Below are 54,969 nucleotides of genomic sequence, written 5' to 3'. Positions count from 1 at the left end.
CGATCGTTTCATCCGCCTTGTCGGTTATGGCGATCTGCACCGCACCACCCAGGCGCTGCAGGATGCCGGCAAACGCGTCGGCCAGTATCTGCTGATGCAGCTGGTCGTCAACATCGTCTATGCCATACCGATCACCATCGGGCTCTGGATTGTGGGCATCCCCAATGCGTTGCTGTGGGGCCTACTAGCGCTGGCGCTGCGCTTCGTCCCCTATATCGGGCCGGTCATCGGCGCGCTCCTGCCACTGTTGCTGGCGCTGGCGGTAGCGCCCGGCTGGTCGCTGGTGCTGTGGACCGCCGGCCTGTTCGTGGTGATGGAGTTGCTCACCGGCAATGTCGTCGAACCCTGGCTCTATGGCTCGCGCACCGGGCTCTCGCCATTGGCCATCATTGTCGCGGCGATCTTCTGGACCTGGCTGTGGGGGCCGCTCGGCCTGATCTTGTCGACGCCGCTCACCGTCTGTCTGGTCGTGCTGGGCAGGCACGTGCCGCAGTTCGAATTCCTCGACGTACTGTTCGGCAACGAGCCGGTGCTCGAACCGCATGCCCGACTTTACCAGCGACTGCTGGCCGGCGACCCGGAAGAGGCCACCGACCACGCCGAGGAGTTGCTGGAGGAGAAATATCTGGTCGAGTTCTATGACCAGGTCGCCATTCCCGCTTTGTTGCTCGGCGAGCAGGATCGTGTCCGCGGCGTGATGGACGACCAGCAGAGACGGCAGGTGGCGGCCAGTGCGCTGACGCTGGTGGCAAACCTCGACGACAGCGCACACGAAGAAGCGGCCGAAGAGGATGAACCGGCCTCCGCCGGGGACGGCAAGACGGCTGCGGGAGAAGAAACAGCCGGGGAGGGCAAGGAAGCCGAGGACGACATCGGACTTCCTGATGGCGTCGGCATATCAGTGCTATGTGGCGGCGGGCGCGGCGAACTCGATGATGCCGCCGCTGCCATGCTGGCGCAGGTGCTCGAAGTCAACGGTGCGACGGTGTCGAAGGCGGGATTCGCCGACATGGAACCGGCGAGCATTCGCCGGCTCGATCTTGCCGCTGTCGATACCGTCGTTGTCGGCTTCCTCAATCGCGATTCCGTCAAGCACGCCCGCTTCCTGGTGCGCCGGCTGAAGCGCGCCAGGCCGGCGCTCAGGGTTGGCATCGCGTTCTGGTCGGAGGCCGGCAACGACGATAGCCAAGCGGCGGCGGCACTGGCCGGCGACATCAATGCCGATTTCGTTGCTCATAGCATCGCCGATGCAGTGCGTGGCGCTCTGTCCAGCGCGCCGCCGGTCGCGCTCAAGCTTACAGCCAAGCGTCGCTTGCGCCGGCAGCCGTCGTTGGCGAAGAAGGCGCCGCTGGCGGTTGCAAGCTGAGGCCGCGGTGACGGCGACGGCAGGGCACGTATCGTGGCGCAGGTCACCGATCCCGGCGAGGGCCAGCGGTCTCGCAAACAGCTGCCCGGCATCAGAACGTCGAACGAAGAACCGACCTCACAGCCAATGGCCCAGGCATCTTGTCATCCAGCTCGAACTCGTCAAGGACAGTATGGTAGCAGGCCCAGGCGCAGTTCGACTATATCGTCGATCAACTCCACGCTTTGGGCATCCTCTATATCCATGTCGTAGAGGGCGTCACGGGCGGATCGCGCGATGTCGCGCCGTTCGACTTCGTATCGCTCCGCCAGCGCTTCAACTCGCCAATAACGGGCTATGACCTCGAACTCGCGGCGTCGCGGCTCGAGGGCAAGGCGGCCTCTTCGCCTTCGGGCGCTCGTTCATCGCCAATCCCGACCTTGTGGAACGGCTGAAGACGCGCACGCCGCTGACGGAGTTCAACTCGGCGACGCTCTATGGCGGCTATACCGACTATCCCGCGATCGCCGCCTCAAGCCGCCATGAAAGCAGACGATCGGCTTGGGGAGCATGATGTCTGGGTTTGCCCCAAAGGGACAAAGGGGCATCAAATCAGGCGATTGCTTTCCGCAATTTGGCGCGCCCGCCGCACCGTGCCGTCGGTGTCGGCGGACCTTCGTCTTGATGCTTCGTCGGTTCTGATCGTCAGCCGCTTCGACAGGATTTTTCCGGCTTCTACGATCGGCTTGACAGGTATGGCAGGCGCGTCCGGCGTTTTCATATTCCTCATGCGTGTTGTCCTTTTAGGAAAGAATGAAAGGGAGAGCGGCTCCCGTACCTCGCTCGGCGGCAAAGTTAAGGTCGCACGATCCAGGCCAGCAACGCCGGATCAAAATCGGAGTTGCCGGTATAGTCGAGGATCAAATGCGCGGCGTATGCCTGCCACTGATCCTCGGAGAGCTGCATTTCAATGACCGATGTTCTGAAGGCGTCGCGCAGGATATTGCAGTCAAAAGTCGAAATCGCATCGGCCGAATGGTCATTGTCCACGATGCAGCGCCCGTTGAGGGCGGGAGTACGATGGACACTCTCGAGCGCCGGTGCCCAAGTTCTGTGGCCGGCGACAACGGACTGTACCCCCGACAGGTGCTTAGCGAATCATTCGGGCGAATTTGCTCGGCGGCGCGTCAGCTGAGCGGCCGGCCTGATCCCGCCGCCTACCTGTGCCGAGGTCCAGTACGGACTGCCGATCAGCGAGTTGGAATGTTCATTAGCATGATAGCGGGGAGGCCGTGAAATGCCCGATCATTCTGTAATTCTGCTGTTGGCAGAGCCGCAGCTCGACGGAGACGCACTCGTGAAACCCTACTCATCACCCCGGCCCTGCAGCGTTGCCGATCGTTCCGCTCTGCGCGAGGCGAATATCCGCTTCGATGGCGAGTGTGTCGACTTCAGGTCGAGGCGATCATGAGCCGAGCCCGCAAGATCGCACTCGTCATCGTTGCCCTTATGGTGGTTCCACCGGCAGCGATATGGGGCTGGCAATGGTTCACGATGGGCCGATTCGAGGAAGCGACCGACAACGCCTATCTCCGCGGAGACACTACCAATATCGCTCCCAAGCTGGCGGGCTATGTCGTCGAAGTCGATGTGGACGACAATGCCAGCGTTGCAAAGGGGGCTGTTCTCTTTCGCATCGACGACAGCGACTACAAGGCCAAAGTGATCCAGGCGAAGGCCAACGTCGCCGCCCGGCACGCGGATATCGCCAACATCGGCGCGACCCGGAAACTTCAGGACGCGTTGATCGCGCAGGCTGAGGCGCAGAAGCAATCCGCCACCGCTGACCTGCAGTTCGCGCGCGCCAACCTGAACCGCTACGTGACGCTGCAGAAGAACGGGACAGCAAGCGATCAGAAGCTGCAGGATGCACAGGCTGGCCATGACAAGGCACAGGCATCCCTGGACGGCGCAGAAGCCAATCTATTGGCTCAAAAGCTGAAACTCGACGTTCTCGACGCACAATTGTCCGGCGCGCAAGCAGCCCTGGCGCAGGCGCAGGCAGCGCTCGATCTGGCTATGCTCGACCTGGACAACACAGTCGTGAGAGCTCCGGTCGAAGGGATCGTTGGCAATCGCCAGATCCGTGTCGGCCGCTATGTCACTCCGGGAGCGGCAGCCTTGGACATCGTTCCTGTCAACGACGTCTGGGTCGTCGCCAACTTCAAGGAAACCCAGCTGAAGCAGGTGCAGATCGGTCAACCTGTCCGCGTCAGGGTCGACGGATATCCAGATCTGGAAATCGCTGGTGTTGTCGACAGCTTCGCACCCGGCAGCGGTGCGGCGTTCAGCCTGCTGCCGCCGGACAATGCGACTGGAAACTTCATTCGCGTTGTCCAACGCGTGCCTGTCAAGATCAGGATGAAGCGCAACCCGTTGCCCGGCCGCCTGGTTCCGGGGCTCTCGGCGCGCGTTGCCATCGCCGTTAATGGCCAGGGTGCCGCTATTGCGCTGGAAACGCAGCCCGGCGGAACCGCGAACGGACGCTCGGTACAGTGACGCGTCTCGCTGAAGAAGCAGCCATGCAGCATCATCTCGGCGCACCATTGCGCGCCTCGCTCATGGCGACGGGCATCGTGCTGGCCGCCGTCATGGACGCGGTCGCGTCCACTGCACTGTCCATCGGCCGGATCGACATGCTTGGCGACACCTACGCAACACCGGACGAACTGGCGATGGCCGACGTTGTTTTCATCGCGGCCAAACTGACGGTTTTCCTTGTCGCGCCGCTTTTTGTCAGGGCAGTCGGGCCGACCGCTTGTTTGCGCGCAGGGATCGTCGCCCTTTTGCTGGCATCCGCGGCAATGACGTTCTCGGTTGACCTCACCTGGATTGACATCTGCCGCATTGTCCAGGGGCTGGCCGGCGGCACAATTCTGGTCGCAGGTCAGGCTCTGCTGTTCTTCCGGTTCCCGCACAGAAATCAGCCGGTCGTCCAGGCAATTTTCGCTGTAGGCGCCGTGATGGCTCCGGCGGCCGTTACGCCTGCCCTGGAGGGCTGGCTCGTCGACCATCTCACCTGGGACTGGATATTCCTGAGCAACATTCCCCTCGGCATCGCCTCCCTTGTCCTTCTGGGGACGGACGGCGACCGGACCTACTGGCGGGAAATCAGGCTTCCTGTCCTTCAGATCTTGTTGCTCGGCCTGGGTGCCGCGCTTTTGACCTACGTCCTGCTGCAAGGCAACAGGTTCAACTGGTTCGACGACACGGATATCACCCTGCTTACCACCATCGGTGTCGTGGCCGTCGGCTTTCTGGCTATTTGGGAAACGGGTTTCCGTTCAGAACGCTCACTGCTGGCTGTTTCGCCACTCGGTAGTCCGGACTTCCGTTTTGGCCTGCTCGTCAGCATCATCGCGGGCTTTGCTCTTTCGGGCAGCGCCTATCTCATCCCGGCTTTTGCCCTCAATGTCCTCGGTTTTACGGCCACGGGCGCAGGAGTGCTTCTGCTACCCAGTGGGGCCGCACTCGCGCTGGGGCTTCTGTTCGCTGGCTTCGTCATCGAAAAGACCGGAATTCACCCGATTGCGCTTGTCCCGTTTGGTGTTTTGCTCTTCGCCGGAGCCATGTGGCTCCTGTCCGGTTCGACCAGCGCGAGCGGCTCACCGGACCTGAGCCTTCCTTTGTTTCTGCGGGGATTCGGCTTGGGTCTTCTGTTCGTGGCGTTGACGCTGGTTACGCTGCGGGGACTTGCCGCCGATGCGCTGCCGTTCGGCATCGGCCTGTTCTGCTTCGGCAAACAGGTGGGCGGTATGACCGGAACAGCCCTTTTGCAAACGTACATTGATCATCAAAATATCCACAACCGAACCATACTGGCTGCCCACCTCGTGAATGGCGACGCGGCCGTGGACCAGCGCCTGCGGGCCACCGCGAACGTTCTGGTGACAAACGGTATGGACAGTGCCACGGCGACGAAGGCCGCGCTCCCCCTTTTGCAGCGCGCGCTCGAGAGGCAGGTCGCCACGATCTCGTTCGATGAAGCTTTCTTCGCGCTTGTCGTGCTGTTCGCGGTCGCTGCGCCCTGTCTCATCCTGGCCAAACAATTCCTCGGCAGCCGAGCCGCTCGGTCGAACCGAACAGGCTTTAGACCCCAGCGCCTCTAGGCCATATACAGTGGAACTTATGTTTGCCGGCAGGGCTCGGGATTTATAGTGCGAGCGGTGTCGACCGGACGAGATAGGCTGGAGGATGCTGGGGCATTGCGGGTTCGCCGTGCGGCAGACAAAGCGGCAGCCGACATGACCTGGCCGTATCGTACAGTCTCTGCGCGATGCATGGATTTCCATGAGATGCGGCTGGGGCGCGGCGGGTTTATTATGGGCTGCGAGTTCGTCAGCCCAGATTCCAGCTGCTGAGAGCAAGTGCTATACGGAGAGCCGACAAGGCTTTTGTTTGTCCGTCAGGAGCAGCCGATGACGACAGCATCCACCTCGCCTAGCAAAACCGACTCCGAAGCAACACGCGCGCTGAAGCATGGGTTGGACCAACCCGGATTTGGATCGCAAGGACGAGGTCGACCTCGCGCGGCAAATGAACCAGGCCTGCCTCCCGGCGATCTTGTCAGTGATCTTGAAACAAGCAGTTCGTCTCGGGTCTGGGCGCATCGCCCTCGATCCTTGCATCTGGGACTTTTTATCGCGGCCTACGTCTTGGGCTGCGGATTCGCTCAGTCGCTCGCGATCGTACCTGGAACGGGCATCTCCATTTGGCCTCCGAGCGGGCTTTTCATCGCCACGCTCCTCATTGCCTCCAGGTATAGCTGGCCGTGGTGGATAGTGGCAGCCTGTGTGGCTGAACTGACCAGCAACCTATTGTGGTTCCACACTCCGCTGCCTGCCGCCTTCCTGATCTATGCCGGCAATGCTCTCGAAGCTGTGGCCGGGGCATGGCTCGTGAATCGGGCTTGCAAGCGCCCGCTTCGGCTGGAAACCTTGCAGGAAGTTCTCGCATTCGTCGTATTGGCCGCTGGAATCGCGCCAGTCGCAAGCGCGACGGTGGGAAGTGCAACGCTTGCGTGGTTCGGCATTCAGTCACAGAGCTTCGCCGCGGCCTGGCCTCTATGGTGGATCGGCGACGCAACCGGGGTCCTGATCGTGGCGCCGCTGGCGCTGGTCGTGTTCCAGAACTGGCGCGGCAAGGCCCGGCTTTCGGCCGCCCGATGGATCGAAGCTGGCGTCCTGGCGCTGATCTTTCTCGGCGTTGCCGCCCTCTCCTTGAGCGGTTACCTGCCCTTCGCCTACATCATCATGCCGCCTCTTCTTTGGGCCGCGGTGCGCTTTGAGTTCAGGGGCGCCGCAGTCGCCTTGATCCTGCTTGCGCTGATCACGGCGGTATTCACGGTATCCGGCGCCAGCCAATTTGCCGGCGACCCCGTTTCCCAAAAGCACAACCAGATCATGCTGCAGCTTTTTCTGGTCATTTCGGCGTTCTCGGCTCTGATCGTGGCCGCCATTTCGCGGCAGCACCAGCAGGCGGTGCTCACATTGCACGAAAGCGTCGAGGCATTGAGGCGGAGCGAACAGCAACTCCAGCAGATGATTGACGCCGTGCCGGTCCGCATCTGGAGCGCCATGCCGACGGGCGGGCCGGCCTACTTCAATAAGCGGTATCAGGACCATTTCCGTTCCGTCATCGCGAACTTCGAAGATCTGGGCGAGCCGCGCATCGATGAATTGCTGCAGAAGCTGATCCATCCCGAAGATGCTCCCGGGGTGCAGTGCACGCTATTGAATAGCTTCGAGACCGGCGATGGCTCCACCATGCGGTTTCGCTGGCTTGAAAAGGACGGCTCTTATCGCTGGGCGGAGTGCAGGGTGGAGCCCCGACGTGATGAAAACGGCGCCGTTGTGCAATGGTACGGCGTTTCTCTCGATGTCGACGATGAGGTGCGCGCGCAGGAGGCATTGCGCGAAAGTGAGCGACGCCTTCAGCAACTCATCGACACGGTGCCCGCCTTGATCTGGAGTACGACACGGGAAGGAACGCCATCCTATGTCAACAAGCGGTTCACGGACGTTACCGGGGCCACTCTTAGCGACATCATCGCCCCGGACGGCTCGCCGTCCCTCAGTGTGATCCATCCAGACGACATCGATACGGCACGGCAAGCGATCCGCCATTCATTCGCAACGGGCGTGCCTTACGTTCAGAGATATCGCCAGCGGCGCGCCAACGGCGGCTATCGCTGGACCGAGACTCGCGCGGAGGCGCTCCGCGACGAAGATGGCCATATTCTGCAATGGTACGGTGTGAGCGTCGACATCCACGACCTGGTGACCACCCAGGCTGCGTTGCACAACCGAGAGCAGGCACTCTCGCAACTCGTCAACATGGTTCCGAGCTACCTCTGGCGGCTGTCTTCGAACGGCGAGCCGACCTTCTTCAACAAGCGACTGATCGATTTTCTCGGCCTCGACATAACGGACGCGGAGATGCCGGACACGAACCGGCTGGCAGCCTTCATAGCCACCGTCGTTCATCCCGACGATGCACCCAGCCTGCGGGAAGCACTCAACAGTTGCTTCGCCACTGGCGAGCGCTTTTTCATGAAGTATCGCCTGCGTCGTGCCGATGGCGTTTACCGCTGGATGGAGGGCCAGGCCGAGCCGCTGAGGGATGAGAGCGGACGCATTGTCCAGTGGTACGGCCTTACGCACGACATCGACGATCAGCTACGGGTCGAGGAAGCGCTGCGCGAGAGAGAACGCGCGCTTTGGCAACTCGTTGAAACCCTGCCGGCAATGATCGATTGTGCCGCGCCGGATGGCGAGCCGATGTACCGCAGCCAGCAGCTCCGCGAATTTCTCGGCTACAACCTCGAAGAACTGGACGAAGCGGGAAAATCGCGGCTGGCCGGCACACTCGAAGCGGGTGTTCATCCCGACGACTTGGCAGGTGTCAAGGAGAGATATGCCCATTCCTTGACCACAGGCGAGCCTTATGCGCGAAGACACCGTCTGCGGCGCTTCGATGGCGAATATCGCTGGGTCGAAACGCGAGCTGCCCCGATGCGCAACACTGAAGGGGCCATCGTGCAGTGGAACGTTATCTGCCTGGACATTGAAAACGAGGTGCGTGCACAAGAGCAGCTGCGACTGGCGCAAGAGAGACTTGCACGTGCCAGCCAGGCGGCGAGCCTTGCCGAACTCTCCGCATCCATCGCTCATGAGGTGAACCAGCCGCTGGCCGCGATCGTTGCCAACTCCAATGCATGCCACCGTTGGTTATCCGCCGAGCCCCCCAATCTCGACCGCGCGAAGATCACAGCCGAGCGCATTATCCGGGACGCCAACTCGGCAGCAGATGTCGTCAGCCGCATCCGCGCCTTGTTCAGGCCGTCCCTTGAACTGAGAACCAGCACGCCGATCCCCAGTGTCATTGACGAAGCGCGTGACCTCATGGCCGAGGAAGCCATACGGTGTCGCGTTCGCATGGATATCGACGTCGAACGCAACCTTCCGCTAGTCGCGTTCGATCGCGTCCAGATCCAACAGGTGCTGGTCAATCTTATTCGCAACGGCGTCGAGGCTATGCACGCCATTGCCGGTGACAAGGTTCTTGGGATGCGAGTGCGCCGGACAGGGGACATAATCCAGATTGAAGTCAGCGACTCCGGCCCGGGAGTCGAACATCCCGACAAGATATTCGACCCGTTCTTCACGACAAAAGGGCAAGGAATGGGCATGGGACTCGCGATCTCCCGTTCGATCATCGAGTCTCACGGCGGACGCTTATGGGCGGAGAACCGCGTTCCGCATGGGGCGAGGTTCGTCTTCACGCTTCCGGTTGAGGCGGAGGCTGCACCATGATCGGGCGACCGCAATAGTTTTTGGTCATGCGCGGAACGCATCCGAGACGAGGGCACTGATTGCAGACGGCGCTTCGCTCGCTCGGTATCTCGGTATCTCGGTATGAAGCGTCGCGCGGGAGCGCTTGGTTTTCATTCCGGTTCTCCAAAACGGGTGTGTCGGCCAGTCCGATGGAAATCCATGCATGGATTTCCATGAGATGCGAATGGCGTGTAGCGGGACTAGTATAGCGCCATGAGCATCCGCCCAAATCCAGCCACTGATAGAAGGTGCTATGCAGAGCACCGACAATCTCGAGCCTTTGTTGGTCCATCGGGAGCAACCGATGGCGGTGCTTCTCAAACAGCGGTTCGCCCTTTCGATCTCGGCATTCTCGCGTCCGTCGGTGCGAAAGTCGCGTCATGACTACGGACGAGCAAATTGTCTTCATCGTGGATGACGATCAACGCATCCGCGAGGCGCTCAGCGAACTGCTGGTTTCGCACGGCATGCGCGCCATAGCCTTCGGGTCGGCCGGTGAGTATATCAATGCAGACAAGCCGGATTTGCCTGCCTGTCTCATCCTCGATGTCGAGTTGCCAGATATCAACGGCCTCGATCTGCAGAGGGAGATCGCGGTGGGCGGTCATCCGCCGATCGTTTTCATAACAGGACATGGCGATATCCCATCCTCGGTGCGTGCGATCAAGCACGGCGCCGTGGATTTCCTGACCAAGCCGTTCAGCGATGCGGACCTCATGACCGCAATCCATGCGGCGATTGCCCAGGATCGGGAACAGAGATCGCAGCGCGCCGGACTTAGCCTGTTAAGGCAACGTTACCTCGAGTTGACGCCGCGCGAGCGCGAGGTGCTGCCGCTGGTGGTGAGTGGCCTGCTCAACAAGCAGGCCGCCGCTGAACTGGGAATCAGCGAAGTTACGCTGGAAATTCACAGAAGGAATGTGATGCAGAAAATGGGCGCCGCGTCGCTTGCCGACCTCGTCCGCATGGCGGAGCGATTGGAAATACCGATCACGCACTCGCGCCGATCGGGAGGGGGCTGAACGTGAGCAAGCGAAGGCCCGTCGTGGCGGTGGTTGACGACGATCCGAGGCTGCTTGAGTCGCTGGAGGATCTTCTGGAGTCCGCCGGCTATATAGCCCGCAGCTTCTCGTCGGCGGGATCGCTGGTCGTCAGTGGGTTGTCGGACGTGGACGTGCTCATCACCGACATCGGGATGCCCGGCATGGACGGCTTTGAGCTTCGTGACCTGGTCAAGAGGGCGCGTCCGAACCTTCCGGTATTCCTGATTACCGGCCGGCACGAGCTAGCGGATCAGTACCGCGCCAAAGGTGTTAGCGGGTTTTTCCGCAAGCCCTTCGATGGCCAGGCCCTGCTTGTGGCGGTGGGTGACGCTTTACGCAACCAAGAAACCGAGGGATGATCATGACAGTTGACCAGCCGCTCCAGCGGAGATCGCTATCGTCGGCGCCGCAGCGCAGGAGTGAAGCGGAGCAGCCGCTCGTCATTATTGTCGACGACGATGCGTCTGTCCGCGAGGCGCTATCGGAATTGATCCTGTCGGCGGGTTTCGAGCCAGTTTGCTTTGCCTCGACCCGCGAGTTAATCGACGCCGACATTTTGGACAGCCCCGGCTGCTTGATCCTCGACGTGCGCATGCCAGGATCGAGCGGCCTCGATCTGCAGCAGCATCTTGCGAAAAACGGCAACCCCAAACCCATCATCTTCCTGACCGGACATGGCGACATCCCGATGACCGTCCAGGCGATGAAGGCCGGCGCCGTGGACTTTCTCACCAAACCGGTGCGGGACCAGACGCTGCTTGACGCCGTCATCGCGGGTATTGCGATGGATGCCAAGCGGCGGGCGGATGCCGTGATCGTCAAGCGCAACATCGAGCGCGTTGAAACGCTGACGCCACGCGAGCGTGAGGTTCTGCATGAAGTGGCGCGCGGACGCCTCAACAAACAGATCGCCTTTGACCTCGGTATTAGCGAAGTGACGGTCAAGCTGCATCGCGGCAATGTCATGCGCAAGATGGAAGCCGCTTCCATCGGCGAGCTGATCCGGGCATGGGAGACACTGCCCGCGCCGATGCGACAGGCTGACGCGACATAGATCTCTGCCGCAACCTTCCTGCAAGTATGATGCAGGGACAGCCGATTGATCGCGGATTTGCGCGAGTCCACTCCACCTACATTTATCCAGCGATGACGCTTGGCGACTGCTGCGTCAAATCGGTGCCGCGCAGGCTTGGGGGCAGCGTCGCACTTTTGGAAACTAGACCAGGTCACTCCGCCGAGCCTCGTCTCAGCGTATCTCTCCTACACCTTGGCATCGCATGACAGACCCTTCCGTAGAATAGGTTTGCGGGCCGGATAAGCGCAATCTTCCTCGCAAGCCATCACGATCGTCGAGTGTCGCCCGCCCCTTCGCTCGCCCTCCCCGAAAGCGACCATGCAGGTCGGATCGATGATCGTGATGGTGAGCCAGTTGTTGAAGGCCAAGCATCAGGGATGGACACGGTGAGCAGGGATGGACTTTTCACGATTGGCGCATCCCGCCGTGACGTCTTGGTGGGCGGATTGATCCTCGCCGCTACCGCCGGACTGCCGGTCGCTTCGCAATCTGCCGCGGGCCGAAAGCCAAACGCCGCCATCCACCCAAAAGACAAAGGAACCAGGACTATGAGCACAATCACGACCAAGGACGGCACCGAAATCTACTACAAGGACTGGGGCAGGGGGCCGGTTGTAACCTTCTCGCATGGCTGGCCGCTGAATTCGGACGCCTGGGACGGGCAGATGCTCTTTCTTGCCCATAACGGCTTTCGTGTGGTTGCGCATGACCGGCGCGGCCACGGCCGCTCCAGCCAGGCTTCGTCCGGCAACGACATGAACGGCTATGCCGACGATCTCGCAGCGGTGATCGATGCGCTTGATCTGCGGGACGTCACCCTGGTCGGACATTCCACCGGAGGAGGCGAGGTCGCTCGCTATATCGGACGGCACGGGACGAAGCGGGTGTCCAAGGCTGTGCTCATCGCTGCCGTCCCGCCGATCATGATGAAGACGCCGGCCAATCCGGAGGGCCTGCCGATTGGTGTGTTCGATGGAATACGGGCTGGCCTCCTCAAGGATCGCTCACAGCACTACCTGGACCTCGCACCGTCGTTTTATGGTGCGAACAGGCCAGGCGCCAAGGTCTCCCAGGGGATTCTGGATCAGTTCTGGCTCTGGAGCATGCAGGTCGGTCTCGTGAATGCATATGAATGCGTCAAAGCGTTCTCCGAAACCGATTTCACCGAGGACCTCAAGAAGTTCGATATACCGACGCTGATCCTGCATGGCGAGGACGACCAGATCGTCCCGGTCAAGGATTCGTCAGTCAAGTCGGCGCGGCTGATCAGGGGTGCAAAGGAAATATATTACCCCGGTGCGCCCCACGGGATTACGGCCACGCACCAGGATCAGGTCAATGCCGACCTGCTCGCCTTTATCAAAGGATAGCTTCGCGCGATCACGACCAGGCGTTGTTGCGGGCAGCTGCGGCCGTTCGAGTTCTGGAGAGCTCCGGCCGCAGCCTGCACGCCGCTGCTGCACTCGCCTGCGTCCAGCGGGCCAGTGCCAATATTCCGGAGGCAAGGAACGACATGGGCACACTGTCAGGTAAAATCGCTGTGGTCACCGGCGGAAACAGTGGAATCGGACTATCGGCTGCAAAAATCTTTGCTGACGAGGGAGCGCAAGTGGTCATCACCGGCCGCCGGCAGCAGGCGGTCGAGGAGGCGATCGCACAGATCGGGGCAGGCGCGCTGGGGATTCAAGGAGATGTGGCCGATGTGGCGCACCATGACCACGTAGCGCAGCAGATCCGCCAAAGGTTCGGGGCGCTCGACATCTATATGGCGAACGCCGGCTTAAACACCATCACACACTCGGCCGAAGTCTCCGAGGCAGAATATGACGCGCAGTTTGCCGTCAATACGCGCGGCGTCTTCTTCGGCGTGCAGAAGCTGATCCCGATCATGCGGAACGGCGGCGCAATCATCCTCACGGGGTCGCTGGCCAGCGAGAAAGTCCTGGACGGCCATGCTGTCTATGCTGGCTCGAAGGCGGCGATTAATGCGTTCGCGCGCAGCTGGGCGATCGAACTGAAGTTTCGTTGCATCCGAGTCAACGTGCTCAGCCCAGGTCCGGTGGATACGGCTATTCTCGAAAAGCTAGGCTTACCGTTTGAACAGCGGGGGCCGTTCGAAAAGGCGATGGCGGAAGCAATACCCCTGGGTCGTATGGGACAGCCGGAAGAGCTGGCAAAGGCCGCCCTGTTCCTTGCCTCGGACGCGAGCAGCTTTGTCACGGGTATCAACCTGCGGGTTGACGGCGGAATGGCGTTGCTCTGAGTCGCGCTTGCTCCGCTGTCTGCCGTCGCCACGCCCTTATTCCACGATCTCACCCACCGGGTGCGCATCCGAACGCTAAGACCGGCAGTGACGTCGACCGCGTCGCGCGGTGGGCACCCGATCGAAGGCGAGAACATTCGTCGTGGTAGTACAAATCGAGCCGATAGAAGCCGTCACGGACGGTGACAGAGGGATCGGCTGGCAAGAGAGGTCGGTTCACCTCTCAAGGAAGTAACTCAGATGCCGGCGAAGGACCGAGGTTGCGCCCCGGCCCTTTAATTTTGTGTCCGTCAGGATCAGTGACCCCAGATGCCTTGGCCATGTTCGTCGTTGGAAACGGGCTTGCGAACGGTTTTCGGCATGCCGGTATCTTTGTTCATTTTTCTGGTCGAGGAGGTATACGTGTTGTCAGACGCAGTTGCAGGTTGCTGGGCTCCGTTTGATCCATAGTGGTCGCTTCCGGCAATTGCGTTTCCTGCTGCAACAACAAGAGCGGCGGCAGCAAGAGCTGTCATTTTCATCTTGGTAACTCCATCTTTATCTTGGTAGTCTTCACCCATCCAGATATAAAGCCTCGCTTCCGCAAGACGATCAGACGATCCGGCTGTGTGACCCATACGTTGGCATTGGGCGATGCAAGCCGAAGGGCAGGGACAATGTCGTTGACGGGAGCGCAGTGCGCTGAACATTCGTCGGAGCGAAGTGGTGTTTGGAAGCAGCCACTTGCATGGATCTTTATTGGCCGCCGCCCCGGCAACATTCCAGCGCTGCCGGCCATCCGCTGAAGCATGCCACCGGTCACCTGATCTCAGCGATGACCTACCCTGGACCTTGGCATCACATGACTGACCATTCCGCATAATAGGTCGGCGCGCCGGGTCGGCGCATTCTTCTGCGCATAGGTCATGAAAGGCCGGCAAAGGAGAAAGCAATGTCGAACATTACCAGGATCCTGGCGCTCGCAGCGGCGATTGCCTTATCGAGCACCGCGATGGCGCAGCCGGTCGGCCCAAAGGCCAAGCCGACGGTCGTGCTGGTGCACGGCGCCTTCGCCGAGTCGTCGAGCTGGGATGCGGTCATCACCAAACTCAACAGGGACGGCTATATAGCCAAGGCCGCAGCCAATCCGCTCCGCGGCGTCGCCAGAGATGCCTCGGCAGTCTCGGCCATCCTCCGGTCGATCCCCGGGCCGGTCGTTCTGGTGGGGCATTCCTATGGCGGGCCAGTCATCACCGAGGCCGCCAACGGCAATGCCAACGTAAAGGCGCTGGTCTATGTGGCTGGGTTCGCGCCGGAGACCGGTGAATCGAGCCTGACGCTTTCTGGCATGTTTCCCGGCAGCACTTTGGCGAGCGCGCTTGCTCCAGTCGCGTTGCCGGGCGGCGGCCAGGATCTCTTCATCCAGGCCGACAAGTTCCGCGCCCAGTTCGCCGCCGATGTCCCGGAAGAACAGGCGTCGCTAATGGCCGCCACTCAACGCCCCGTCGCACAGGCAGCTCTGGCTGAGGCCTCGGGCGTTGCCTCATGGAAGACGCTGCCGTCCTACATGATCTACGGCACGGATGATCGAAATATCCCCGCAGCCGTCATGGGCTTCATGGCCAAGCGCGCGCATGCCGTAAAAACCGTCGTCGTCGAGGGTGCTTCCCACGCCCTCATGGTCTCGCATCCCGACGAGGTCACGTCTCTTATCGAGGATGCTGCTGCATCGGCCAGTCAGTAACTGGCTGAAAACGCCTGCGTCAACAGCGCAAAACAACACGCCCAACCAGGAGATTGGAAATGAAAATCGTCGTCATCGGCGGAACCGGGCTGATCGGTTCGAAGACTGTGGAACGACTGCGGAAAAAGGGGCACGACGTGCTTGCGGCGTCGCCGAATTCCGGAGTGAACACCGTCACGGGAGAAGGAGTGGCGGCCGCCCTTGCCGGGGCGCAGGTCGTCGTCGATCTTGCGAACTCGCCGTCGTTCGAGGAAAAGGCCGCGCTGGAATTCTTCGCGGCGTCCGGGCGTAATCTTCTTGCAGCCGAAGCCGCCGCCGGCGTCCGTCATCACGTGGCATTGTCAGTCGTCGGCACCGACCGGCTGCAGGGCATGGGCTATTTCCGCGGAAAATTGCTCCAGGAAAAACTGATCAAGGAATCCGGAATCCCATACACGATCGTCCACGCCACCCAATTCTTCGAATTCACGGCCGCCATCGCAAACACCGGCGCCGTCGGCGATACCATCCATATGTCACCGGCGTACTTCCAACCCATGGCGGCCGATGATGTCGCCGATGCAATGGCGGATGTCGCGCTTGCCACGCCGTTGAACGGCACGACCGAAATCGCCGGCCCGGAGCGCGTTCGCATGAGCGAACTCGTGGGTCGCTTTTTGAAGGCCACCAACGACCCCCGCAAAGTCGTCGCGGATCCTGGTGCTCTCTACTACGGTCAAGTGGCAATCGACGATCGAACGCTTGTCCCCGGCGAGAACGCGCGCATCGGCGCCGTGCATTTCGATGAATGGCTCAGCCGGTACACGCCGCCGAAATAGACAAACAAAAGCTAACGCCGGTCTTGTGACCAATCGGATCGGCGTTCCCCAGCCATGCATATTCCAACAAGGAGACCAGACATGATCAAGACACTTCTATGCGCAGCGCTCATTGCGACTTCCGTCACCGCGGCGAGAGCCGATGACGCGGACGTAAAGCTTGTCTACGACCAGGCTCTTCCAAACGTGCCCGGCAAGAGCATGAAAGCGGTGCTCGTCGAGTACGCACCGGGCGGTACATCGCCGGCGCATACCCATCCCAAATCCGCGTTCATCTACGCGACGGTGCTGGAGGGGGCAATCCGGAGCCAGGTCAATGATGGACCGGTGAAGACCTATCGTGCCGGCGAAAGTTTCTCGGAATTTCCCGGCGACCGTCACGCGGTCAGCGAAAACGCCAGCAAGACGGAACGCGCCCGCCTGCTTGCGATCTTCGTTGTCGATACCAACGAGAAGAACCTGACGACATACTCGAAATGAAGTCGGGCTAGTCGTCGGGCGTAAAGGGAAGGTCACCGACATGGATGCGATCGCCAGGCGCACGCTTGCAGGGGTTTCGGTCCCCGACACGCCGATTGTTGGCCGAGCGATCGAATATGCTCGTCAGCGATGTGAACCCTACTTGTTCAATCACGTGGTCCGATCCTGGCTTTTCGCGGCGCGGATCGGACAGATTCAGAATGTCGAGCACGACGCGGAAGTTGTCGCTGTCGGAACCTTGTTGCATGACATCACGCTCAATGAGCACTTTGCCGGGCCGCGCCGTTTCGAAGTGGAAGGCGCCGACCTGGCTCGAACCTTCGTCCGGGACGGCGGCTTCGACGAACGTCGCGCTCAACTGATCTGGGACAGCGTCGCCCTCAACTCGACCCCGTCGATCGGCCTCTACAAGGAGGCCGAGGTGGCGCTGTGCACAGCCGGCATCTGCCTCGATGTCGTCGGCTTGCAATATAAGCTCATCGCTTCCGCCGAGATGGCAAGGATCGTCGGCGAATTCCCGCGACTCGGAATGAAGCGGCGGATGACGCGATGCTTTTGCCAGATCGCGAATGTCAGTCCCGAAACCACCTACGACAACTTTGCCCGGGATTTCGGCGAACGCTTTGTCCCCGGCTACAGGGCTCCTTCGGCAGTCGATTCCGTGATGAACGCTCCCTTCCAGGAGTGAGGAAAACATCGAACCCCAACCTCCCGGCTGTGGCCGCGAGGCGCTTTCAGGAGGGCGTCATGCGCATTGACAGTCTGCATCCAATAACGTCGGCCCGCCTCTCAGTGATCGATGTCGACGCTCCGCTTCGCGGTGCCGCACTCTCGCTTTCCAAACCAGCAACAGGCCTGGTCGTCGTTTGCTACGGCAACGGGCAGGCGGCAGGTGTGCTGAGCAAGTCCGATATCATCCGCCATCTGGCCAATTCAGGGCCAACAGAAGCGCCCGTTGCTACGTTGATGAGCCGATCCATCGTCTCCTGCGGTCCCGACGACGACGTCCATTCAGTCTGGCAGACGATGGCCGCGCGAGGCCTTCAGAATGTGCCGGTACTTGGGGCGGACCAGAAGCCGATAGGCGTGCTTGATATCCGTGATGCAATGAAGGCGCTCTTCGATCAAGAGGAGCTCCAGGAGCACCTCTTGGCCAACTACATCGGCGGGATCGGCTACCAGTGATGCAGGAGCAAGGCACCGGGCCGGGCCACAGCAAGCCCACTCCGGGCGATGCCTTTGTTCCTCGTGCTCGTCAACATGATTGCTGGGCCCTGCGACGCGATAGCACGACATATACCGCGGTATTGCTCGCCCTCTTCCTCGACCCAATCGACCACAGATGCCCTTCATTTAAGCTTCTTCCAGCAACCAAGAGTCGACCGAGCAACCGGGGAATGGAATGTCACGCTCAGAACTAAAGGAAGATGTCTTCGACCGGCCTGCCGATGTTCCGCGAACCGGCCTACCCGTGCAGATATCGACCGCCGGCATTGTTCATGACCTTGGCAATCTCATCCAGGTCGCCTCATCGGCGTTGAACCATTTGGCTCGCGACCCGAACCTCTCGGCGGCTCCAGATCTTGGGCTTGTAATTGCCGGCGCCAAAACGGCCTTGGAACGAGCTGGCGGCCTTGTCAGGCAGACCATCGGCGTAGCCCGAGATATCCACGCCGAAATCGAGCATGCGGACGTGGGCGCCTGCCTGGCTGAGATCGAATCCGTCGTTCGAAGCGCTTGGGGTGCCAATTTGCGCCTCGAGGTTCGGGTCGGCTCCGATCTGCCTCGGGTAAAGGGCGATCCGATTGGGCTTCAAAATGCGGTTCTGAATCTTCTGTTCAATGCACGCGATGCAATGCCTGACGGCGGCCTGATCTCGATCGATGCCTCCTTGGCGCCCGAAAGTTCCACAGGTGGTCGGATAGATGTTCGTGTCGCCGACAATGGAATTGGAATGACCAGCGAAACTATGGTGCGCGCATTCGATCCTTTCTTCACCACGAAAGGTGGAGGCCTCGGCGGCGTTGGGCTGCCAATGGTGAAGCGCTTCGCCGAGGAGGCGGGGGGAAGTGTCGACATCGAAAGCGAGCTCGGGTCGGGCACCGCCGTGACGTTGCGGTTGCCCGCAATACGATAGAGGGCCAACGATCGACCAACCTGCCTCCGGCAACACCAATACGGACCAACCAGCGTACAATCGAGAGTTAAAGATGGATACGGAAGTCACCGAGAACACTCAACAGCATCGTTTCGAGTTGCCGATCGCCGATGAAGTGTTCGCTGCGGCCTATTACAGGATCGAGAGCGGGAGGATTGTTCTCATACACACCGAAGTCCCGTCGGAGTTTTCCGGACAGGGGATCGCAACGCGATTGGCTCAGGGTACGTTTGAGCTGCTGCGCAAAACCGGCCGCAAAGCGATCTTGAAATGTCCTTTCATGAGCCGGTTCTTCGCCAAACAGCCGGAATATGCCGATGTCGTCGACGGATAGGTACAGGCCGTTTGCGAAAAAAGGCATCATCTGAAATGAGCGACGAGTATGATTTGCAGAGGTTCGTCAGAGCGCAGGACGCTGTCTATGAAGACGCGGTAGGTATTCTGCGCCAAGGAATGATGTGCACTTCCTATATGGAGTTCATCTTCCCAAGGTTGGCTGTCAACCGAAGCGACGCTGCGCCTGCGCCATATGCGATCACATCGCTCGACGAAGCGAGCGCCTATCTCTCATCTCCGATACTGGGAGGTCGTTATCGGGTATGTATCGGGGCACTGCAACGGCTCTCCGGTTCAAGCGCTCACGCTGTCTTCGGTGATGTCGACGCGAAGAAATTACACGCCTCTCTGACGCTGTTTTCCGAAGCGAGCAACGACGAGTTCCTGCTCGAGACTATCTTTGACATGTGGTTCGACGGTTTGCTCGACGAGGACACGATGAACGAACTCAACCCGATGTCGTAGCGTCGCCAACGAGAGGCATTCTTGCGGGCGCTGGGGTGGGGAATGGCGGCAGCCAATCTGCGCACCGGTGAACTATCACTACCTCATTCCCACGCTCAGGTGTCGTCTGGCAGGGGTACGAATTCGTGCTCGCCTGGCACGCCGGGGAAGCGGCCTTCGCGCCAATCCATCTTCGCCTGCGCGATCCGTTCGGCAGAAGAGGAAACGAAGTTCCAGTAGATGTGACGTGGTTCTGAAAGCGGCTCGCCCCCAATCAGCATCAGTCTTGCCGCATGAAAGGCAGGCGCCTGGAGCACGATCTCGGTGCCGGGCGCCAGAGCTATCAAATCGGCCTCATGGAACGTTCCGTCCTGGCCGACAATCCCAACCTCGCCGGCGGCAACGTAGATCGCGCGCTCGACATGTTCGGGTTTCACCTGGTATCGCGCGCCGCTCGTCAGCACAATTTCGGCATAGACCGTGTCGGAGAAGGTCCTTACCGGCGAGACCAGGCCGTCGGATGCGCCAGCGATCAAAGTGAACTCGACCCCGTCGGCACAGATCCTCGGGATTTCGGCAGCGCCGTAATGCGCAAGGCTGGGCGCAATTTCTTCGTATCGGGAGGGAAGGGCCATCCACGCCTGAGCGCCGAAGAGATTGCCCCCCGACGCTCGGACTTCTGGCGGCGTGCGCTCGGAATGGACGATGCCCGACCCGGCCGTCATCCAGTTGACCTCCCCGGGACGGATGGTCCGCACCTCGCCGAGATTGTCCCGGTGAACGATCTCTCCATCGATCAGGTAGGTCAAAGTCGCAACGCCGATATGCGGATGCGGTCGCATGTCGAAACCGCGACCCGCGTCGAATACAGCCGGACCAAAATGCTCGAACAGGATGAAGGGCCCGATCATCAGGCGGTTCGAGGAGGGCAACAAACGCCGTACCTTCAAGCCGTCCGCGAACTCACGGACGCTCGGCTGGATGAGTGCCTCGATGCCAGCGATATCGCCTTGGCGGATGGTCATGGATCTTGATCCTTCTGTTTGACCTCTCGGCCAGGCGCTCCAGCATGCTTGAACGGAGCGGCGCGAAAGGCTGCCTGAACGGCTGTAAGGAGCGCGAACTTGGAGCTCGCGTGCTGGCGTCCTGGAATGCCGCTGTCGCCGAAGGCCGACACCCTCGTCGCCAGGATCGCGGCAAGATCTTCGGCTATTTCAGGCCTGTCGAGCAGCAGCGGCGCGATGCTTCTCTGGTCTATCTCATAAACCGCGACATGGGTCATTGCCCGCAATGTCGACTCCTCGCCGATCCCGGCGAGCAAGCCTGTCTCGCCGAAGAAGTCGCCCGGTGCGAGCCGGCCGATTTCCAGGCGGTGAGCATCGTCCTGGCCACGTTGCCGGGCGATGACGCCGGTCCGAACAATCATGAGGGACGGCAGCATTTCTCCCTGCCCTGCGATGATTTCGCCCTTGCGGTAGCGGCGGACCGAAGTCATCGCGGCAAGCGCCTCCTGCTCGGCATCCGTCAGCGCCGAGAAAATCGGTATGGACTTGATCAGTTCGATCGGGGTGAAGCTGTCAGAGGCTGCCTTATCGTCGCTTGGCCGGCTGGTCATGGCAATCGACGCCGAAAGCGGCTCAGCCAGCAGCATGCCGATTGACTTTGAATGGCGATAGATGAGATCGAAAACTTCGTTCCGAGCGCTAATTCGCTGGTCGAGACTTGCGACGCGAAACGAGAGCTCGACTTCGATTGCCGCAGCATCCAGGTTTCTGATGGCAACCGAAGGCGAAGGATCCTGGATGATCGAATTGCAACTCAGCAGGACGGACCGCATGGTATCCAGGATGATCGCCGGCATCTTCGTCGGCACCACTTTGATCGTCACGGCGAGTCCATGGCTCTCGTCTGGACCGCTGACATTCGTCACTCCGATCCTGGCGAGAAGACTGTTGGGCAGCGCGACGACATTGTGAGCTGGGGTAAGCAGGTTGGTCGACCGCCAATTGGTCTCGACAACGCGCCCTTCTGTTCCGTCGCTCAGGACAATCCAGTTTCCAAGCACGTAAGGGCGACCGAGGTTAAGCGCGATTCCTGAAAATACGTCGCCAAGCGTATTCTGGAGCGCCAGTCCCAGGATGACGGCAAATACCCCCGAGGTGGCGATCAACGTTCCGACTGGCACGGAGAAGACGAACGCCAGGATCGACAGCAGCGTTCCGGTGTAGACGATGCCGACCACGACGTCCTGCAGGAGACGTGCCTCGCGCGGCTTTCGCTCGAAGTCAAGATAGATACGAACAAATCCGATTAGCGCCCAGGCAAGGTGAACCCACCAGAGCAGCTTGACCGACCCGATCAGGATCGCTCCGCCGCTTGCCTCTCCGCCGCCCGCAGGTTCGTACGGGACAACGCGCAGGTCGAGAACAATAACCGACATGGCAAGGAAAAAGCCAAGCTGGACGATCAGCCTCGCATTGGCGAAACGTCTGGGGATGAGGGCCCAAACGACGATCCCGGCGAGGCCGATCAACACGATGTAGACCAGAGGCGAGTTCCACCAGTTCATGACGGATCCAGATCGAGCATATTCGCAATGTTCAGCGCCCTTCCGACGGATGTCGGATCTCCGGACCGGGCGCCCGCCGCTTGGCCTTGTTCTTTTCGAGGACCGCTTCGGTGATCGAATGCGGTAAAGGACGTGGTGTCTCGATCAGCCCAAGCAGCGGCATGACGATGATGAAGAATGCAAAGTAGTAAAGCGTCGCAAGCTGGGACATGACCACGTACGCGCGTTCCGCCGGCTGTGAGCCGAGCCAGCCGAGAAAGAGCGCGTCGGCCACGAATATCCAGAAGAACAGCCTGTACCAGGGCCGATAGACCGCCGAGCGCACCTTGGAGCTGTCGAGCCACGGCACCAGGAACAACACGGCGATTGAGCCGAACATCGCCAGCACGCCACCAAGTTTGGAATCGATCGGTCCGACATTGAAGGTGATGGCCCGCAGGATTGCGTAGAACGGCAGGAAGTACCATTCCGGCACGATATGCGCGGGCGTCTTCAGTGGGTTGGCCACCGTGTAGTTGTCCGGATGGCCAAGAAAGTTCGGCAGATAAAAGACGAAATAGGCAAAGAAAAACAGGAACACGATGATGCCGACCGCATCCTTGACGGTGGCGTAGGGCGTGAAGTCGACGACATCGGTTTTGGATTTCACCTCAACCCCCGTCGGATTGTTTTGGCCGACCACGTGAAGCGCCCAGATATGCAAGGTCACCACACCTGCAAGCATGAATGGCAGCAGATAATGGAGTGCAAAGAAACGGTTCAGCGTCGGACTGCCGACAGCGAAGCCGCCGAGCAACAGCTGCTGGATCCAGTCGCCGACCAGCGGGATTGCCGTGAAGAAGTTGGTGATGACGGTAGCGCCCCAGTATGACATCTGGCCCCAGGGCAGCACATAACCGATGAAGGCTGTCGCCATCATCAACAGCAGATTGGTGCAGCCGAGCACCCATAGAAACTCGCGCGGCGCCTTGTACGAACCGTAATAGAGCCCGCGGCAGATGTGGAGGTAGACGGCGATGAAGAAGAACGATGCTCCGTTCGAATGCAGGGAGCGAAGCAGCCAGCCAGAATTTACATCGCGCGTGATCTTCTCGACCGAATTGAAGGCCAGCCCCGTGTCGGGAGCGTAATGCATCGCCAGCACGACACCTGTTATGATCTGCGACGCCAACATGACCGTGAGAATGCCGCCGAACGTATAGGCGTAATTCAGGTTGCGCGGGACGGGATAAACGATGAAGGAATCATGCACCAGCCGTGGCAACGGCAGGCGGGCGTCGAACCAGCGTTCGATGCCGGTTTTCGGCACATATGTCGAATGTTTGTCGCTCATGGTAACCTGCCTATGCTTCAGCCGATACGGATCTTGGTGTCGGAAATGAACTGGAACGCCGGCACCAACATGTTCTCCGGCGCTGGACCCTTACGGACGCGTCCGGCGCTATCGTATTGAGAACCGTGGCATGGGCAGAGCCAGCCTCCGAAGTCGCCCTGCTGGCCAACCGGGATGCAGCCGCTATGCGTGCAGACCTGGACCATCACTATCCAGGCTTCCTTACCTGGCGCAGTGCGGTTTGCGTCGGTCGCCGGCGCGTCTGCGGGCAAATTGGCATTGCGGGCGATCGGATCCTTGAGCTCGGCGAGATTGACTGCCTCGCCGTCCTTCATCTCTTGCTCGGTGCGGTTGCGCACGACCACCGGCTTGCCGCGCCATTGCACGACCAGCGACATTCCCGGCGCAACTGAGGAGACGTCAACCTCGACGGCGGCCGGCGCTTCGGCGGGCAATGTGTGCTCGGCGCTGCCGGATTCGGGTTCGGAAAGGTCGGCCATGACGAGGACTCCTAGCGTTGGGAAAGCTGCTTCAGCGCGTCGGCGGCATCGAGCAAAGGCAGGACACGGCCGTGGCCTTTCGAATACGTAGCGTCGGGTTCAAATATGCCGGCCGTGGTGGGACGTGAGCCATCGTGCCTAGGGCGCGTTCGTCCAATACTTTCGGTCATGATTTACTGAGCGAAGGACTGGCCGGACTGTTGAGGAGGCCATGAATGGTCGCCGGGTTTCTGAATTCTCCGGTTAGCGTTCCTCAGATCCGGCATTGTTCACGCCGCAATCACAGAACAATCGCTCAGCCCGATCATACCTCGGCATAGGCACGTCTGGCTGTCGGTGTGATGGCCGTCCCTCCCCGGCAGATGCAAGTTTCCTGATGCAATCGTCTTGGAGGTTGCTGGCAAGGATAGCTAGCGCGATGCAGGCTTCCGCCCGGACAACAACAAATCAGCGGAATGTCATCTGCGTTCGGAAAACAAAGGCACGCACGACGAAATAGACGAGGGTTAGCGCTGCGGCGATGGCAGTTGCTGACGCCAGTTTGGGCGCACCTGCGCTGGCTGTACCTTGGTAGCAGATTCTATCGGAGTTGAGACAAATCGGGTCGTGTACTCGTGAAAGCTCATGTTGTTTCGGGGCCGCCGTCCGCAGATAGCGCATCGTCGTGCGAGCGCTCTCAGATTTGGAGACTCGATATGAAAATTGTAGTCATCGGTGGCTCACATTACATCAGAGCGAGCACTGTCAAAAAGTTACAAAGCAAGGGCCACGAGGTTGAAGCGGCGTCCACGCCCCGCGGTGCCAATACCTACATTACAGACTATCGCGATGCTGGCTACGCTGGCCAACATCTGAGGCGCCGCCTCGTGTATTTGGGATCGCTGATTCATGAACTGTGGCGCCAGGGACGCGCGTGGCGCAACAAACTTAACGCTCACTTCTAGAGTCGTGCACCCGAGTCGGTATCAATCCCAAGCGGATAGAGGCATTAGCCCCCAGTTGCTCATAGTGATCTGATCGGCAGTATTTTGTTTCGCTGCAAGTCCTCGCAGCCGATGTCGCTCCATAGCGGCAGGGAAATCGCGGTCCCAAGCGCATTCTCTTCGACTAAACTGCCGATCAGCTCTCGGCCCGGTTCGGTCGTTCCGAGATGCACGTCCGAAACGCTATCAAAGAAGTCTACCCTCGACGGTGGTAAGAACCGCGGTTGGTCCTGCGCTATAGGAAGACCAGGGCGTTCTGTACCTTGGTGCCGGAATACCGGCGGTTTTCGGCTGTCGTGGTCATGGGGGGAGCAGAACGAGAGAAGTTTGAGGAGCGGCGTTATGTCTGGCGCCCGCAATTGGTCAGGCTCTATGATGAAGCCAAAACATACATAGACGGAAAATGGCTGACGATTGCCATCTCATCGGCAGATGATCTGCATGATGTGACGGAGCTTCTGAAGATGAAGCGCCCGCCAGATGTCTCGTCGGCATCACACAGCAACTCAACATCGAGGCCGTCGCGGAGGCGTAGAACCGATAGCTAACTGCGTGAAAGATCTAAGACCTTCCACGCCTGCAATTTACCCCGAGCCAACAAATCACTGAGGAGACAATTCGCATGAAAGCGATCGTAGTGACGGATCAGGCTGCAGGAACGGTCGGGATGAAGATGGTGGAGCGGCCCGAGCCGCAGGCGGCAATAAACGATGTCGTCGTACAGGTTCATGCGGCCGGATTCGTCAACACCGAACTGGAGTGGCCTTCGACCTGGGCCGATCGAGCCTTCCGTGACCGGACGCCGTCGATCCTCGGCCATGAGCTGGCCGGTGTGGTCACTGTGCTCGGCTACGGCACCACGGGGCTTTCAATCGGTCAGCGAGCGTTCGGCCTCGCCGACTGGCATCGCGACGGCACGCTCGCCGAGTATGTCGCCATGGAGGCACGCAATCTCGCGCCACTACCCGGCGACGTCGACTTCACGGTGGGCGCGAGCCTGCCGATCTCCGGCCTGACCGCGTGGCAGGGGCTGTTCCAGCACGGCCGCCTTCAGGCGGGGCAGAGCGTTCTCGCGCATGGCGCTGCCGGTGCCGTCGGTTCGATGGTGGCGCAGCTTGCAAGGGAGGCCGGAGCCTATGTCATCGGCACCGGACGCGCCGCCGATCGCCAGAAGGCGCTCGACTTCGGTGCAAATGAATTCGTCGACCTCGGGAATGACACGCTGGAAGACGTCGGCGGTGTCGATCTGGTGTTCGATGTCATCGGCGGCGACATCCAGAAGCGGTCCGCAACTCTGGTCCGGGCCGGAGGAATGCTTGTGACAGTCGTCGGACCAACAGATATTCGACCTGCAGGTGGCCTGGCGGTTGACTTCGTCGTCGAGGCTGATCGAGCCCAGCTTTCTGAGATAGTTCAGCGGATCCGGGATGGACGACTGCGGACGAACATCGGCAAGGTATCTAGCCTGGATGATGCCGTCGCCACCTTCAACTCAACCGAGCGACGCACGGGAAAGACGGTTATCCGCGTTCGGCCGTGAGGATTCGAGGAGACTGAAGGTATTAGCAGCTCTCGCACCTGCAACTAGCGGATGGTTCCCGCGCGCGCTCCTTAGTGATCAGATGCAAACAGCGGACAGTGTGATTTCGGCTCCTGCTCTGCCGTCCGTCGGAAACCGAACCAATGGCGGGTTCCGGCGGCCACCGAAGCGCCCCGAACGGCGACAACAAGGTCGTGAGCCGAACGGCGGCTTTAACTCGTCCCTCGGCAATAACCGATCGGACAGCAAACGGCCCCAAAGCTGCCTGACCAGAATGCGCCTCAGTGCGGTCGAAGAGCAACTTGCGGCTGGCCGAAGCGGCCTCTCGGCCGATCTTAATGGTGATGGCCCCTGACCGCTCCCGGGCGGCATGCCGGCTTAGCTAGTACCTCAAGTCGCTGTCTCCCTGCTGACAAGAATCCCCATTCGACGGATGCATTCGTCCTAGACCTTCGCATCGCATGACAGATGCTTCCGGTCGATAGCCTGGACCGGCAGCCCCGGTGCACTGTCTCGAACGAAGACAAGCGATGCGCCGGCCACTTGGCCGCTCGATCAGAAATCGAACCTGAATCACGAACCGAGGAAGTACGTCATGAAGATCGTTGTTATTGGTGGAACCGGATTGATCGGCTCGAAGACAGTCGAGAGGCTGCGTAAGAAGGGTCATGATGTGCTCGCAGCGTCACCTAACGGCGGCGTCAACACGATCACCGGCGAGGGTCTCTCCGAAGCGCTTGCGGGAGCGCAGGTCGTCATCGACCTGGCGAATTCGCCCTCTTTCGAGGACAAGGCCGTTCTGGAGTTCTTCGAGACCTCTGGCCGGAACTTGCTCGCAGCAGAAAAAACCGCCGGCGTGAAGCACCACATCGCCCTTTCGATCGTGGGCGCCGAGCGTCTGCCTGATAGCGGCTACATGCGCGCCAAGATGGCCCAGGAAAGACTGATCCGAGGCTCCGCAATCCCATACACGATCGTCCACTCGACGCAGTTTTTCGAATTCCTGAGCGGCATTGCCCAGTCGGGTACTATCGGGGACATCACGAAAGTCCCGAATGCCTATTTTCAACCAATCGCGTCTGACGATGTAGCGGACATCATGACGGATGTGGCGCTTTCGCCACCGGTCAATGGCGTGATCGAGATTGCAGGCCCAGAGCCGATCCGCATGAGCGACCTCGTTGCTAGATTTCTGAAGGCAACGAACGATCCGCGTAAAGTAACAGCGGATCCCCAGGCACGCTATTTTGGCACGGAACTTAGCGATCGCTCCCTCGTGCCAGGCGACCATCCGCGCATCGGTGCAACGGACTTCGAAGACTGGTTCGGCCATGCCCAGCTCCAGCGGAACTGATCTGTGATTTGCGTGCCGCTCGACGCATCGGTTGCCTCAAGATCGGATCTCCGTTGAGCGACCAAATTAAGTTGCTTTCCAATTTAGCACGAAAGTTCAAGCAGCGTGTAAGGCAGATAAAATGACATACCGCGTAAAGAAGGAAGCGGACGCAAACGGCTACTCTGTCTTCTTTGTCTACAAAGACGAGAAATATGTCGCCGGCCCGTGGCCAAAAGACTGGCAGGCGTCGCGTTTCATCGAAACATTGACTGAGGGCCGCTACATGGCAAAAGCCGACAGAACGGCTGTAATGCGGGGCCGAAGAAGCAACGGCAAATTGGTTTTGCGCGATCAGCGCGAGAACCAATCCCCGCTTCTTTCCAGTCATAGCATTGGCCGACCCAGCGCGACATAGCTCGCCTTCATCAGGTCATAGGCTCACGCCGCTCCCCCCGGCAAGAGCCTGATCGCCGGCCGCCCCTCCCATCGGCCGGCGATCCCTTCTTCACCTCATCACAAACAAGGAACCAAAACCATGATTAAGACCATCCTCTGTACCGCTGCTCTTGCAGCTGTTTTTGTAACCGGGGCCAAGGCCGACGATTCTTCAGGCGCAAAGGTGACTATGGTCTACGACCACCAACTCCCGAATGTGCCCGGCAAGAGCATGCGTGCCGTGCTGGTTGAGTATGGGCCTGGCGGTAGCTCCCCGTCACATACTCACGCGAAGTCGGCCTTTATCTTCGCAACGGTTCTGGAAGGCGCGATCCGCAGTCAGGTCAATAACGGGCCAGTGACCACCTATCGGACTGGCGACAGTTGGTCCGAGTTCCCCGGTGATCATCACGGCGTCAGCGGAAATGCCAGCACCACCGAGCCTGCTCGATTGCTTGCCGTGTTCGTCGTCGATACGGACGACACAAACTTGACGACATTCGAAAAGTGAGGTCGACGGAAGGTAGGGCGATCTCGGAGGACCTTGATGCACATCGAACAACTCAACTGACAAAGGCGCCTTATGGTGATCGAGGCCAACTCGGCGGTGCAAGCCGCGGCGCTTTCGGTTTCGAAGCCTGGCATTGGCCTTGTCGTTGTATGCGGCGAAAACGGAGCGGCGGCTAGCGTGCTAAGCGAATCCGACCTCATCCGCCACCTCACCAGCCCGATATCGCAGGGCCCCAGCGTCCGCCCTCATGACCAGCCCAGTCGTGTCGTGCGGTCCGGGAGATGATCTCCGCTCGCGGCGCGCAGGGCGCGCGCGAGCCGCTCGTCCACCAGACGCAGTGATTCCTGCGCGCGGACCTCGTCGTCGATGTCGAAGTTGACGCCGTACCAGCGAAGGATTGTTCCGTCTTCGTCGCGCAACGGTTCGAAGCGCGAATCGATGCAGCGATATTCGCCATCCTTCCGGCACAGCCGACCTCTGTGCTGGAGTGGCTCTCCCCGGGCAAATGACTTCTGAAGCACGGCCTTGACGCCCGCCTGGTCATCCGGATGGAAACAACTCCACATGCGAGGCGAACTGCCGCGTGCCTCGCGGTTCCTCCTTGGCTGAACTGATGCCCGCCCAGTCTGCGAACAGTTTGTTGAAATAGTACGGCAATCCCGCCGGCGTCATCAGCCAGATCATCGTGGCACCGTATCGATCAGCAGCCTGAGCTCCTCTCGCTGCTGCGCAGCGCGGTCTCCGCTTTGCGCCGGTCGATGTCCTCGGTATGGCGATGACAGCCGACGATTCGCCCCCTGGTCATCGCGCGAGGCAACACCGGTATCGCGAAACCACAGATAGGTGCTATCGAGCCGGCGCAAACGCTTTTCTTCGATCATAGGCTCGCCCGTCTCTAGGCTGTGGCGCCATTGCGCCATGCTCGCCTCGACATCGTCGGTATGGACAAATCTCCGCCACCAAGAAAAGTCGTCGGCATCCATGATCTCGCGCATTTCCTTGACCGTGACGCCAATGTACCCAAGGGCTGCGGGAGTGAGAAACCGAAGGCGTCCGTCCGGACAGGCGGACCAGGCGATGCCCGGAATATCGGCAATGCCCGACCCGGCGCCCTGGTAAAGCCGGTCATAGAAGCTGATGGTCCCGAAGATTCTTACCACCAGCCAAAGTGCAAGCGCCCCGAAACAAACGCCGCGAACCGAGCAAGACCGTTCTCTGTGACGTATTCCGGCGACAGCAGGATCGCCGCTGACAGCAAGCTGGCGGCTGCTACGGCACCCAATCCCGCCTTCCAGCCCATGCAGACGCAGACAATTGCGACCACGACCAACAGGTCGGATCGCTCATGGGTTGAAAGCGTAACCAAAACGCATCCAACGCTAATCGCGGCAGCCATGGCGCGGCGCTGCCGCGATGAGGTTAGTTCCATCTGAGACCTTTTGGATGCGGTTCCCCCGGCCGACCTGTCATCGTGGCCGCGTCTACTCAGTTCGCAAAGCGCCCCGTTTTTTGCCGATTCTGCGACTGCTTTCCCGGCAGCCGAAGCCATCTTCAACTGGCACTGTAATAGGTTGGAGGCGGCTGACAATCGTTGAATGGATGTGAGACGGACCGCGCCTTTTTCTTCTTCATCATATTGGTCCGATGGACGTTCACAGTCACTTCGCTAAAACCAAGATCGACCGCAATCTCCTTTTATCGCGCCGGAGACCACGAGTCCGGGGCTGAGGAAAACGACAACTTCTCCTCAATATCTGACGGAAGCATTGAGGCCAGTGCAACACGACAAAGGATGATTAGGCATGGAGGTTTGATTGGACAGGCTAGACCTGAGTATAGGGCTCCATCTGGTTTGAGCGCAGCAGCCGCGCAGCAGCGTTGGAGGCGCCGAGGCGCAAGAGGCAAGCCGAAACTCCCCGTTGCCGCGCCGCGGCGCCCTCCGGGCAACAGAGTTAGTTGGAGCTCGAATGAGCTTGCGTCCTGCGACTTGCCACAAGTTGCGCCGCAGCTGTTGTCGCTACGCAAACCCCGACCAGGACATGCGTCCACATCGGCCCCTGCGCAGATCCGAAGCCGAGCAGAAACGGAGCGACCACCGCCCAGCACCCCAAGGTGAGGTTGGACCATTCCGTCCAGTCCCCGTACCGGTAGAGGGCCACGGCAGAGCTGCACACAATCAGCGCGCCCACGACCCCAGCGTCCCAAGCCGCAGCAGGTAGCCCGACGAACATGATTGCGGCGCAGGCCAAGCCTGCGCCGAGAATAAGGTTGGTCCATTCCAACCCCTTGCTTGGTACATCATTTCTCATTTTCATCTCCTTCTTCAGCCGTGCCACGGAGGTGGCCGGTACGCGGAGAATGGGGCAGTCCCAGGTACCCGCCAATTCTACGCAGGCACCTGTTCGTCGATGCTAAAGTCTAGGGCGGCCAGGCGCGATGATTGTAGAAGATATCGATGCGCTCGGTCGCAGCTCGTCAGGGATGTGCGATCCCCGGCGTACATGCCAAGTGGCATTCCTCCGCGCCGAGGAGCAAAGGCGTTGCCCGGCCAATAGCATTTAGCAGACCGTGTAAGTTGACGTCTGTCCTTACTCTCAAAGCAATCCGTGAGGCGAGTGTCCAGCGGCGAGAAGAGGCTGCTTGCCCTTCTATTCGGGACAGCAGGTCTCAAGTTTCTCGGGGGTCAGGCCCATCGGCATTGTCGCCGACTTCAATGGGCTTTTCCATGTCGTGCACCACGTCGGTCTTATTCAGCGCGATGCGAAAATCGGCAACACGCATCAGCGTGGCGCGCCAGTCGGCGATGCTGCCGACGTTGTTGATGAACCAGCGCAGCGAAGAATTCATCTGGTTAAACGCGCCGACTGCCACCATCAGTCCGCCGAAGCCTATCTGGCCCGAGAAATACACAGGTGCCGCGATAAGGATTGGGACCACGATGCCAATCCAGCCGTAAGTGTTGGTCACCCATGACAGGTTGATCTGGGCGGTGTAGATGCGCCGCATCGCTGCCAGCACCGCACTGAGGTCCATTTCGAGCCGTCGCTTCGCGTCGGCCTCGCCATGGTAGAGCGCGATGGCATCGACATTTTCGTTGATGCGCACCATGGAGGAGCGAAGTTCCGCTTCCCGTGTGTAACGATCACCGTCGAGATTGACCAGCGGGCGCCCCACCAGCCAACTCAGCCACGATGCTATGCCGGCATAAAGCAGCGCCGCCCACACCATGTAACCTGGTATCGCCAAGGGATAACCGCCAATGTGGAAGACGAAGCCAGAAGAAACCCGCCAAAGCACCTCAACAAAAGATGCCAGCAGGATGAACGACTGCAGCAGCCCGACCCCGAGGTCCGTCGACAGATCGGAAAGATGCGCGGCGTCTTGCTGCATGCGCTGATCGGGATTGACGCCGATAGCACCGGCATTTGTCAATCGCAACGCCCACGCCGGGTGCATCCATTGGTCGATCAGATCGAGCGTCAACGCCTCGCGCAGCTTCAGCCGGATCATCTGGTTAAGCCAGGCCTGGCTAATATTGAGCACCAGAAGGCTGCCGGCAATAAGGGCAAAGATCACAAGCTGATATAGGAGAACCGGCAAGTCGCGGCGCGCCAGCGCGTCGTAGAAGGGCTGGTTCCAGCTGTTGAGCACGACCTGGCCGATCGATGTCGCGCTAATGACTGCCACGATTCCAACCGACGTCCAGAGCAGCCAGTTGCGGACCGGCGATGCCTTCAAACCCAGATGGATGGTCGCCAATTGGTCGCCGAGGCTGCTGGCCTCGACCGAGACGGCGGCCATCTTGACACCGGAGTTGTCGTCCGCTTGGTCAACCATACATGAGGTCCATGCTTACGAAGCGGGTCACATCGGCGCCAGAGCCGTGCCGCTAACTCGGGATTGCGAGCGGGTTCGTCGCGGTTACCGTGCTAGCCAGGGTTGGGAATACCGTTTGCCGGTTGAGACGGCGGAAAGACCGAGGCCTCGCCCGGTCCTGAAATCAATGCCGTCAGGGTCAATGGCCCCAGTTGCCCCGGCCAGATTCTTCCTTGGGACCGATCGGCCTGCGGACGGTCTGCGGTACGCCGGCATTTTTGTCTGCTTTTTTGCTCGATGCCGTATGGACGGCGTCGGTCGCAGGCAACTGCGGATCGGCCGGACCCATAATGGTCATCTCCGGCATGATGATGACTCCTGGCTTTGGAAAAAACTGCTTCATTTCGTCGGCGGCACTTCGCGCAAATCCACGCTTCGGTTTTCGCGCCGCATGTCAGCTTGAAATATGCCAACCAAGGCAGGATGTGAGCCATCGTGCCAAGGGCACGCGCTTCCAATACCTTCGTCTATGGTCTCCCGAGCGAAGGAATGGTCGGACTGTCGAGCACGCCATGTCCAGGAGGGCGGGGACTCTGGTTCCACCTGACCCATTCCTGATGTGAGCTGAGACGCTCGGCGTTGAGGGTGCGGCAACCACGAACAATTGTTTCAGCTCGACCATACCTCGGCATAGGCGCGCCTAGCTGTCGGTGTCGTAGCCATCCCCACCGCCAAGTGCGAGTTCTCTGGAGCGTCGTTGGCTGCCGACGGCGTGGATGCCGCCGGCAATGATGACCGGCGCATCGCGATGAGCAGTCTCGCGCCCGACGACGGCCAAATTTTCGAAACGTCATCGAGGGTCCAGAAAGGGAAAGACCGTGAAACTCTACTATAGCCCTCTCGCCTGCAGCCTGGCCGACCACATCGCCTTGGAGGAGGCTGGTGCTTCCTTCGAGCGCGAAACCGTCAATCTCAAAACCAAGCGGACCGGCTCCGGGGAGGATTTCACCACTGTGACGCGCAAGGGGTATGTTCCGGCCCTCGTGCTGGATAGCGGGGAAACGCTGACAGAAAACATCGCCGTGCTCGATTGGGTCGCATCGCAATACCCGGCACTTGGAGTGGAAGGGCCATTGGGCCGCACGCGCGTTCTCGAAGCGCTGACCTATGTCTCGACTGAGATACACCGAAGCTTCAAACCCATGTGGCACCAAGGCAGCGATGCTGAAAAGGCCAAGGCGCGCGCGACGATTACCATGCAGCTCGGCCTGTTCGCGGACGAACTCAAGACCGACTATCTGTTCGGCGACAAACCCAGCGTCGCGGATTTCTATCTTTTCGTGATGCTGCTCTGGGCCGCCCGCTTCCAAGTCCCCGTTCCCGCGCCTCTGGATGCGCTCCGCGCCCGAATTGCGGCCCGTCCGGCCGTTCGCGCCGCGATGGTTCGCGAGGGTCTCGTCTAACTGCGAAGTTGGCCGGTTGCCCGTCCTAACGCCCCTGAGCCAAGGCATACAACAGAGGAGCTATTCATGCTTGCGTTGCTGCAGAACCTCCACCTGATCGCTGCCAAGCGCGGCGATGGGTTACGCCCCGAATTTCTAAGGATGGAGGCCGAGGCGCCACTCAGCATCGTCTTCCCACGTACAGACGCAGCCTCCTACGTTGCCCGGCAAGGGCGTCAAACTTCAGGTGGTGGCGTCACTCACGCCCGGCCGTCCTGAACGATTGCCAGGGCATGCAGCCTGGCACTGCCAAGTCGATGAATGAAGGTGATGCCAAAGCTGCGTCAAACAGCAGGGCATCCGATCTTGCCCTGGAAAGAGGTTGCAACAATGGAAAATGCAGAACCGCCGAAAGAGATCGATCGATATCGCAGGGCCTTTGTCGGCGCCGCGGCAATCGGTCTGGCTGTTACGCAGTTCACGACAGTTCTCACAGCTCAGGCACGACCTGTTTCAGGGTTGGATGGAGCAACGACAGAGCGGTCGACGGCCGCTTCCTTCGCAGTGCTCAGGCAAGCCGACGCTGGCGTCCTGAATGTCGGTTACGCCGAGGCGGGTCCGCCCGACGGTCCCGTGGTTATCCTCCTTCATGGCTGGCCCTACGACATCCACAGCTTTGTCGAAGTCGCTCCGTTATTGGCGATGGCGGGCTATCGCGTGATCATTCCGTATGCACGCGGCCATGGCACGACGCACTTTCTTTCCAGTCAGACGGTCCGCAACGGCCAGCAGTCTGTGCTGGCTGTCGATGTCATCGAGTTGATGGATGCGCTGAAGATCAGCCATGCGATCATCGCCGGCTATGACTGGGGCGCGCGCACGGCCTGCATCGTCGCGGCGCTCTGGCCCGAGCGTTGCAAAGCCCTTGTCTCGGTCAGCGGCTATCTGATCGGCAGCCTCGCGGCAAACAGAATGCCGTTGCCGCCGAAAGCAGAGCTCCAATGGTGGTATCAATACTATTTCGCCACGGAACGCGGGCGGGCTGGCTACGAACGATACCGGCGGGACTTCGCGAATCTTGTCTGGCGGATCGCCTCGCCGAAATGGGACTTTGACGACGCCACGTTCGATCGCAGTGCAGCGTGCCTCGACAACCCGGATCACGTCAGCATCGTCATCCACAATTACCGCTGGAGGCTCGGCCTGGCACAAGGCGAGCCGGAATTTGACGGCCTGGAAAAACGGCTGGCCGAAAGTCCCCTGATCCCGGTGCCCACCATCACCCTCGAAGGTGATGCCAATGGCGCACCCCATCCCGACAGCAGCGCCTACGCCAAGAAATTTTCAGGCAGATACGACCACCGGATCATCACTGGCGGTATAGGCCATAATTTGCCGCAGGAAGCCCCACAGGCCTTCGCCCAGGCTGTTATCGACGTCGGGGAATACTGACAGCTGATGCCTGGCTGATACGAAAGCGATCCTGCGGCAACTCGTATCGAACAAATCGCAACTCGGCCTTGCTGCGCCTTGCCCGTCGACTGCCTCGTACCGAGTGACATATCGGAAGGATCTATTGTGGACTCAACTGTGCCATCTGCTGTTTCGCAACCGGTCGTCACGCAGCTGACGCGGGCCGCAATATTTCTCGTCGTGACGGTCAGATCCGGGCCCGAACATGACGCGGCGGTGCGCGCCTTGTGTGGCGATCTTTCCGCGCTTCTACGCGCCGTTGGGTTCCGTGACCTCGAGGGTCGGTTGTCATGCGTCATGGCGTTTGGGTCCGATGCGTGGGACCGTTTCTTTGGAACGCCCAGGCCGAAGGACTTGCATCCATTTCGCGAGATCCATGGCCAGCATCACGCTGTCTCGACGCCAGGCGACATCCTCTTTCACATCCGTGCGGCGCATATGGATCTTTGCTTCGAGCTGGCGACACAGATCATGTCGCGGCTCGATGGCGCGGTCTCGGTGGCGGATGAGGTGCACGGCTTCAATTACTTCGATGACCGCGACCTGATCGGTTTCGTCGATGGGACCGAAAACCCGGTGGATCAAGACGCCGTCAAGGCCGCGATCATCGGCGATGAGGATCTCTCATTCGCGGGAGGAAGCTATGTGATCGTGCAGAAGTATCTGCATGATCTGAAAGCCTGGAACACGCTTCCCATCGAGCAGCAGGAGGGAATTGTCGGCAGAAAAAAGATCTCTGACATCGAGCTCGACGATGCCGTGAAACCGATCTTCGCGCACAATGCGCTGACCACGATCGTCGAGGAAGGAGAGCAGTTGCAGATCGTGCGCGACAACATGCCGTTCGGCGACGTCGGCAAGGGTGAGTTCGGCACGTATTTCATCGGCTACGCCCGTTCGCCGCGCAGAATAGAGCAGATGCTGGAGAACATGTTCGTTGGCCGGCCGCCAGGCAATTACGACCGGCTGTTGGATTTCAGCCGCGCCATCACCGGCACTCTGTTCTTCGTGCCGCCGGCGACATTCCTCGAGAATATTGCGACGGAGTAAGCGGTCACCTCGACTGCTGGCCCGGTCCGTCGGGCGGAGCTCATTCTACGTGGTCGTAGATTCGCGGATGGTCTGCGAAAGCATGGGATTCCCCAACAGCTGAATTTCGTCAATGAAATCGTTCTCCGAAGCTGCCATTCCGCTCCCGGCATCGTGAGATAATCCGCGACGATCGCCTCATTCTGCTCTTCGCTCCAGTCACCGGCCATGGATGCCTCAGACAAGGGTAGAGTGGGGAGGGCCCGCTTCATGTCAGCAACCGCGTCGGCACGCCGAGCGCCGGACCGGCCTTGCCGAGGCGCTGGTCGAGCGTGTGCACCGTGACGCCATGCTCCGATGCAATGGCGAGATGCAGCGCATCGCCGGCCCGAAGCCCAAGCATATGCTGATCGGCAAACTTCGCCGCGGTCCGGAATTGCCCGCCAGTCACGCTGAGCACGGTGAAGCTCTCGGCGACCAGCTTGTTGAACATGGCGAGCGCCCCGGCGCGCTGTTCCAGGCTGATCTGGCTGGTCCGCAGCTTGATCGCCATGGCCGAAGACATCTCGGTGATGGTCCAGTCGCTGATCAGAAGCTGCGCCGCATCCTGCTCCGCCAGCCAAGTCTGGACGCGCGGCGTCATCGCTTCATTGGAGAGCGCGGCGACGATCAGCGACGTGTCGAGATAAAGCATCAGTAGCGGTCGCCGTCCCGCATCGCGCGCACCAGATCAGCAGCGCTTTCAGTCTGCAGCGGCATGATCGCCGTCAGAGACCGGAGCAGGGCAGCGTCGATTGGTTTGCGAGGATTGGCCACGGCGGTGAGCCGTGCAACCGGCTTGCCGCGCCGAGTGATGTCGATTGAATGGCCTGCCTCGACCCGGTCGACCAACTCGCTCAGATGGGCCTTGGCTTCTGCCAGATTGATCACATCCATGACATTCTCCTGACCATGTAGGTGGTCATATAGCGTGTTCAACTTAAGAATTCCAGAGCGAACTCCCGACGTCCGTCGTGGCGAGTACTCCTGTAGAACCGGCCGTCGGTTGGTGCGCTTGCCATGCGGGCTTCAACCAGATGCGAATTCCGCGAGTTCGTCGGCCGCTTCACTGATACCGCAGGTAGCCGCGCGCTCGAGCCATGGTCGACCCGCCACCAGGTCAGGCGCGCCGCTGGAACCAGGGGGGCGGCAGCTTTTGCTGCTATATCCCGTGGTCAAACTTTGTTCCCTTCTATCGAAGCAGAATTGACTGCCGCTTCCCTTTCCGTCGGGACCATAAAGCCCTCCGCCGCGCAAGGCGCTTGATTTGGGTCAGACGTTCCTTGGTATGTCTTGTGGGGCTTGACCAGCTCGGGTGCCGGTTTCGGCCGGAACAATGTCGATCGATCGAATGGCGCATACCTTTGTATGCCAGTGCCAGACTCAGATCCGAAAGGCGTCGCGAAATCTTCCATTCGACCCTGGCTAGGCGTGGGGTGGGAGTTGAGACCCGCTGGCCTTTGCCCGCAGCCAGTCCGAGACGCGATAGTACCGTAACATCGCGGCGGGAGCGAACGACATGAAGAAGGGTGCCCGCCGGAGTGGTTCGAGCTTCAGCGACAGGTCTTTTTCAGGGACGCCCTTCGCCCATTCGCCGAGTATGCCGCCGAGCATGCTTCCGGTCGGCACGCCACGACCGGACAGTCCTGTCAGGGCGACGACGCCCGGCGCGAGCTCATAGAATCGCGGGATGGTGCGCTTCTGCATGTCCAGCTCGCCGAACCAGAAATACTCCCATCTCAGGTCGCTGCTGATCTGCGGATGAAGCCAGCGCAGGCGATCGGACATGAGGCGGTGTGTGAACGCCATGTCCCTTCCACGACGGCCCATCGGGAACATCGAAGCGACGATGCGTCCCTCGGCGTTGTACTTGTAGACGAAGATGTCGCCGCGGCCGTCATGCATCGTCGTGTTGCGCGGCAAGATGGTTTGGCGTTCGCTGGCCGTCAGCGGTTGGGTGGCGGCGACGAACACCCTCTGGATCTTGTAGGTCCGGTCGAGGCCTGGCCATCCGTCGACGGTGTAGGCGCCAGTCGCAAAGATGACCTTGTCGGCGACGACGGTTCCTTCGCCGGCATGCACTGCCCAGGCACCGTCCTGCCGCACGACGTCGCGGACCCGCGACCCGGTGTGGATTGTACCACCTTCCTCCATGACAGCACGGGCGAGGCCCCTTGCATATCCCAATGGATTGAGGTGACCAGCCTCGGAATGAAACCAGCCGCCATGATATCGCGGGCTGCCGGTGATTTCCTCGGTCGCCTGTCTGTCGAGCACCCGCGTCTTGGCGCCGACGGCATTGTATTGCTGCGCCTTTAGCTCGAGCTTGGCGACGGCGCCTGGCGTCAGCGCGCCCATGACGTAGCCGTTCTGCTGCCATTCGCAATCGATGCCATAGCGCTCGATCATCCCGGCGACTTGTCCATTGGCTCCTGTCTGCCGGGCGATCAGCCTTTCGGCCCACGGGTCGCCCAGCATGGCACGCAGTTCGGGCAGGCTGTAATGGGTGAAAGTTGGCGTACAGTGGCCGGCATTGCGCCCCGAGCCGCCGAACCCGATCTCCTGCGCTTCGAGCAGAACGACGTCTATGCCGTCACGGGCGAGATCGAGTGCGGTGGTCAACCCGGTGTAGCCACCGCCGACGATACAGACGTCCGCCCGCCTGCGTCCTTGCAGAGGGCCGGTCTTTGGCGGAGGCGCCGCGGTCGCATACCAGAGCGAGACTTCAAACGGCGAAAACCTTGCCATTCCGGGCGGCTTCACAGCATGTCGCTTCGTGCGTCGAGCGCATCGCGCAAGCCGTCGCCGATGAAGTTGAAACTGGTGACTGCCAGGGTGATGGCGGCACCGGGAACGATTGCCAGCCATGGCGCGCTGTCGAGATACTGCTGGGCGCCGTTCAGCATGTTGCCCCAACTCGGCAGCGGAGGCTGGATGCCGTAGCCGAGGAAGCTGACATAGGCTTCCAGAAGGATGGCGCGGGCAACGGTAAGCGTGGCCGCGACGATGATCGGGCCGATCGCATTGGGCAACAGTTCGCGAAACATGATGTGGCTGTTGCTCAAGCCCAGCATGCGGGCGGCGACGACGAAGTCGCGTTCGCGCAGCGATCGCACTTCCGCCTCGACGATGCGCGCGATTTCCATCCAGCTCGTTGCCGCGATGATCAGAGTGATCATGATCGGGCTCGGCTTGATGAAGGCCGCCATCGCCAGCAGTAGGAAGATGTTGGGAAAGGACAGCATCGCGTCGACGAAACGCATCAGCACCGTGCCGATGCGGCCGCCGAAGAAGCCGGCAGCGATACCGAGCACGGTTCCAAAGACTGTGCTGATGACCATCGCAGCGAAGCCGACCAGGAGCGAAATGCGTCCAGCCATGAAGAGCCGCGCCGCGATGTCACGGCCAAGCGGATCGGTGCCGAAGAAATGATAGCCCGTGAACGGCGGCGAGAACCGGCCACGCAGGTCGATGTAGAGATCGTCAAAGGGCAGCAGCAAGGGGCCGAAGACGCAGGCCAGCACCAGAACGACGATCATCACCAGGCCGAACATCGCCAGTCGGTGACGGGCAAATCGGCGCACGGAGCGGCTTTGCCACCAGCGGTGCCTGGCGTGGATGGGGATGAGGAAATCCGACTGGGTCATCTATTCGTCCTCAGCTCAATCGAATCCGCGGATCGACGAATGCGACGGTGAGGTCCGCGGCTAGATTGCCGACCAGGACAAGAACCGCGGACATCATCAACAGACCCATCACGACGGGGTAGTCGCTGTAACCGAGGCTATCGAGGAACAGCCGTCCCATGCCGGGCCAGGTAAAGACCGTTTCCGTCACCAGCGCTCCACCCAGTATTGTTGGCAGCTGCAACCCCAGCAGGGTGATCATCGGCAGCAGGGCGTTTCCGAGGATGTGGCGGATCAATACGCGCCGGGAACTCAGCCCCTTGGCCCGGGCCGTTCGGACAAAATCCTGACTGATGACGTCGAGCGTGGCGGTGCGCATGTAGCGGCTCCACACGGCGACATTAACCAGCGCAAGAACGATGCTCGGCATGATGAGATGGATCGCGTAGTCGCCGAGCGAGCCATTGCCGATCGTGTACATGTTGCCGGCCGGCAGCCATCTGAGCCGCAGCGAGAATATGTAAATCGCGATCAACCCGAACCAGAAGGTCGGGATCGACAGTGCCACCATCGCGCCGACCGTCGCTGCGTAGTCGAAGATCGAGTATCGTCTAAGCGCGCCCAGGACACCTATCCACGTGCCTACAAAGATGGCGATCGCGGTCGATACGCCCATCAGCAGCAATGTCGCGACAAGGTGCTCCCAGATGATATCAAGCACGGGCCTGCCGTCCCGGTAGGAATGACCCCAGTCACCGCGAAGCAGGTGGCTCAGCCAGTCGAGGTACTGGATGGGAAGGGGGCGATTGAGTCCCATTTGCGTGGCGATCCGGTCAAGATCGGCCTGCGTCATTCCTGGCGTGAGGGTGAATTGCGAGAGCGGTCCGCCCGGAGCGAGGTTCAGGACGGCAAAGCCGATCGCCGAGACCAGCAGGAGCAGGACGAGACTTTGCCAGAAGCGTCCCAGCAGATAGCCAAGCATGCCGGTTGTCTCCGTTTTGGTGTCCGTAGATACAGTCGCGCCAGAGGCGCCTTGTCGGCTATGCAGGCCGAGCCGGTGATGGCCGGCTCGGCCTATTCCGGCACTATGCCCAGTGCCAGGTGGCCACGTCCCAGGAGTCGATGCGTACGTTGATGTTCGGCTCGACGCCTTCGACACCGGACTTGTGTCCGCGCACCGTCGCGTATTGGAACATCGGCAGGAATGGCAGGTCGTTGCGTACGGTCTCCTGGATTTTCAGGTAGGCTTGCTTGCGCTTCTCCGGCACGAATTCAACGCCACCGGATTCGAGCAGCTTGTCCACCTCCGGGCTGGCATACTGCCAGGTGTTCTGGCCGGCGCCACCCTTGGCCGGAATCGACTTCGAGCTGAGATAGTCCGAAGTGTCGGGATCGGAGCCCGTCAGAAAGTTGATGCCGACGACGACGGAATCGAATTCCGACTTCATCCAGTAGTCGCCCCACATCACGGCCGGCGGCAGGTTGGAGATCACCACCTCGACGCCGATGTCGCGATATGATTGCTGGATGAACTGCTGCGCCTGCTCGCGGATATGATTGCCCGCCGTGGTCGAATTCTTGAACGAGAGGCGGACACCGTCCTTGACGCGGATGCCGTCCGCACCGGGGACCCACCCCGCGTCGTCCAGCAGTTTCTTTGCCTTGTCCACGTCGTATTCCTGCTTCGGCAAATCCGGATTGTAGTAGAAGGACTGCTGCGGCATGTAGGTTTCGGTCGGGGCCGGCAGCCCATAGTAGAGGGCGTCGATGATCGTTTTCTTGTCCAGCGCATGGTACAGCGCCTGGCGAACGGCGAGTTCCTTGAACTGCGGGCGCTCCATGTTGAAGCTGAGCGATTCGACCGTGGCGGCGGGAATGACGGCGACCGACGTTCCGCTCAATGCCTTGGCTTCCTCATAGTGGTCGGCTGTGATCCACTGTAGTCCGATGACGTCGATATCACCGGTCTTGAACTGGGTGTAGAGAACGGTCAGATCCGGAATGTACTTGTAGATCAGGCTCTTCAGGTAGGGGCCGTCGGCGAAGTAGTCGGTGTTGGCGGCCAGTTCGATATGGTCGCCGGCCATGCGTTCCACCCATTTGAACGGGCCAGTGCCAATCGGGGCATTGTTGAACGGCGCGCTGTTCTTGTCCTCCGCCGCACCGAGCACATGTTTGGGAACGATGAAGGTCGCGGCCAGGATCGACGGGTAGGGCGCGTAAGGCTCCTTCATCTTCCATTTGATCTCGGTTGGCGAGACGACAGTCAGGTCCTGGACAAGTTCGTGGCCGGCGCGTCGCCAGCTGCGAAACTTCGGGTCGACCAGCAGTTCGAGCGTGAACTTAACATCCTCGGCGGTGAACGGCTGTCCGTCATGCCACTTCACGTCGTCGCGCAGCTTGACGTGCCACTCGAGCCCGTCGGCCGAGATGCCGCCGTTTTCGACGGTCGGCACCTCCTTGGCGAGCGCGGGGAAGAAATTGCCCTTGGGATCGACACCAAACAGCGGATCGAAGACGCTGAAGTGTATGCCCTCGTCGACCTCGATATGGGGCAAATGCGGGTTGAAGACGGTGGGCTCCTGGGAAAAGCCGACGATCACCTGTCCCTTGGGTTCGCTCGGCGGGGTTGCCGCAAGGGCCCTGCCTGCTCCCGTCAGGTTGGGCATGGTGAGGCCGGCGGCACCGGCGATTGCCATTCCAAGCGCCTGACGACGCGTCGGTCGAAAGATTATGCTCCTGCTGCTCTTGTCTGACATTGGAGGCTCCTTTTCATAGTGTTCCACTTTCGCTGCGTCACGCTCTCTTGTCGGAGCGCTTATAATCCAGTGATCGGCGCGACCTTCGATCCGTCCGAGAACCGCGACCACCGGAAGTCCTTGGGATCGACGATCGGCGGCCGTCCGGTGACGATATCGGCCATCAGCCTGCCTGCCGCGGGGCCGATGCCGAAACCATGGCCCGAGAAACCGGTCGCCACGTGAAAGCCGGGAACGCTGTCGACCGCCGAAATGACGGGAATGGCGTCGGGCGTGACGTCGATATAGCCGGCCCAGCGCTGCGCCACCTGTGCCTTTTCCAGAACCGGAAATGCGTTGCGGGCATTTGCAAGGACGCGCTCCGAGCTTTTCTTGGAAGGCTTTGGATCGAGCACGCGGCAGTATTCGAAGGGGCTCGCCTCATCCATCGCCCAGCGGGTCGGCATCCTTGCCTCGTCTAGGAAACGACCGCCCAGGCGGAATTGCAGCGATCGCCACTCTGTCTTCCAGGCCGGAAGAAAATCGCGCGCATAGCGAAAGGAGTTCGGCACGAGGTCGACGACATTGCTCATGCTGGAGGCGACGGTGTAGCCACCGTCCTGGCGCTTGCGTATGGCGAAGTTGTTTGCCCACACGGCCTGGTCCGGCCCGTTCTCGACCGGCGTCGTGCGAAGAACCGTGTTCATGACCTTCAACTGCGGCAGGTTGAGACCAAGCGTTCCGCAAAACAGGTTCGACCAGGCCCCTCCGGCAAGGACGACCGCTTTGCAGGCAATGAAGCCGCGTTCGGTCACCACGCCCGAGACGGCACCATTCGTCGTCTCCACGCCGCGCACTGCGCATTCCGTCAGTATGGCGGCGCCGCGGTCTCGTGCGGCTTCGGCAATTGCAGGCGCGGCCTTCTGGGGCTCGGCGCGACCGTCGGCGGGCGTGTAGAGCGCCCCTTTGACGTCGAGATTGGAGCCGGGGAGGAGGTCACGCAGTTCACCCGGGCCGATCATTCGCGACTCGAACTGATAGCCTTCGAGATGGCGTCCCCAGCGCTCGTGCTGTTCGTATTCCTTGTCGTCCGCGCATGTGAACACAATTCCGGCCCGGGCATAGCCAGTGTCTCGTCCGGTCCGTTCGGAGAGCCTCGCCCATATGCGCAAGGCCTCCGCCATCAGCGGAACCTCGCGTGGATCCCGCCGGGAAATGCGAACCCAGCCCCAGTTGCGACTGGACTGCTCCTGTCCGATCCCGCCCTTCTCGCACAGGGCGACCCGCAAGCCTGTCTCGGCCAGTTCAAGTGCCGTCGCGGTGCCGATGATGCCGCCGCCGACGACGACACAGTCGACCTCCTTCGGCAGCTCGGTATCTCCATGGACGGGGACGACGAACGGTCCGGGCATGCTCAGTAGGACTCCTCGAGCTGGCAATTGATAGAAAATTCCGCGACGCTCGCATGATCGGGCAGATCGAGAAGCAACCCGATGATCCGTGCGAGGTCGTCCGGATCGGTCATCAGCGCATCGGAGCGATCGGTGATGCCGCGGGCCATGTCGGTGGCGACGAAACCTGGACAGACGGCAGTGGCCCGAATTCCGAGGTCCCACCCCGCCTGCCGGATGCCGTGGGCCAGCGCGACTGCGGCAAATTTGGAGATCGAGTAGGATCCCGCGGTCACGGACTTGACCCGCTTGCCAGACAACGAGGCCAGTATGATCACCCGGCCCGCGGGGCTCGCCGCAAGCGACGCCCATGACGCGCGCACCAGACGGCGCGGAGCCTTGACGTTGATCTCGAACATCAGATCGAGATCCGCGTCGTCGATGTCGATGACCGACTTCGGAATCATGATGCCGGCGCTGGCGACAACCGCGTCGATCCGGTTGAAGGCATCAATGGTGCCGTCGACCCACGTTTGTTCACTGCCGGCTTCCGCGGCATCGTACGGGAACACGCGGACGCGTTCGCTATCGGCCCAGTCGGGCTGCACCGATGCGCGCATGCCAAGCGACAATGTCCAGCCCGTCTCGAACAGGTGCCGGGCGCAAGCCGCACCAATGCCGCGGCTGGCACCGGACACGAGTGCCACACGCTGGCCGGCTCGGATTCCCGCGGGTTTCCTCATTGGTCGAGTCCCGCGGTGCGGCGATAGACACGCCGCAATATGTCCAGCAGACGCTTCTGGTCTTTCTCAGGCACATCGGCGAAGAAATCGCTGGATTGCTTGGTGGCGATCTTGCGCACCTTGCGGGCGAGGTCTGCCCCCTTTTGGGTGATGTGGAGCTCCTGTGCGCGTCCATCGTCCGGCGCAGCCTGACGCGTGATCAGTTCGTGATCTATCATCTGGTCGACCAGCCTGCCCATGGCGGAGCGATCGCGCATAATGAGCTGCGCGATGACCGATGGCCGTATTCCTGGATGGCTGTCGACAAGGAGCAGGGTGGTGATCTTGCCCGTTCCCCGGGCAACATCGAGACCTTCCAGGCGGTCATCGAGATCGCGAGAAAGCGCTATGTTGATGCTGCGGATATAAAAGCTCAACGTGTCTTCGAGGACATCCAGCCCGACCGTCTCGACAGGATAAGGCGGACCTTTGTTCTTCTTCACCGGCATCGAACACTCTCCAGAGGCTGTCGTGGACAGCCTTCATCGAGATCGCCGCAGCCCCATCCGGGGTTGTCGAGGGTCTTCCAGGGTATGATTGAGCGAGTAGTGGATAAATGCAACTACTTTTAGTGGACAAACGCAACTATTCCGCTCAGCAGGAGACCGGCGCGGCACGCATCGGCAGCCTGATCAAGGAGCAGACATGCGGCCGCGCCTTTGTCGGCACGGTCATTTATTGTTCAGGGGAGGAGAGCTTCAGGGTGGCCGCGGCTCAAGCCGCCGGGATCCAATCCTTGCCGGGAATGGCGGAGATCAGTTGCCTCGTATAGGGGTGATGTGGCGACCGGAATATCTGCGACGGCGGGCCACACTCCACGACTTCGCCGCGGTTCATCACCAGAATTTCGTCGCAGATCCGGCTTGCCACCCGCAGGTCGTGAGTGATGAAGATCATGGCGATCTTTATTTCTTCCTGGATGCTCGCCAGCAGATCGAGAATCTGCGCCTGGATGGAGACATCGAGAGCCGAGACCGCTTCGTCGGCGACCAGGACCTTGGGGTCCATCATCAGGGCTCGTGCGATGCCGATCCGCTGACGCTGGCCGCCAGAGAATTCGTGCGGAAAGCGGTCGTAGGCACCCTCGTCGAGGCCGACCAGACGCAGCAGCCGCAGCGCCTTCGCGCGCGCTTCCGGGGCGGACAGGCCGTGCGCCATCGGGCCGACGGTGAGGATCTTGGCGATCGTCTGGCGCGGATTGAGCGAGGCGAACGGATCCTGGAAGATCATCTGGATGTGCGGCCGCATCGGTCGGAACTCGGAGTCCGAAAGCGCCGCGATATCCTTGCCGTCGAACAGGATGCTGCCTCCGTCGCTGTCCAGGAGTTTCAGCAGGACGCGGCCCAGCGACGATTTCCCCGAGCCGGACTCGCCGACGATGCCGAGCGTTCTGCCCTGGCGAACCTCAAAGCTGACCTGCTTGACGGCGTGCACGATGCGGGACCTCGAGAAGAAACCGATGCCCGGCCGATATGTCTTGTCGAGTTTCTGCACCTCCAGCACGATCGGAGTATCCTCACGCGCCTTCGTTTCGCTCTCGATCATATGCGGGACGGCGGCGATCAGCCGCCTGGTGTAGGGATGGCTTGGATTGCCCAGAACGGCGGCGGCGGCGCCTTGTTCGACCATCGCGCCTTTCTCCATGACGATGACGCGATCGGCGATTTCCGCGACGACGCCAAAATCGTGCGTGATGAACATGACGCTCATGTTCCTTTCGCGCTGCAGCCGCCGGATCAGGGCAAGTATCTGCGCCTGGGTGGTTACGTCGAGAGCGGTGGTCGGCTCGTCGGCGATCAAAAGATCAGGCTTGAGCGCCAGCGCCATGGCGATCATGACGCGCTGGCGTTGCCCGCCAGAGAGCTGGAACGGATACTGGTGGCGCAAGACCTCCGGTTCCGGCAGGCCGACTTCGCCAAGCAGGTCGACAACCGCCTTGGCGCGGGTCGCCGAGGTGCCGGACCGGTGTGCTTCCATGACCTCCGCCACCTGCTGGCCGACAGTCATCAGCGGATTGAGCGCGGAAAGCGGATCCTGGAAGATGATGGAGACCGAACGGCCACGCAGACTGCGCATCACGTCTTCCGCGGCGCTGGCGAGATCGTGACCCTTGAAGCGGATGCTTCCCTGCGCGATCCGCACCGAAGACGGCAGCAGGCCCATGATCGCGTTTGCGGTGACGGACTTGCCGGAGCCGGATTCGCCGACGATGCAGAGCATCTCACCCTTCCGCATGTCGAAGGATATGTTTTCGACCGCGTTCTGCCGCTCCATGTTCTTTGGCAGGCAGACGGTCAGATTTCGAACAGAGAGAACAGTTTGCTCGCTCGGCTCGTGGGTGGTCATTTCGCTCGGCGGCATTGCTTGGCCCTTCAAAGTCCAATGATCTGACAGCATACTAGCCGCACGCCCTGCCATCAGCGCAAGCCCCGACGTGAAGTCGCGTGGTAAGCGGTCTAATACTACAGTTGCGGCAGGGCAATCGGGTGAGTTAACGCGTGACAAGGGGTTTAGGAGCTGAATCTGTCGAGAGCATCTGATTCTTTGGAGGATGCACTGGATGGACGATGTAGCTTGCGATGCCGGTGCGTTGGCGGAAACGGTTGTTTTTCTGGGTCATTTCAGGATCTGCCTGATGGTCGGCAGAGTGCCGTCGACCTTCATCGGCTTGTGGATCATCAACCGCTTCGGCAGGTGCTCCGGATGGATCTCAAGCAGCGTGATCTTGATTTCTGGCTTGCACTGGCTGCAATCGAATTTCAGTTTTAGAGGATCGACACCGCCCCATAGACCATCATCAGGTCGGCCGAACGGCAATAACGGACATTGCCGCAACTGCACTCCGCCTTGACGAGCATATTGTGCCGGGTCGCCTTTCCCAGCGTGTCGATCGGATCGTGCGCCATGAGAACGAATAGAGAACATTTCTCTTGATTGTCAAGGCGCCTGTGGAATCTTTTCGTCATGAGCCACGAGCCCATGGGTGTGCCGCGTGAGCGAGCAGCATGCAGGCTTCGTCAAATCAAGGCGACCGTTCCCATTGGTTCTGCCAGCGACGTCGAACGCTTTGCCGCCGAGCAAAAAGCCCGCAATTTCAAGGACACCACCGTGAGCCGCGCCAGCACGGTCGATGGCGATCACGGTCGCATCGAGACCCGAGACATCACGGTTATCCACGATATCGACTGGCTTCAAAGGAGCCATCAATGGCCTGGCCTCAAGAGTGTCGTCATGGTCCAGAGCACCCGTGAGGCCGGCGGCAGGATCGTTTGGCACACAGAGCGATTTCTAGGGCAACTATTTCCTATGGCTAAGGGCTGGCTCCAGGGGGATCGGGTGAGTTGATTATCGTGAGATGACGCTTACGAGGAATTCGTCGTCCCAGGCCGCCACTTTTCGTTTCAATCGCAACGAATCCTTCCCATGCGCTCGTCGTATGAGATTGAGAGTCATGTGTTTTATGGTGGTGAAGTTTGCGGGGGCATGGTCTGTTCGCAGGCGGCACTCGTCATCGCGGAAGACCATGTCGAGTTTTCGACGGCCCAATGGTCGCGGATGAGAGGGCCAATCAGATTGGCGACGAGAACTAGCGAGGTGATGTAGAAACGCGTCTCGCGTTCGATCCTGCCACGTCAGCGAGCCGCGAGGGTCCGATCTCTTATCTTGCCCCAGTTGCGGGGTTTCTGACACATTCGCTCGGTCCGCGCGTCATCCTGTTGCGCGCGCGCAGCGGAAAGCGAAAGCAAACCTGCCTCACTGGGTCACAACTCGGCGCAGCGCCGCCCAAGGCACTTCGCATCGACTGCGGCCAATCCCAGGAGCGTCTTCGATACCTAGAGCGCTATCCGCATGGCGTTGAGGACGCGACGTAGACTTACCGAAGGCCAAAAAAGCTCAGTATCAATAATACGACGACCACCGCTCCAACGAGCAAAATGAATTATTCGTGATCTACCTCCTATTGCTTCCGAAAGCTCGTGCTTAGCTAATAGCTGATTGGAATGGGCCAGATGCTTGCGCTGCTTCTTCTTCGAGCTTCACAACCTTTTCCCTGATCTCCTCCGGGTCGGCATGCTCCAGCCCGACAACGTCGTTTCTGGTTTCCTCAAGTGCAACGATGATCTCATCGAGTTTGGCGTGGATGGCGGCGGTGTCGCGATAGCCCTGTATCAGGACAACACCAGTGATCACGATGGCCGCGACCGACAGGGCATACGTAACCGTGTTTGTCAGGCCAAAAGGTACCAGCGCTGTGCAAAGCACCATGGCTATGAGCATCACATAAAACCCGGGGGGCCGGGAAAGAAAGTCGGCCGCGACGAAAAGGAAGCGGTTCATGCGAACCATTGTCCGTCAAAAGGCCAAGGCGAAGATAGCGATCAGCGCCGTGACCGCCACGCAGAAAGGCACTGCCAGGAGCATGCCTGCCTCTAGAGATCGGGTTTCTTTGTCGCTTAACATTAGGGTCGCCTCATACGCATCGTTGAAGATAGAGGGTTCGCACGCCTCTCGGCAGAAGCGAGCGAACCCTTATCGGCGCAGGAAGAGACGTAGCTGCGCCGATCTACAAGATTGTCATCCAGCGATCGCGAGAAAAAGGTGACGGTCCCAAATAGCGGCGAGAGCACCCAGCGCGCTTGACTGACACTTCTATCCATCTGATTTCTCCGACTTTTCCGAGAAACAACACCCGCGAAAGTAAGCTGTTCCACGCTACGTCATGGGTAAGACTATTGCGTTTTGCTATCAGACTTTGGCCCCATGTCCCGTGGGACCGAAGCCCTGTCGGGGAACGCCTGCACCTGCTCGAAGTTTGGTTGGCTGGCGCGGAGTTCTGCGTCGATCTCATAGGAGGAAAACATGAGAATGCACCTTACCGGCGCCGTTGCGGCGTTTCTGCTCCTCGCAGGTATCGGCGCGGCCGCAGCCGAGGACGTGGTCATTACGCCTGAGCAGGACACGGTCATCCACGAGTATGTGAAGAAGCAGCCTTTGGCATCGGTGAAGGTTCCCGGCGTGGAACTCAATATCGGCTCATCGCTGCCAGACACCGTCGAGCTTCACGAAGTTCCGAACGTTAAATACCGCTATGTCGTGATCGACAATCGGACGGTTCTTGTCGATCCTGGCACTCGCAAGATTGTCAAGGTCTACGACTGAACCAGCCCTCCGGCCCGCCGCTGGCGGCGAGCCGACCCAACAAACCGTTCCAACAGGCGCAAAAGCCCGCCACCTCCGGGAGAGGTGACGGGCCTCTTAGATACCAGCGAGGGGGACTATGAAATGCTGGCAATCCATAAACGTAAAAAAGCCGACCGAGTTTCCTGAAATATTAGACGGTACGAAAATGGACAAACCGTCGTGATCGTCTCGATCCGCACCTTGTCGCCAATTTCTTTGGCCATCCAAAGCCATGGTCGGTCTTTGCATCTCCTGTGCAATTGAGCCCGCGCCACTTGCGGGAGGCGCGGGCCGATCGGGCCGGTGAAATCCCGATCTTCGGCAGTGATGGGTGAGCATCGCTTGCCGCAATCACAAATAGTTAGAGGTTGCTAATGTTTGGTCAAGCCATATCGAACGTCGGCTTCCAGTCGCGGTTGTCGCTTCTGCGGTATTGTAGCGGAACCTCACGGCCATACGACCGTTTTTCCAACGAGGTCGCCACCATGGATTGGAACCGCGTCGAAGGAAATTGGAAGCGGGTCAAAGGTAAGGTCAAGGAACAGTGGGGCAAACTCACTGATGATGATCTCGACCGCATCGCCGGTAAGCGCGATCAGCTCGAAGGCAAAATCCAGGAGCGCTATGGCATTGAGAAGGATCGCGTACGCCGCGACATCGACGACTGGTATGCTCGACAAGGCTGGTAGGGAAGCGTTGAACCCGTCAATTCAGGGCGCCGTCACGGACCGCGCCCTTTTTTCAGCGGTCGAATGATGTTGGCTTCCAAGTCGCGGTTGCGCTCCCGCTTCTGACCCTCGTAGTCAGGAATGCGGAAGAAGACTGGCCGGCGGTCGCGTCCCGCTGGATCTGGACCCGCTTCTGATCACTGTTGGCGCATTCGTGGAGCGCACGCCACCATGCGCTTCTCATGGTTGACGATATCCTTCGCCGTGATGGCGTCGCATTCGGCCGGCGTCTAGCGCTTACCGGGAAACGATATTCGTGCTCCCGGTATGGCCGCGACACACGGTAAGGACATGGCCGACATCGTAGTAAGGGACATACTTCGTCCCCTCCCACGACCCGGTGTAAGCGGTGGCGGCGGCCAGCAAAGCAAGTCCCGCTGCGCCGGTCTGGAGATAACGACTTTTCATTGGTTTGATCCTTTGGTTGTTGCGCCACAAAGGGGCGATGAGCGCCGCGCCGATCGTGACGAAGAGAAGGGAGGCGAAGACGTTTGGCGGGAACCGATCGCTGTAGAGCGGCAAGACCGCTTCAGCGCCGGAGAGAATGCCGGCAATCGCAAGGATGCGAACCGACCAAGCCCGCTTCAGGACATCGGGCCAGTTGTGGATGATCCTGATTTCGGTCGCACGAAGTGGCCTCCAGACGGCTTTCGCCGACAGAGGGAGGGCAGACATAGCGATGGTCCTTGGTTTGGGATCATTTTCCCGGCGTCGGGAAAATGGTCAGGCCGGCGACAAAAATGCCCCGACCGACGTTGCAGTGGATGAACGACGCTCGACGGAAGTCTAAGGTCGATCTAGCCCGCGCCGAATTGACGAAGGTTCTTCGTAACCGGCCGCCAGCAAGGAACATCGCGGTCTGCCACAAAGGGACCGACCATGACGCGCCTTACAAGCCTGAAGCGGAGCATTTCGTGATTTGCCCCATATGCGGCCAAGAGATCGACATGGGGGAGTTAGGCGAAGTGCTTCACCACGCCGAACCCGACCACAAGCCGTTGCAGTACCGCGACTAGCCGGTGATGCCGTCCGGAGCCGGCGTGATGACGATCAGCTTGACAGCCTCCGCCTCGGCGAAGGTCCTGGCGCGAAGGTTGCTTGCAGACGGCGCGCGAGAATATTAGCGATCGGGAACATACGGTTCCTGCTGGCGTTTATCGGGTGATCGGCCTTCTGGGAGGTTGCTATGAGAAAACTGTTACTTGCTTCGGTGATTGCCATCGCCTCCGCCGCTGCCACGGTCGTGCCTGCGGATGCACAATTCTTCGGTCCTGGCATCGGCTTTTTTGGTCCGTTCGGCGGCCTCGGCCCGTTCGGTGGTGGCCCCTTCTACGGCGGCGGCCCGTTTTACGACTATGGCGGCCGCTATTACGGCCCCCGCTATTATCGCGATTATTATCCCGGCTACGTTGCGCGCTACCCGCATCGCTACTATTACCGGCATCGTCACTATAACCGCTGTCACGTGAAGTGGGTGAGGCACTGGCACCATCACCACCGGGTGCTGGAACGCGTTCGGGTTTGCCGGTACTGACAAGGCCCGATTTGCTGCGGTTGCGCGGTAGGCGTGGAAGGTGCTGCGGCCGTTCATAGGAACACCTTCCAAGCGACAAAGGGGGTGAAGGCGACGCCGACGACGAAGCCGCCGGCCGCCCACAAGAGCCGATCAATCCACGGAGCGACCAAGGCTTTAGCTGCATGATGTGCCTCCTATGCCACGACCGCTGAAGGGTCATCGACGTAGTCTTCGATGGCGTTCGGGTCGACGTTGTCCGTGGCGTCTTCCTCTGCGCCCATCCCGGTTGCTTCAGACGCGAGCGCATCGGCTTCCTTAACGGCATCGAACGAAGACGAAAGCTCGCCACGGCGCTGCAATTCGCTCCAGAACGTTTCGCGCGTGATCTCGCCAGCGACGCGGACCTTCAAGAGGCTGTCGACCGACTGGCTGTCTTTGCCCGTCTCGTGGTCATACTCCGTCGCGACATTGACCGAGGGCGCCCGAAACGTGTCGGCCGCAGCGCGATAGCGCTCCGCGAACACGAAAGCCCTCTCCAGCGCATCCTTCAGGTTGAGCGCCATGTTCTTGATCGCCAAGTTCTCGCGGTTCTCCCCGGCCTTGACAGAGGTCGCCGTGATGACGCCGGAACCCTTTTGGTGCGGCTTCATCGACAGTTCGTCCATTTCGGCCACAAGCCGATCAAGGTCTTTCTGACCGGCCTCGATCGCCTTGCCCTCCGCCTCGACGAAATACCACTTGCCTTGGTCTTCCGTGATCAGCAGCGAGTTGGGGCCGAGTGTGGCGATCGGCTCTTGATCCCGGCCAGGTTTCTTCGCCGGCATCTTCACGCCGGAGCCTGCCAGCATCGGGAAGCGGGCATATTTCAGAATGTTGCGCTGATCAGAACCCGACTGCCAATGCTCGACGTTCTTCCATGCGAGATCGAGGAAGGGCGGCTTGACCGCGAACCCGGTCTTCGTGGTGCGGCGGCCAGTGAAGTAGATGGACCATCGAGACTTCGCCGAGAGTGTTCGGGCCGGATTGGATGATGCCCCACTTGCCTTCATTGCCCTTGTCGTCGGTCGCCAGTTCCCACAAATCCCATCCGTCGGAACGCCAATGGCGAACCCGCTTGCCGTGACCTCCGCAAAGCCGACGACGCGCTTGGTGTTCTCCCAAATGCGAGCGTCGAACATTGCGGCTTGCCCGACGCCGTGGTGATCGTGCAGGACAGCACGTCTTCAGCCCGGTAGTGAATGAAGTAGGGCCGAATGTTGCGGACTCGTGGCGATCTGCTGGCGGCGAGTTTGGCCGCAACATCTCCGTTGCCAATCCGTCCCAAGAGCGCTCCAAACGGCCTCTTCAATGGGCTGATATGATCTGGGCGAAGGACGACTGAAGCCTCGACCGCCTAGGCCGCAACGGCGCGTCTCGACTTCCCTGCCGGCCCCCACCCCCTGCGGCAAGCCAAATGGGGACCCCGCGCGCCGCCATTCTTCGCGAGACAAGAAAGTCGTTCCTGCGCCGTCCTCCGCTTTGCTTTGGTCGCAAGCGATGCGTCGTCGGTCGCCTCCGGCCAACCGATCGCTATCGAGGCCGCATGGTGCGGGCTCGGGAACAGAAAACGGAGACTTACAATGGCTACCATCGGCACCTTCAAGAAGACCACCGCGAACGAATTCACCGGCGAAATCGTCAGATGCAGCAGCGCACCACTAGCACTCGATTTTGCATAACTTCGGGGCGACTTAAAACGAACTCTGCTTCGCTAGCCAATCTCTGACAACTGCCACATGCCCGGTAACTTCCTGAGACTTGGACCAGGCGACGTTGAATGATTTTCCGGTACGATGAACATGGTTGGTTACCCGAACCAGGCTCCCATTGCTTACCAGTCGGTCGGTTAGATGTGCCCAGCCGAGGGCAATGCCCTGACCTTCCAGGACCGACTGAATCACCGAGACATAGTCGTTGATGCGAAGGCCCTGGGGGGCGAGGGCGCCGTCAACCCCGGCCGCGGCCAGCCAGTCTGGCCAAGTTACCGCCGGCCGATGCGGCTCATCCAGGTGGATCAGTCGATGCTTGCATAAGTCCTCGATCGTTTGCGGCGTTCCGTGGCGATCGAGATACAAGGGGCTGCACAAAGGATATATTTCCTCTGGCGCCATCGGTAGCAGCCCGTAATCCGGCATGTCATCAGCGTCACCGCCCCTGATGCCGAGGGGTATGCCTTCAGCGGCAAGATCGAGATCGCGATCGCTGGTTTGGATGCGCAACTCTATTCCCGGCAACTCTTCCCGAAAACGCTGCAGTCTAGGAACAATCCATAACGTAGCGAACGCGGTCGATGCCGACAGCGTGACGTGGTTGCCACCGGCAGATGCCTTGAGGCGTTCCGCAGACTTCTGAATATGAGAAAGCCCAAGTGTCACGTCGGCA

At 60.3% G+C, this 54,969-nt stretch carries 59 protein-coding genes and 3 pseudogenes (2 of these 62 running past the window's edge); 31 read left to right on the top strand and 31 right to left on the bottom strand.

Annotated features, from left to right (window positions below; translation table 11 throughout):
- Window positions 1-1,366: the 3' portion of an AI-2E family transporter gene (locus NKJ90_RS09680; RefSeq protein ID WP_352485999.1), read on the top strand. It extends 638 nt beyond the left edge of the window; 1,366 of the gene's 2,004 nt are visible here — the last part of the coding sequence; the start codon falls outside the window, past its left edge; the stop codon is at window positions 1,364-1,366.
- 185 nt (window positions 1,367-1,551) lie between these two features.
- A pseudogene (locus tag NKJ90_RS09675) lies at window positions 1,552-1,919 on the top strand (alkene reductase); the annotation flags it as partial.
- A 33-nt stretch (window positions 1,920-1,952) separates the two neighbouring features.
- Here NKJ90_RS09675 and NKJ90_RS09670 read toward each other — a convergent pair.
- On the bottom strand, window positions 1,953-2,126 hold the full coding sequence (locus tag NKJ90_RS09670) for a hypothetical protein (RefSeq protein ID WP_502904897.1): 174 nt from the start codon (window positions 2,124-2,126) through the stop codon (window positions 1,953-1,955).
- Window positions 2,127-2,200: 74 nt separating this feature from the next.
- Window positions 2,201-2,395 (bottom strand): hypothetical protein, encoded by a 195-nt coding sequence (locus tag NKJ90_RS09665; RefSeq protein WP_023758832.1) that lies wholly within the window; start codon window positions 2,393-2,395, stop codon window positions 2,201-2,203.
- Window positions 2,396-2,812: 417 nt separating this feature from the next.
- Between NKJ90_RS09665 and NKJ90_RS09660 the strand changes: the two genes are divergently transcribed.
- From NKJ90_RS09660 to NKJ90_RS09625, 8 genes are all read left to right on the top strand, one after another.
- Window positions 2,813-3,904 (top strand): HlyD family secretion protein, encoded by a 1,092-nt coding sequence (locus NKJ90_RS09660; protein ID WP_352485997.1) that lies wholly within the window; start codon window positions 2,813-2,815, stop codon window positions 3,902-3,904.
- A gap of 23 nt (window positions 3,905-3,927) precedes the next feature.
- Window positions 3,928-5,514, top strand: a complete 1,587-nt coding sequence (locus NKJ90_RS09655) for an MFS transporter (protein ID WP_352485996.1) — start codon at window positions 3,928-3,930, stop codon at window positions 5,512-5,514.
- A 309-nt stretch (window positions 5,515-5,823) separates the two neighbouring features.
- Window positions 5,824-9,219 (top strand): PAS domain-containing protein, encoded by a 3,396-nt coding sequence (locus tag NKJ90_RS09650; RefSeq protein WP_352485995.1) that lies wholly within the window; start codon window positions 5,824-5,826, stop codon window positions 9,217-9,219.
- Window positions 9,220-9,620: 401 nt separating this feature from the next.
- Window positions 9,621-10,262, top strand: coding sequence for a response regulator transcription factor (locus tag NKJ90_RS09645; protein ID WP_023758828.1), 642 nt, complete (start codon window positions 9,621-9,623; stop codon window positions 10,260-10,262).
- A 2-nt stretch (window positions 10,263-10,264) separates the two neighbouring features.
- Complete coding sequence (locus NKJ90_RS09640; RefSeq protein WP_031260092.1) at window positions 10,265-10,642, top strand: response regulator; 378 nt, start codon at window positions 10,265-10,267, stop codon at window positions 10,640-10,642.
- Window positions 10,643-10,644: 2 nt separating this feature from the next.
- Complete coding sequence (locus NKJ90_RS09635; RefSeq protein ID WP_027026535.1) at window positions 10,645-11,337, top strand: response regulator transcription factor; 693 nt, start codon at window positions 10,645-10,647, stop codon at window positions 11,335-11,337.
- 398 nt (window positions 11,338-11,735) lie between these two features.
- Window positions 11,736-12,728 carry an alpha/beta fold hydrolase gene (locus NKJ90_RS09630; protein ID WP_502904900.1) on the top strand — a complete coding sequence of 331 codons (993 nt, stop codon included), beginning with the start codon at window positions 11,736-11,738 and terminating at the stop codon, window positions 12,726-12,728.
- Window positions 12,729-12,871: 143 nt separating this feature from the next.
- Window positions 12,872-13,621, top strand: a complete 750-nt coding sequence (locus NKJ90_RS09625; RefSeq protein WP_352485994.1) for a glucose 1-dehydrogenase — start codon at window positions 12,872-12,874, stop codon at window positions 13,619-13,621.
- Between the two features lie 296 nt (window positions 13,622-13,917).
- Here NKJ90_RS09625 and NKJ90_RS09620 read toward each other — a convergent pair whose 3' ends face one another.
- Window positions 13,918-14,181 (bottom strand): DUF680 domain-containing protein, encoded by a 264-nt coding sequence (locus tag NKJ90_RS09620; protein ID WP_352485993.1) that lies wholly within the window; start codon window positions 14,179-14,181, stop codon window positions 13,918-13,920.
- A gap of 371 nt (window positions 14,182-14,552) precedes the next feature.
- On the opposite strand from NKJ90_RS09620, the gene NKJ90_RS09615 reads away from it, so the two are divergent.
- From NKJ90_RS09615 to NKJ90_RS09580, 8 genes are all read left to right on the top strand, one after another.
- Window positions 14,553-15,344 (top strand): alpha/beta fold hydrolase, encoded by a 792-nt coding sequence (locus tag NKJ90_RS09615; RefSeq protein ID WP_352485992.1) that lies wholly within the window; start codon window positions 14,553-14,555, stop codon window positions 15,342-15,344.
- A gap of 59 nt (window positions 15,345-15,403) precedes the next feature.
- Entirely contained in the window at window positions 15,404-16,162 is a 759-nt protein-coding gene (locus NKJ90_RS09610) for an SDR family oxidoreductase (RefSeq protein ID WP_352485991.1), read from the top strand.
- A gap of 81 nt (window positions 16,163-16,243) precedes the next feature.
- Complete coding sequence (locus NKJ90_RS09605) at window positions 16,244-16,642, top strand: cupin domain-containing protein (RefSeq protein ID WP_352485990.1); 399 nt, start codon at window positions 16,244-16,246, stop codon at window positions 16,640-16,642.
- A 40-nt stretch (window positions 16,643-16,682) separates the two neighbouring features.
- Complete coding sequence (locus tag NKJ90_RS09600; RefSeq protein ID WP_352485989.1) at window positions 16,683-17,330, top strand: HD domain-containing protein; 648 nt, start codon at window positions 16,683-16,685, stop codon at window positions 17,328-17,330.
- 59 nt (window positions 17,331-17,389) lie between these two features.
- Complete coding sequence (locus NKJ90_RS09595; RefSeq protein WP_352485988.1) at window positions 17,390-17,827, top strand: CBS domain-containing protein; 438 nt, start codon at window positions 17,390-17,392, stop codon at window positions 17,825-17,827.
- A 217-nt stretch (window positions 17,828-18,044) separates the two neighbouring features.
- The gene (locus NKJ90_RS09590; RefSeq protein ID WP_352485987.1) at window positions 18,045-18,779 is read left to right on the top strand and encodes a sensor histidine kinase; all 735 of its coding nucleotides are present in this window, start codon (window positions 18,045-18,047) and stop codon (window positions 18,777-18,779) included.
- A gap of 73 nt (window positions 18,780-18,852) precedes the next feature.
- A complete protein-coding gene (locus NKJ90_RS09585; RefSeq protein ID WP_352485986.1) occupies window positions 18,853-19,134 on the top strand; it encodes a GNAT family N-acetyltransferase in 282 nt (93 codons plus the stop codon).
- Window positions 19,135-19,169: 35 nt separating this feature from the next.
- Complete coding sequence (locus NKJ90_RS09580) at window positions 19,170-19,601, top strand: DUF1810 domain-containing protein (RefSeq protein ID WP_352485985.1); 432 nt, start codon at window positions 19,170-19,172, stop codon at window positions 19,599-19,601.
- A gap of 95 nt (window positions 19,602-19,696) precedes the next feature.
- Here the strand turns inward: NKJ90_RS09580 and NKJ90_RS09575 are convergent, their stop codons facing one another.
- From NKJ90_RS09575 to petA, 4 genes are read right to left on the bottom strand one after another with little or no spacing between them, the layout of a single operon-like run.
- Complete coding sequence (locus NKJ90_RS09575) at window positions 19,697-20,605, bottom strand: pirin family protein (RefSeq protein WP_352485984.1); 909 nt, start codon at window positions 20,603-20,605, stop codon at window positions 19,697-19,699.
- Window positions 20,602-22,149 carry a mechanosensitive ion channel family protein gene (locus NKJ90_RS09570; protein WP_352485983.1) on the bottom strand — a complete coding sequence of 516 codons (1,548 nt, stop codon included), beginning with the start codon at window positions 22,147-22,149 and terminating at the stop codon, window positions 20,602-20,604. Before NKJ90_RS09570 ends, NKJ90_RS09575 begins: the two co-directional genes overlap by 4 nt.
- A 31-nt stretch (window positions 22,150-22,180) precedes the next feature.
- Window positions 22,181-23,482 (bottom strand): cytochrome b, encoded by a 1,302-nt coding sequence (locus NKJ90_RS09565; RefSeq protein ID WP_352485982.1) that lies wholly within the window; start codon window positions 23,480-23,482, stop codon window positions 22,181-22,183.
- Window positions 23,483-23,499: 17 nt separating this feature from the next.
- Complete coding sequence (gene petA / locus NKJ90_RS09560; protein ID WP_502904896.1) at window positions 23,500-23,982, bottom strand: ubiquinol-cytochrome c reductase iron-sulfur subunit; 483 nt, start codon at window positions 23,980-23,982, stop codon at window positions 23,500-23,502.
- A 695-nt stretch (window positions 23,983-24,677) separates the two neighbouring features.
- Between petA and NKJ90_RS09555 the strand changes: the two genes are divergently transcribed.
- The 6 genes and pseudogenes from NKJ90_RS09555 to NKJ90_RS09530 all read left to right on the top strand — a co-directional run bounded on the left by NKJ90_RS09555 (window position 24,678) and on the right by NKJ90_RS09530 (window position 28,787).
- Window positions 24,678-24,926 (top strand): hypothetical protein, encoded by a 249-nt coding sequence (locus tag NKJ90_RS09555; RefSeq protein ID WP_352486080.1) that lies wholly within the window; start codon window positions 24,678-24,680, stop codon window positions 24,924-24,926.
- Between the two features lie 240 nt (window positions 24,927-25,166).
- Window positions 25,167-25,513, top strand: a pseudogene (locus NKJ90_RS09550) (DUF3788 domain-containing protein); the annotation flags it as partial.
- A 74-nt stretch (window positions 25,514-25,587) separates the two neighbouring features.
- Window positions 25,588-26,505, top strand: coding sequence for an NADP-dependent oxidoreductase (locus NKJ90_RS09545; protein WP_352485981.1), 918 nt, complete (start codon window positions 25,588-25,590; stop codon window positions 26,503-26,505).
- A gap of 595 nt (window positions 26,506-27,100) precedes the next feature.
- On the top strand, window positions 27,101-27,859 hold the full coding sequence (locus NKJ90_RS09540; protein ID WP_352485980.1) for an SDR family oxidoreductase: 759 nt from the start codon (window positions 27,101-27,103) through the stop codon (window positions 27,857-27,859).
- A 121-nt stretch (window positions 27,860-27,980) separates the two neighbouring features.
- Complete coding sequence (locus tag NKJ90_RS09535; protein WP_352485979.1) at window positions 27,981-28,256, top strand: hypothetical protein; 276 nt, start codon at window positions 27,981-27,983, stop codon at window positions 28,254-28,256.
- A 120-nt stretch (window positions 28,257-28,376) separates the two neighbouring features.
- Window positions 28,377-28,787, top strand: a complete 411-nt coding sequence (locus tag NKJ90_RS09530) for a cupin domain-containing protein (RefSeq protein WP_352485978.1) — start codon at window positions 28,377-28,379, stop codon at window positions 28,785-28,787.
- Window positions 28,788-29,032: 245 nt separating this feature from the next.
- Here the strand turns inward: NKJ90_RS09530 and NKJ90_RS09525 are convergent, their stop codons facing one another.
- The 9 genes and pseudogenes from NKJ90_RS09525 to NKJ90_RS09485 all read right to left on the bottom strand — a co-directional run bounded on the left by NKJ90_RS09525 (window position 29,033) and on the right by NKJ90_RS09485 (window position 33,441).
- Window positions 29,033-29,308: a PAS domain-containing protein gene (locus NKJ90_RS09525; protein WP_352485977.1), complete on the bottom strand. Its 276-nt coding sequence runs from the start codon at window positions 29,306-29,308 to the stop codon at window positions 29,033-29,035.
- Window positions 29,309-29,327: 19 nt separating this feature from the next.
- A complete protein-coding gene (locus NKJ90_RS09520; RefSeq protein WP_352485976.1) occupies window positions 29,328-29,471 on the bottom strand; it encodes a hypothetical protein in 144 nt (47 codons plus the stop codon).
- On the bottom strand, window positions 29,468-29,782 hold the full coding sequence (locus NKJ90_RS09515; protein ID WP_352485975.1) for a PAS domain-containing protein: 315 nt from the start codon (window positions 29,780-29,782) through the stop codon (window positions 29,468-29,470). The genes NKJ90_RS09520 and NKJ90_RS09515 overlap by 4 nt, the downstream gene beginning before the upstream one ends.
- A 158-nt stretch (window positions 29,783-29,940) precedes the next feature.
- Entirely contained in the window at window positions 29,941-30,183 is a 243-nt protein-coding gene (locus NKJ90_RS09510) for a hypothetical protein (RefSeq protein ID WP_352485974.1), read from the bottom strand.
- A 155-nt stretch (window positions 30,184-30,338) separates the two neighbouring features.
- Complete coding sequence (locus NKJ90_RS09505) at window positions 30,339-30,443, bottom strand: hypothetical protein (protein ID WP_502904899.1); 105 nt, start codon at window positions 30,441-30,443, stop codon at window positions 30,339-30,341.
- Between the two features lie 296 nt (window positions 30,444-30,739).
- Window positions 30,740-31,096: an SPW repeat protein gene (locus NKJ90_RS09500; protein ID WP_502904895.1), complete on the bottom strand. Its 357-nt coding sequence runs from the start codon at window positions 31,094-31,096 to the stop codon at window positions 30,740-30,742.
- Between the two features lie 342 nt (window positions 31,097-31,438).
- Window positions 31,439-32,624: pseudogene (locus tag NKJ90_RS09495) on the bottom strand (ABC transporter ATP-binding protein/permease); the annotation flags it as partial.
- A 178-nt stretch (window positions 32,625-32,802) separates the two neighbouring features.
- The gene (locus tag NKJ90_RS09490) at window positions 32,803-32,970 is read right to left on the bottom strand and encodes a hypothetical protein (RefSeq protein WP_352485973.1); all 168 of its coding nucleotides are present in this window, start codon (window positions 32,968-32,970) and stop codon (window positions 32,803-32,805) included.
- 333 nt (window positions 32,971-33,303) lie between these two features.
- Window positions 33,304-33,441: a hypothetical protein gene (locus tag NKJ90_RS09485; protein WP_352485972.1), complete on the bottom strand. Its 138-nt coding sequence runs from the start codon at window positions 33,439-33,441 to the stop codon at window positions 33,304-33,306.
- Window positions 33,442-33,481: 40 nt separating this feature from the next.
- Between NKJ90_RS09485 and NKJ90_RS09480 the strand changes: the two genes are divergently transcribed.
- From NKJ90_RS09480 to NKJ90_RS09470, 3 genes are all read left to right on the top strand, one after another.
- Entirely contained in the window at window positions 33,482-34,066 is a 585-nt protein-coding gene (locus NKJ90_RS09480; protein ID WP_352485971.1) for a glutathione binding-like protein, read from the top strand.
- A 369-nt stretch (window positions 34,067-34,435) separates the two neighbouring features.
- Entirely contained in the window at window positions 34,436-35,497 is a 1,062-nt protein-coding gene (locus NKJ90_RS09475) for an alpha/beta fold hydrolase (RefSeq protein ID WP_352486069.1), read from the top strand.
- A gap of 138 nt (window positions 35,498-35,635) precedes the next feature.
- Window positions 35,636-36,568, top strand: a complete 933-nt coding sequence (locus tag NKJ90_RS09470) for a Dyp-type peroxidase (RefSeq protein ID WP_502904894.1) — start codon at window positions 35,636-35,638, stop codon at window positions 36,566-36,568.
- 247 nt (window positions 36,569-36,815) lie between these two features.
- Here the strand turns inward: NKJ90_RS09470 and NKJ90_RS09465 are convergent, their stop codons facing one another.
- The 11 genes from NKJ90_RS09465 to NKJ90_RS09415 all read right to left on the bottom strand — a co-directional run bounded on the left by NKJ90_RS09465 (window position 36,816) and on the right by NKJ90_RS09415 (window position 48,048).
- Window positions 36,816-37,241: a type II toxin-antitoxin system VapC family toxin gene (locus NKJ90_RS09465; protein WP_352485969.1), complete on the bottom strand. Its 426-nt coding sequence runs from the start codon at window positions 37,239-37,241 to the stop codon at window positions 36,816-36,818.
- Window positions 37,241-37,483 carry a type II toxin-antitoxin system Phd/YefM family antitoxin gene (locus NKJ90_RS09460; protein ID WP_352485968.1) on the bottom strand — a complete coding sequence of 81 codons (243 nt, stop codon included), beginning with the start codon at window positions 37,481-37,483 and terminating at the stop codon, window positions 37,241-37,243. Before NKJ90_RS09460 ends, NKJ90_RS09465 begins: the two co-directional genes overlap by 1 nt.
- Before the next feature lie 528 nt (window positions 37,484-38,011).
- The gene (locus NKJ90_RS09455) at window positions 38,012-39,334 is read right to left on the bottom strand and encodes an NAD(P)/FAD-dependent oxidoreductase (RefSeq protein ID WP_352485967.1); all 1,323 of its coding nucleotides are present in this window, start codon (window positions 39,332-39,334) and stop codon (window positions 38,012-38,014) included.
- Between the two features lie 11 nt (window positions 39,335-39,345).
- Entirely contained in the window at window positions 39,346-40,233 is an 888-nt protein-coding gene (locus NKJ90_RS09450) for an ABC transporter permease (RefSeq protein ID WP_352485966.1), read from the bottom strand.
- Window positions 40,234-40,243: 10 nt separating this feature from the next.
- Window positions 40,244-41,194, bottom strand: coding sequence for an ABC transporter permease (locus tag NKJ90_RS09445; protein ID WP_352485965.1), 951 nt, complete (start codon window positions 41,192-41,194; stop codon window positions 40,244-40,246).
- Between the two features lie 103 nt (window positions 41,195-41,297).
- The gene (locus NKJ90_RS09440) at window positions 41,298-42,971 is read right to left on the bottom strand and encodes a peptide ABC transporter substrate-binding protein (RefSeq protein WP_352485964.1); all 1,674 of its coding nucleotides are present in this window, start codon (window positions 42,969-42,971) and stop codon (window positions 41,298-41,300) included.
- Between the two features lie 59 nt (window positions 42,972-43,030).
- Window positions 43,031-44,362 carry an NAD(P)/FAD-dependent oxidoreductase gene (locus NKJ90_RS09435; RefSeq protein WP_352485963.1) on the bottom strand — a complete coding sequence of 444 codons (1,332 nt, stop codon included), beginning with the start codon at window positions 44,360-44,362 and terminating at the stop codon, window positions 43,031-43,033.
- Between the two features lie 2 nt (window positions 44,363-44,364).
- The gene (locus NKJ90_RS09430; RefSeq protein ID WP_023758781.1) at window positions 44,365-45,084 is read right to left on the bottom strand and encodes an SDR family NAD(P)-dependent oxidoreductase; all 720 of its coding nucleotides are present in this window, start codon (window positions 45,082-45,084) and stop codon (window positions 44,365-44,367) included.
- Window positions 45,081-45,572: a MarR family winged helix-turn-helix transcriptional regulator gene (locus NKJ90_RS09425; protein WP_023758780.1), complete on the bottom strand. Its 492-nt coding sequence runs from the start codon at window positions 45,570-45,572 to the stop codon at window positions 45,081-45,083. Before NKJ90_RS09425 ends, NKJ90_RS09430 begins: the two co-directional genes overlap by 4 nt.
- Before the next feature lie 265 nt (window positions 45,573-45,837).
- Entirely contained in the window at window positions 45,838-47,469 is a 1,632-nt protein-coding gene (locus tag NKJ90_RS09420) for an ABC transporter ATP-binding protein (protein WP_502904898.1), read from the bottom strand.
- Window positions 47,470-47,739: 270 nt separating this feature from the next.
- Window positions 47,740-48,048: a hypothetical protein gene (locus NKJ90_RS09415; RefSeq protein ID WP_352485961.1), complete on the bottom strand. Its 309-nt coding sequence runs from the start codon at window positions 48,046-48,048 to the stop codon at window positions 47,740-47,742.
- Between the two features lie 39 nt (window positions 48,049-48,087).
- On the opposite strand from NKJ90_RS09415, the gene NKJ90_RS33490 reads away from it, so the two are divergent.
- On the top strand, window positions 48,088-48,468 hold the full coding sequence (locus NKJ90_RS33490) for a hypothetical protein (protein ID WP_502904893.1): 381 nt from the start codon (window positions 48,088-48,090) through the stop codon (window positions 48,466-48,468).
- 636 nt (window positions 48,469-49,104) lie between these two features.
- Here NKJ90_RS33490 and NKJ90_RS09405 read toward each other — a convergent pair.
- The gene (locus tag NKJ90_RS09405) at window positions 49,105-49,461 is read right to left on the bottom strand and encodes a low affinity iron permease family protein (RefSeq protein ID WP_352485960.1); all 357 of its coding nucleotides are present in this window, start codon (window positions 49,459-49,461) and stop codon (window positions 49,105-49,107) included.
- A 522-nt stretch (window positions 49,462-49,983) separates the two neighbouring features.
- Between NKJ90_RS09405 and NKJ90_RS09400 the strand changes: the two genes are divergently transcribed.
- Together NKJ90_RS09400 and NKJ90_RS09395 are read left to right on the top strand one after the other, a co-directional pair.
- Window positions 49,984-50,283: a DUF1236 domain-containing protein gene (locus tag NKJ90_RS09400; protein ID WP_031260057.1), complete on the top strand. Its 300-nt coding sequence runs from the start codon at window positions 49,984-49,986 to the stop codon at window positions 50,281-50,283.
- 506 nt (window positions 50,284-50,789) lie between these two features.
- The gene (locus NKJ90_RS09395; protein WP_352486068.1) at window positions 50,790-50,993 is read left to right on the top strand and encodes a CsbD family protein; all 204 of its coding nucleotides are present in this window, start codon (window positions 50,790-50,792) and stop codon (window positions 50,991-50,993) included.
- Window positions 50,994-51,269: 276 nt separating this feature from the next.
- On the opposite strand, the gene NKJ90_RS09390 is transcribed toward NKJ90_RS09395, so the two are convergent.
- Complete coding sequence (locus NKJ90_RS09390; protein WP_352485959.1) at window positions 51,270-51,707, bottom strand: DUF7940 domain-containing protein; 438 nt, start codon at window positions 51,705-51,707, stop codon at window positions 51,270-51,272.
- Window positions 51,708-52,218: 511 nt separating this feature from the next.
- On the opposite strand from NKJ90_RS09390, the gene NKJ90_RS09385 reads away from it, so the two are divergent.
- Window positions 52,219-52,566: a hypothetical protein gene (locus tag NKJ90_RS09385; RefSeq protein WP_023758767.1), complete on the top strand. Its 348-nt coding sequence runs from the start codon at window positions 52,219-52,221 to the stop codon at window positions 52,564-52,566.
- Between the two features lie 176 nt (window positions 52,567-52,742).
- Here NKJ90_RS09385 and NKJ90_RS09380 read toward each other — a convergent pair whose 3' ends face one another.
- Together NKJ90_RS09380 and NKJ90_RS09375 are read right to left on the bottom strand one after the other, a co-directional pair.
- Complete coding sequence (locus tag NKJ90_RS09380) at window positions 52,743-53,726, bottom strand: DUF4055 domain-containing protein (protein ID WP_352485958.1); 984 nt, start codon at window positions 53,724-53,726, stop codon at window positions 52,743-52,745.
- 552 nt (window positions 53,727-54,278) lie between these two features.
- On the bottom strand, window positions 54,279-54,969 hold the 3' portion of the coding sequence (locus NKJ90_RS09375; RefSeq protein WP_023758764.1) for a LysR substrate-binding domain-containing protein. It continues 218 nt past the right edge of the window; the window shows 691 of its 909 coding nt (coding positions 219-909); its start codon lies off the right edge, out of view; it ends in the stop codon at window positions 54,279-54,281.

This window comes from Mesorhizobium sp. M0051 (assembly GCF_040323235.1).
Taxonomy (GTDB): Bacteria; Pseudomonadota; Alphaproteobacteria; order Rhizobiales; family Rhizobiaceae; genus Mesorhizobium.
Note: the sequence above shows the minus strand (reverse complement) of the source record. Positions and strands in the feature narration are given on the sequence as shown.

Excerpts from the sequence above, each read along its gene's own strand:
- NKJ90_RS09515 (WP_352485975.1), bottom strand. The coding sequence starts at position 29,782 with ATGCGCGAGATCATGGATGCCGACGACTTTTCTTGGTGGCGGAGATTT.
- NKJ90_RS09420 (WP_502904898.1), bottom strand. The coding sequence starts at position 47,469 with ATGACCACCCACGAGCCGAGCGAGCAAACTGTTCTCTCTGTTCGAAAT.
- NKJ90_RS09645 (WP_023758828.1), top strand. The coding sequence starts at position 9,621 with ATGACTACGGACGAGCAAATTGTCTTCATCGTGGATGACGATCAACGC.
- NKJ90_RS09465 (WP_352485969.1), bottom strand. The coding sequence starts at position 37,241 with ATGCTTTATCTCGACACGTCGCTGATCGTCGCCGCGCTCTCCAATGAA.
- NKJ90_RS09425 (WP_023758780.1), bottom strand. The coding sequence starts at position 45,572 with ATGCCGGTGAAGAAGAACAAAGGTCCGCCTTATCCTGTCGAGACGGTC.
- NKJ90_RS09500 (WP_502904895.1), bottom strand. The coding sequence starts at position 31,096 with ATGAGAAATGATGTACCAAGCAAGGGGTTGGAATGGACCAACCTTATT.
- NKJ90_RS09595 (WP_352485988.1), top strand. The coding sequence starts at position 17,390 with ATGCGCATTGACAGTCTGCATCCAATAACGTCGGCCCGCCTCTCAGTG.
- NKJ90_RS09570 (WP_352485983.1), bottom strand. The coding sequence starts at position 22,149 with ATGAACTGGTGGAACTCGCCTCTGGTCTACATCGTGTTGATCGGCCTC.
- NKJ90_RS09625 (WP_352485994.1), top strand. The coding sequence starts at position 12,872 with ATGGGCACACTGTCAGGTAAAATCGCTGTGGTCACCGGCGGAAACAGT.
- NKJ90_RS09635 (WP_027026535.1), top strand. The coding sequence starts at position 10,645 with ATGACAGTTGACCAGCCGCTCCAGCGGAGATCGCTATCGTCGGCGCCG.
- NKJ90_RS09575 (WP_352485984.1), bottom strand. The coding sequence starts at position 20,605 with ATGACCATCCGCCAAGGCGATATCGCTGGCATCGAGGCACTCATCCAG.
- NKJ90_RS09585 (WP_352485986.1), top strand. The coding sequence starts at position 18,853 with ATGGATACGGAAGTCACCGAGAACACTCAACAGCATCGTTTCGAGTTG.
- NKJ90_RS09655 (WP_352485996.1), top strand. The coding sequence starts at position 3,928 with ATGCAGCATCATCTCGGCGCACCATTGCGCGCCTCGCTCATGGCGACG.
- NKJ90_RS09455 (WP_352485967.1), bottom strand. The coding sequence starts at position 39,334 with ATGGCAAGGTTTTCGCCGTTTGAAGTCTCGCTCTGGTATGCGACCGCG.
- NKJ90_RS09450 (WP_352485966.1), bottom strand. The coding sequence starts at position 40,233 with ATGACCCAGTCGGATTTCCTCATCCCCATCCACGCCAGGCACCGCTGG.
- NKJ90_RS09460 (WP_352485968.1), bottom strand. The coding sequence starts at position 37,483 with ATGGATGTGATCAATCTGGCAGAAGCCAAGGCCCATCTGAGCGAGTTG.
- NKJ90_RS09390 (WP_352485959.1), bottom strand. The coding sequence starts at position 51,707 with ATGTCTGCCCTCCCTCTGTCGGCGAAAGCCGTCTGGAGGCCACTTCGT.
- NKJ90_RS09615 (WP_352485992.1), top strand. The coding sequence starts at position 14,553 with ATGTCGAACATTACCAGGATCCTGGCGCTCGCAGCGGCGATTGCCTTA.
- NKJ90_RS09650 (WP_352485995.1), top strand. The coding sequence starts at position 5,824 with ATGACGACAGCATCCACCTCGCCTAGCAAAACCGACTCCGAAGCAACA.
- NKJ90_RS09580 (WP_352485985.1), top strand. The coding sequence starts at position 19,170 with ATGAGCGACGAGTATGATTTGCAGAGGTTCGTCAGAGCGCAGGACGCT.
- NKJ90_RS09540 (WP_352485980.1), top strand. The coding sequence starts at position 27,101 with ATGAAGATCGTTGTTATTGGTGGAACCGGATTGATCGGCTCGAAGACA.
- NKJ90_RS09555 (WP_352486080.1), top strand. The coding sequence starts at position 24,678 with ATGAAAATTGTAGTCATCGGTGGCTCACATTACATCAGAGCGAGCACT.
- NKJ90_RS09405 (WP_352485960.1), bottom strand. The coding sequence starts at position 49,461 with ATGAACCGCTTCCTTTTCGTCGCGGCCGACTTTCTTTCCCGGCCCCCC.
- NKJ90_RS09490 (WP_352485973.1), bottom strand. The coding sequence starts at position 32,970 with ATGCCGGAGATGACCATTATGGGTCCGGCCGATCCGCAGTTGCCTGCG.
- NKJ90_RS09535 (WP_352485979.1), top strand. The coding sequence starts at position 27,981 with ATGACATACCGCGTAAAGAAGGAAGCGGACGCAAACGGCTACTCTGTC.
- NKJ90_RS09440 (WP_352485964.1), bottom strand. The coding sequence starts at position 42,971 with ATGTCAGACAAGAGCAGCAGGAGCATAATCTTTCGACCGACGCGTCGT.
- NKJ90_RS09445 (WP_352485965.1), bottom strand. The coding sequence starts at position 41,194 with ATGCTTGGCTATCTGCTGGGACGCTTCTGGCAAAGTCTCGTCCTGCTC.
- NKJ90_RS09600 (WP_352485989.1), top strand. The coding sequence starts at position 16,683 with ATGGATGCGATCGCCAGGCGCACGCTTGCAGGGGTTTCGGTCCCCGAC.
- petA (WP_502904896.1), bottom strand. The coding sequence starts at position 23,982 with ATGGCCGACCTTTCCGAACCCGAATCCGGCAGCGCCGAGCACACATTG.
- NKJ90_RS09475 (WP_352486069.1), top strand. The coding sequence starts at position 34,436 with ATGGAAAATGCAGAACCGCCGAAAGAGATCGATCGATATCGCAGGGCC.
- NKJ90_RS09610 (WP_352485991.1), top strand. The coding sequence starts at position 15,404 with ATGAAAATCGTCGTCATCGGCGGAACCGGGCTGATCGGTTCGAAGACT.
- NKJ90_RS09630 (WP_502904900.1), top strand. The coding sequence starts at position 11,736 with ATGGACACGGTGAGCAGGGATGGACTTTTCACGATTGGCGCATCCCGC.
- NKJ90_RS33490 (WP_502904893.1), top strand. The coding sequence starts at position 48,088 with ATGAGCCACGAGCCCATGGGTGTGCCGCGTGAGCGAGCAGCATGCAGG.
- NKJ90_RS09395 (WP_352486068.1), top strand. The coding sequence starts at position 50,790 with ATGGATTGGAACCGCGTCGAAGGAAATTGGAAGCGGGTCAAAGGTAAG.
- NKJ90_RS09620 (WP_352485993.1), bottom strand. The coding sequence starts at position 14,181 with ATGGGTGAAGACTACCAAGATAAAGATGGAGTTACCAAGATGAAAATG.
- NKJ90_RS09510 (WP_352485974.1), bottom strand. The coding sequence starts at position 30,183 with ATGGCTGCCGCGATTAGCGTTGGATGCGTTTTGGTTACGCTTTCAACC.
- NKJ90_RS09590 (WP_352485987.1), top strand. The coding sequence starts at position 18,045 with ATGTCACGCTCAGAACTAAAGGAAGATGTCTTCGACCGGCCTGCCGAT.
- NKJ90_RS09380 (WP_352485958.1), bottom strand. The coding sequence starts at position 53,726 with ATGTTCGACGCTCGCATTTGGGAGAACACCAAGCGCGTCGTCGGCTTT.
- NKJ90_RS09430 (WP_023758781.1), bottom strand. The coding sequence starts at position 45,084 with ATGAGGAAACCCGCGGGAATCCGAGCCGGCCAGCGTGTGGCACTCGTG.
- NKJ90_RS09520 (WP_352485976.1), bottom strand. The coding sequence starts at position 29,471 with ATGATCTGGCTGATGACGCCGGCGGGATTGCCGTACTATTTCAACAAA.
- NKJ90_RS09385 (WP_023758767.1), top strand. The coding sequence starts at position 52,219 with ATGAGAAAACTGTTACTTGCTTCGGTGATTGCCATCGCCTCCGCCGCT.
- NKJ90_RS09415 (WP_352485961.1), bottom strand. The coding sequence starts at position 48,048 with ATGTTCTCTATTCGTTCTCATGGCGCACGATCCGATCGACACGCTGGG.
- NKJ90_RS09605 (WP_352485990.1), top strand. The coding sequence starts at position 16,244 with ATGATCAAGACACTTCTATGCGCAGCGCTCATTGCGACTTCCGTCACC.
- NKJ90_RS09545 (WP_352485981.1), top strand. The coding sequence starts at position 25,588 with ATGAAAGCGATCGTAGTGACGGATCAGGCTGCAGGAACGGTCGGGATG.
- NKJ90_RS09670 (WP_502904897.1), bottom strand. The coding sequence starts at position 2,126 with ATGAAAACGCCGGACGCGCCTGCCATACCTGTCAAGCCGATCGTAGAA.
- NKJ90_RS09660 (WP_352485997.1), top strand. The coding sequence starts at position 2,813 with ATGAGCCGAGCCCGCAAGATCGCACTCGTCATCGTTGCCCTTATGGTG.
- NKJ90_RS09565 (WP_352485982.1), bottom strand. The coding sequence starts at position 23,482 with ATGAGCGACAAACATTCGACATATGTGCCGAAAACCGGCATCGAACGC.
- NKJ90_RS09400 (WP_031260057.1), top strand. The coding sequence starts at position 49,984 with ATGAGAATGCACCTTACCGGCGCCGTTGCGGCGTTTCTGCTCCTCGCA.
- NKJ90_RS09530 (WP_352485978.1), top strand. The coding sequence starts at position 28,377 with ATGATTAAGACCATCCTCTGTACCGCTGCTCTTGCAGCTGTTTTTGTA.
- NKJ90_RS09435 (WP_352485963.1), bottom strand. The coding sequence starts at position 44,362 with ATGCCCGGACCGTTCGTCGTCCCCGTCCATGGAGATACCGAGCTGCCG.